General features: G+C 36.5%; 45 protein-coding genes and 1 tRNA gene (1 of these 46 running past the window's edge). 3 read left to right on the top strand and 43 right to left on the bottom strand.

Going from position 1 to position 57671, the window contains the following annotated elements; all coding sequences use genetic code 11:
- A protein-coding gene (locus IPM14_12350) for a hypothetical protein (GenBank protein MBK9098887.1) crosses the window boundary here: on the top strand, positions 1 to 1047 show its 3' portion. 648 nt of this gene lie to the left of the window's left edge; 1047 of the gene's 1695 nt are visible here — the last part of the coding sequence; its start codon lies beyond the left edge, outside the window; it ends in the stop codon at positions 1045 to 1047.
- 18 nt (positions 1048 to 1065) lie between these two features.
- Here the strand turns inward: IPM14_12350 and IPM14_12345 are convergent, their stop codons facing one another.
- The 14 genes from IPM14_12345 to IPM14_12280 form a co-directional block, all read right to left on the bottom strand.
- Positions 1066 to 1755 carry a metallophosphoesterase gene (locus IPM14_12345; GenBank protein MBK9098886.1) on the bottom strand — a complete coding sequence of 230 codons (690 nt, stop codon included), beginning with the start codon at positions 1753 to 1755 and terminating at the stop codon, positions 1066 to 1068.
- 2 nt (positions 1756 to 1757) lie between these two features.
- The gene (locus IPM14_12340) at positions 1758 to 3110 is read right to left on the bottom strand and encodes an acetyl-CoA hydrolase/transferase family protein (GenBank protein MBK9098885.1); all 1353 of its coding nucleotides are present in this window, start codon (positions 3108 to 3110) and stop codon (positions 1758 to 1760) included.
- A gap of 52 nt (positions 3111 to 3162) precedes the next feature.
- Positions 3163 to 4284 carry an alanine dehydrogenase gene (locus IPM14_12335; protein MBK9098884.1) on the bottom strand — a complete coding sequence of 374 codons (1122 nt, stop codon included), beginning with the start codon at positions 4282 to 4284 and terminating at the stop codon, positions 3163 to 3165.
- A gap of 65 nt (positions 4285 to 4349) precedes the next feature.
- Positions 4350 to 5309 (bottom strand): D-glycerate dehydrogenase, encoded by a 960-nt coding sequence (locus IPM14_12330; protein MBK9098883.1) that lies wholly within the window; start codon positions 5307 to 5309, stop codon positions 4350 to 4352.
- Positions 5310 to 5328: 19 nt separating this feature from the next.
- A complete protein-coding gene (locus IPM14_12325; GenBank protein MBK9098882.1) occupies positions 5329 to 6519 on the bottom strand; it encodes a nucleoside recognition protein in 1191 nt (396 codons plus the stop codon).
- Between the two features lie 507 nt (positions 6520 to 7026).
- The gene (locus IPM14_12320) at positions 7027 to 7491 is read right to left on the bottom strand and encodes a hypothetical protein (GenBank protein ID MBK9098881.1); all 465 of its coding nucleotides are present in this window, start codon (positions 7489 to 7491) and stop codon (positions 7027 to 7029) included.
- A gap of 15 nt (positions 7492 to 7506) precedes the next feature.
- On the bottom strand, positions 7507 to 11088 hold the full coding sequence (locus IPM14_12315) for a UvrD-helicase domain-containing protein (GenBank protein ID MBK9098880.1): 3582 nt from the start codon (positions 11086 to 11088) through the stop codon (positions 7507 to 7509).
- A 9-nt stretch (positions 11089 to 11097) separates the two neighbouring features.
- Entirely contained in the window at positions 11098 to 14928 is a 3831-nt protein-coding gene (locus IPM14_12310) for a HAMP domain-containing protein (GenBank protein MBK9098879.1), read from the bottom strand.
- A complete protein-coding gene (locus IPM14_12305; protein MBK9098878.1) occupies positions 14928 to 15380 on the bottom strand; it encodes a DUF4783 domain-containing protein in 453 nt (150 codons plus the stop codon). The genes IPM14_12310 and IPM14_12305 overlap by 1 nt, the downstream gene beginning before the upstream one ends.
- A gap of 67 nt (positions 15381 to 15447) precedes the next feature.
- Positions 15448 to 16251: a hypothetical protein gene (locus tag IPM14_12300; protein MBK9098877.1), complete on the bottom strand. Its 804-nt coding sequence runs from the start codon at positions 16249 to 16251 to the stop codon at positions 15448 to 15450.
- A 142-nt stretch (positions 16252 to 16393) separates the two neighbouring features.
- The gene (locus IPM14_12295) at positions 16394 to 17686 is read right to left on the bottom strand and encodes a dihydroorotase (protein MBK9098876.1); all 1293 of its coding nucleotides are present in this window, start codon (positions 17684 to 17686) and stop codon (positions 16394 to 16396) included.
- Between the two features lie 10 nt (positions 17687 to 17696).
- The gene (locus IPM14_12290; protein MBK9098875.1) at positions 17697 to 18617 is read right to left on the bottom strand and encodes an aspartate carbamoyltransferase catalytic subunit; all 921 of its coding nucleotides are present in this window, start codon (positions 18615 to 18617) and stop codon (positions 17697 to 17699) included.
- Between the two features lie 2 nt (positions 18618 to 18619).
- Positions 18620 to 19171 (bottom strand): bifunctional pyr operon transcriptional regulator/uracil phosphoribosyltransferase PyrR, encoded by a 552-nt coding sequence (pyrR, locus tag IPM14_12285; GenBank protein ID MBK9098874.1) that lies wholly within the window; start codon positions 19169 to 19171, stop codon positions 18620 to 18622.
- Between the two features lie 229 nt (positions 19172 to 19400).
- The gene (locus IPM14_12280) at positions 19401 to 20591 is read right to left on the bottom strand and encodes an OmpA family protein (GenBank protein ID MBK9098873.1); all 1191 of its coding nucleotides are present in this window, start codon (positions 20589 to 20591) and stop codon (positions 19401 to 19403) included.
- 246 nt (positions 20592 to 20837) lie between these two features.
- Between IPM14_12280 and IPM14_12275 the strand changes: the two genes are divergently transcribed.
- Positions 20838 to 20912, top strand: a tRNA-Pro gene (locus IPM14_12275).
- 16 nt (positions 20913 to 20928) lie between these two features.
- Here the strand turns inward: IPM14_12275 and IPM14_12270 are convergent.
- On the bottom strand, positions 20929 to 21525 hold the full coding sequence (locus IPM14_12270) for a hypothetical protein (protein ID MBK9098872.1): 597 nt from the start codon (positions 21523 to 21525) through the stop codon (positions 20929 to 20931).
- 180 nt (positions 21526 to 21705) lie between these two features.
- Here IPM14_12270 and argF point away from each other — a divergent pair, with 180 nt between their 5' ends.
- The gene (gene argF / locus IPM14_12265) at positions 21706 to 22707 is read left to right on the top strand and encodes an ornithine carbamoyltransferase (protein ID MBK9098871.1); all 1002 of its coding nucleotides are present in this window, start codon (positions 21706 to 21708) and stop codon (positions 22705 to 22707) included.
- A 76-nt stretch (positions 22708 to 22783) separates the two neighbouring features.
- On the opposite strand, the gene IPM14_12260 is transcribed toward argF, so the two are convergent.
- From IPM14_12260 to IPM14_12125, 28 genes are all read right to left on the bottom strand, one after another.
- A complete protein-coding gene (locus IPM14_12260; GenBank protein ID MBK9098870.1) occupies positions 22784 to 25624 on the bottom strand; it encodes a hypothetical protein in 2841 nt (946 codons plus the stop codon).
- 319 nt (positions 25625 to 25943) lie between these two features.
- Positions 25944 to 26741: a BamA/TamA family outer membrane protein gene (locus IPM14_12255; protein ID MBK9098869.1), complete on the bottom strand. Its 798-nt coding sequence runs from the start codon at positions 26739 to 26741 to the stop codon at positions 25944 to 25946.
- The gene (locus IPM14_12250; protein MBK9098868.1) at positions 26627 to 27061 is read right to left on the bottom strand and encodes a hypothetical protein; all 435 of its coding nucleotides are present in this window, start codon (positions 27059 to 27061) and stop codon (positions 26627 to 26629) included. Before IPM14_12250 ends, IPM14_12255 begins: the two co-directional genes overlap by 115 nt.
- 38 nt (positions 27062 to 27099) lie before the next feature.
- Complete coding sequence (locus IPM14_12245; protein ID MBK9098867.1) at positions 27100 to 27726, bottom strand: hypothetical protein; 627 nt, start codon at positions 27724 to 27726, stop codon at positions 27100 to 27102.
- Complete coding sequence (locus IPM14_12240) at positions 27723 to 28400, bottom strand: VIT1/CCC1 transporter family protein (protein ID MBK9098866.1); 678 nt, start codon at positions 28398 to 28400, stop codon at positions 27723 to 27725. Before IPM14_12240 ends, IPM14_12245 begins: the two co-directional genes overlap by 4 nt.
- An 11-nt stretch (positions 28401 to 28411) precedes the next feature.
- Complete coding sequence (cax, locus tag IPM14_12235; GenBank protein MBK9098865.1) at positions 28412 to 29497, bottom strand: calcium/proton exchanger; 1086 nt, start codon at positions 29495 to 29497, stop codon at positions 28412 to 28414.
- A 48-nt stretch (positions 29498 to 29545) separates the two neighbouring features.
- On the bottom strand, positions 29546 to 30442 hold the full coding sequence (locus IPM14_12230; protein MBK9098864.1) for a polyphosphate kinase 2 family protein: 897 nt from the start codon (positions 30440 to 30442) through the stop codon (positions 29546 to 29548).
- 155 nt (positions 30443 to 30597) lie between these two features.
- Positions 30598 to 31860 carry an efflux transporter outer membrane subunit gene (locus tag IPM14_12225; protein ID MBK9098863.1) on the bottom strand — a complete coding sequence of 421 codons (1263 nt, stop codon included), beginning with the start codon at positions 31858 to 31860 and terminating at the stop codon, positions 30598 to 30600.
- Between the two features lie 12 nt (positions 31861 to 31872).
- A complete protein-coding gene (locus IPM14_12220) occupies positions 31873 to 32046 on the bottom strand; it encodes a hypothetical protein (protein ID MBK9098862.1) in 174 nt (57 codons plus the stop codon).
- Positions 32046 to 35231, bottom strand: coding sequence for a multidrug efflux RND transporter permease subunit (locus IPM14_12215; GenBank protein ID MBK9098861.1), 3186 nt, complete (start codon positions 35229 to 35231; stop codon positions 32046 to 32048). The genes IPM14_12220 and IPM14_12215 overlap by 1 nt, the downstream gene beginning before the upstream one ends.
- Positions 35231 to 36307 (bottom strand): efflux RND transporter periplasmic adaptor subunit, encoded by a 1077-nt coding sequence (locus IPM14_12210; GenBank protein ID MBK9098860.1) that lies wholly within the window; start codon positions 36305 to 36307, stop codon positions 35231 to 35233. Before IPM14_12210 ends, IPM14_12215 begins: the two co-directional genes overlap by 1 nt.
- A 226-nt stretch (positions 36308 to 36533) precedes the next feature.
- Entirely contained in the window at positions 36534 to 37634 is a 1101-nt protein-coding gene (locus IPM14_12205; GenBank protein MBK9098859.1) for an AI-2E family transporter, read from the bottom strand.
- A 151-nt stretch (positions 37635 to 37785) separates the two neighbouring features.
- Positions 37786 to 39252: an aspartate ammonia-lyase gene (locus tag IPM14_12200; protein ID MBK9098858.1), complete on the bottom strand. Its 1467-nt coding sequence runs from the start codon at positions 39250 to 39252 to the stop codon at positions 37786 to 37788.
- Between the two features lie 18 nt (positions 39253 to 39270).
- Positions 39271 to 40602, bottom strand: a complete 1332-nt coding sequence (locus IPM14_12195) for an anaerobic C4-dicarboxylate transporter (GenBank protein ID MBK9098857.1) — start codon at positions 40600 to 40602, stop codon at positions 39271 to 39273.
- 51 nt (positions 40603 to 40653) lie between these two features.
- Positions 40654 to 41703, bottom strand: coding sequence for a type II asparaginase (locus tag IPM14_12190; GenBank protein MBK9098856.1), 1050 nt, complete (start codon positions 41701 to 41703; stop codon positions 40654 to 40656).
- A gap of 37 nt (positions 41704 to 41740) precedes the next feature.
- Positions 41741 to 43357 carry an NAD-dependent malic enzyme gene (locus IPM14_12185; protein ID MBK9098855.1) on the bottom strand — a complete coding sequence of 539 codons (1617 nt, stop codon included), beginning with the start codon at positions 43355 to 43357 and terminating at the stop codon, positions 41741 to 41743.
- Between the two features lie 38 nt (positions 43358 to 43395).
- Complete coding sequence (gene aspT / locus IPM14_12180; protein ID MBK9098854.1) at positions 43396 to 45078, bottom strand: aspartate-alanine antiporter; 1683 nt, start codon at positions 45076 to 45078, stop codon at positions 43396 to 43398.
- A 26-nt stretch (positions 45079 to 45104) separates the two neighbouring features.
- Positions 45105 to 46124 (bottom strand): hypothetical protein, encoded by a 1020-nt coding sequence (locus IPM14_12175; protein ID MBK9098853.1) that lies wholly within the window; start codon positions 46122 to 46124, stop codon positions 45105 to 45107.
- A gap of 15 nt (positions 46125 to 46139) precedes the next feature.
- The gene (locus tag IPM14_12170) at positions 46140 to 46700 is read right to left on the bottom strand and encodes a PorT family protein (GenBank protein ID MBK9098852.1); all 561 of its coding nucleotides are present in this window, start codon (positions 46698 to 46700) and stop codon (positions 46140 to 46142) included.
- A 113-nt stretch (positions 46701 to 46813) separates the two neighbouring features.
- Positions 46814 to 48934 (bottom strand): hypothetical protein, encoded by a 2121-nt coding sequence (locus IPM14_12165; GenBank protein ID MBK9098851.1) that lies wholly within the window; start codon positions 48932 to 48934, stop codon positions 46814 to 46816.
- Between the two features lie 8 nt (positions 48935 to 48942).
- A complete protein-coding gene (locus tag IPM14_12160) occupies positions 48943 to 50016 on the bottom strand; it encodes an amidohydrolase family protein (protein MBK9098850.1) in 1074 nt (357 codons plus the stop codon).
- A 45-nt stretch (positions 50017 to 50061) separates the two neighbouring features.
- Positions 50062 to 51447 carry a hypothetical protein gene (locus IPM14_12155; protein ID MBK9098849.1) on the bottom strand — a complete coding sequence of 462 codons (1386 nt, stop codon included), beginning with the start codon at positions 51445 to 51447 and terminating at the stop codon, positions 50062 to 50064.
- A gap of 346 nt (positions 51448 to 51793) precedes the next feature.
- Positions 51794 to 52825: a glutaminase A gene (gene glsA, locus IPM14_12150; GenBank protein MBK9098848.1), complete on the bottom strand. Its 1032-nt coding sequence runs from the start codon at positions 52823 to 52825 to the stop codon at positions 51794 to 51796.
- A 29-nt stretch (positions 52826 to 52854) separates the two neighbouring features.
- Positions 52855 to 54102: a hypothetical protein gene (locus IPM14_12145; protein ID MBK9098847.1), complete on the bottom strand. Its 1248-nt coding sequence runs from the start codon at positions 54100 to 54102 to the stop codon at positions 52855 to 52857.
- Positions 54099 to 54503, bottom strand: a complete 405-nt coding sequence (locus IPM14_12140) for a response regulator (GenBank protein MBK9098846.1) — start codon at positions 54501 to 54503, stop codon at positions 54099 to 54101. Before IPM14_12140 ends, IPM14_12145 begins: the two co-directional genes overlap by 4 nt.
- A gap of 222 nt (positions 54504 to 54725) precedes the next feature.
- Complete coding sequence (locus tag IPM14_12135; GenBank protein ID MBK9098845.1) at positions 54726 to 55322, bottom strand: hypothetical protein; 597 nt, start codon at positions 55320 to 55322, stop codon at positions 54726 to 54728.
- Positions 55323 to 55385: 63 nt separating this feature from the next.
- Entirely contained in the window at positions 55386 to 57044 is a 1659-nt protein-coding gene (locus IPM14_12130) for a mechanosensitive ion channel (GenBank protein MBK9098844.1), read from the bottom strand.
- A 199-nt stretch (positions 57045 to 57243) separates the two neighbouring features.
- Positions 57244 to 57671: response regulator transcription factor (locus tag IPM14_12125; protein ID MBK9098843.1), on the bottom strand; the 428-nt coding region annotated here is incomplete at its 5' end.

Raw genomic sequence — 57671 nt, 5'->3', positions numbered from 1 at the left:
TTTGAATACTTCCCCAACATCGACAATTATTTCGGTTTTCTTGAAAGTCCTTTAATTAAATTATTACCTAATCATTGGGTAGCCGATTCATTATACTGGATTTCGTCCGGTAAGTACTGGGCTGCTGGTTGGTCAGCTTATTTATTATTAGTGTTCGCAATATCATTTTTTGTCCTCGCCTTATTTCTCGCAAAGAACTGGTTTTATGGAGCCTGGCTGATATTCCTGAGTCTTTCAAATAAGTTGTCTGTCAAGAAGAAAAACCATCGTTTATCTTCATTTTCATTTGAAAAAAATTCATCTTTAAGACCGAGGCGTGAAGTGTTATTAAAACGGGAAATTCTCATGTTCATAAGAGAACCAAGCCAGTGGTCTCACTTCCTTGTAATGACATTTCTAGTAACAGTTTTCGTTTTATCGATTTCCAATATCGATGCGATGTTATTAAATGCTTACAACTCTTATCTCAAAACATTAATATACCTTGTGCTGTATTTATTCAATGTGTTTTTGATTGCTTCAATGTCGTTGAGATTTATTTTCCCGATGGTAAGTCTCGAAGGTGAAACTATCTGGAAAATCAGAAGTGCGCCGCTTAATTATAAAAAGTTAATGCTGACCAGATTAACAATTTATTTTTTGGTAATTTTTATTATCGGTCAGATGTTGAATCTTGTTTCAAACTATCAATTTTCAATTGTGCTGGCAACTATTTCACAGTTAAATACTGCATTCGTTACGATAACATTAGTGTCATTCAATTTCGGGATGGGTTCAACTTATGCAAACTATAAGGAGAAAAATCCAATAAGGGTAGCATCATCGCAGGGAGCTACACTTACATTTTTATTTACTATTGTTTATCTGGTCTTCCTTATCATCCTGATGTTTGCACCATTGAATAATTATTTTAGTGCAGTAGATAAAAGAAGCTTTACAGCCGTGTCGCAGCTTCTTTACACAACTTTGATACTCGGCACAATTGCTTTCATAGTCTCATACATAAGCATTTCCAGAGGCGTTAGAAATTTTGTAAAGGATGTTTGAATAGCTGTATATGAGGATTTAAATAATATCTATCTTTTCTGTAGGCACTGAAAGCCTATCAACAATATTACTTTCACTTATAATCACAGCGCTGAGCTTGTTCCCTGAGCATGCGGCTGTATCAACATAAACTGTATCACTATCTTCATCGTAAGTTATTTCCTGGAACCTTGTATGACCAACAATTTGCAATTTCCCAAGATTTAACAGCTTGTCTCTTGTCCAAAGTATACCGCGGTCTGTGTTTAAATCTTTTTCGATAATATTGATGAGCTTCTGCTTATCAGATAATGGATGTTTGCCAAGCTTTCTTCCATAGTGACTTGAAATTCCGGCATGACAGATAAAGCAATCACTTAAATCAAGGATCAACGGAGCTTTTATAATAAAGTTAAGATGTTTATTCATCTCACTGAAGCGATTGCTATAAGAATCCAGAGTAGTTTCTGAACCATTAAAAACCCAGGATCTTCCGAGCATACTTGAAGGGTGTTTAATGAAATAATAAAACATATAATCGTGGTTGCCAGCAGTAAAAGTAATCTTATTCTTTTTTACAAACTCAACAACTTCGTAGCTGAATTTGCCCCTGTCAACAAGATCTCCAACAGCACAAACAGGAATGTCTGGATACTTCTTTAAAATTAAAGCATACAACTTTTTAAGTGTATGAAAACAACCGTGAATATCCCCGATTACTGCAACCATAATCAGATGTGTCTTGTTTCTTTAGCGTATTTGTTTAGTTCGTCACGAAATTTCGGATGAGCTATTTTGATAAGTTCCCGAGCTCTTTCTTTTAAAGTTTTTCCAAATAAGTGAGCAACTCCGTATTCTGTAATTACGTAATGTACATCACCGCGCGAGGTAACAACACCCGCACCCGGATTTAGCTTTGGGACTATCCGGGAAACCTTTCCATCTTTTGTAATCGATGGAAGTGCAATTATTGGTTTACCTCCTTCAGAATGTGCTGCCCCTCTGATAAAATCTACCTGCCCACCAATTCCGCTGAATATTTTTGTTCCAATGGAATCTGCACATACCTGACCTGTTATGTCTATTTCTATTGCAGAATTGATAGCAACCATTTTTTTATTTTGAGCAATGATGAATGGATCATTTACATACTCTTGCGGATGAAATTCAATTACAGGATTATTATCAATAAAATTGTATACTTTTTTAGTCCCCAGAACAAATCCGGCAATTATTTTTCCTGGGTGAATTGTTTTTGCTTCTCCATTTATTACTCCTTCTTCTACCAATCCTATAATTCCATCGGAAAACATTTCGGTATGAATCCCCAGATTTTTCCTATCGTGTAAATATTTCATTACCGAATCGGGGATTGCGCCAATCCCCATTTGTAAAGTAGATCCATCTTCAATTAGTTCAGCAGTATTCTTCCCAATCGCATCATATATCCGGAGCATCTCCTCGCTTGTATCAGGATCAACCTGGGGAAGTTCCTGAATGGGTTCGGAGTGTTCTACAATGTGATGAATTTTATTGATATGTATAAAACTATCTCCGAGACAACGCGGCATTTCCGGATTTATCTGAGCAATAACAATTTTAGATTTTTCTGCAGCAGTTTTTATTGTTCCAACATCTACACCATAGCTGCAAAAACCGTGTTCATCAGGCGGTGAAACATTAAGTAAGGCTACGTCAACAGGAATAATATTCCTTTTGAATAGCAAAGGCACTTCTGATAAAAATATTGGAACAAATTCCGCCCGGCCTTCCTGTACTGCTTTACGAACATTTGCACCCACAAAGAATGCTTTATGCTTAAAATGCTTTTCCATACCGGGATTAACGTACGGGAGTTCTCCCACAATCAGTATGTGATAGATGGTAACATTCTCAAGTTCATCTTTTCTCCTAACCATTGCTCTTACAAGTTCAAGAGGAACCGCACATCCTGGTTGAATAACTACATTGTCGCCGGATTTAATCTTCTTTACTGCCTCATCTGCAGTTGTTAACTTCTTACTATAGATGTTATACAGATTAGCTGGTAAATTCTTTTTTCTAATTTCTTCCACAGTTACCATAAATAATAGTTTTCTCTCATTCAATAATATTTAAAAGATCTGTATCGATCTTTTAATTAGTTGAAAATACATGAAGCTTTTTATAGCTCACTTCAAACGATTCAGCGATAGATTCATTTGTACACGTTCCGTTATACGAACAAACACCTTTTGACAATCCTTCATCACCCATTAGTGCATTAGTTAATCCGTTGTCAGCTATATCGTGCACATAATCAAGCACTGAATTATTTAGACCGTAACTAGCCGTACGCGCAACTAATGAAGGCATATTTGGTACACAATAATGAATTACATTGTGCAATGTGTAAACAGGCTCTGAAATTGTTGTAATTCTACTGGTTTCAACACAGCCACCCTGATCTATCGATACATCAACGATTACCGCACCTTTTTTCATTTCTTTTACCATTTGTTCTGTTACCAGATGAGGTGCTTTTTCTCCCTTGATCAATACTGCACCGATGAGAACATCGGCAAATTTCACACCACGTGAAATGGTATATGGATTTGCCATTACTGTCGTAACTCCTCTGTGAAACTCTGTTTCTATTTGTCTTAAGCGAGATAAATCTTTATCAATAACGATCACTTGAGCACCTCGTCCAAGAGCAGCTCTTGCGGCTGTAATTCCTACTACTCCGGCACCCAAAATTACTACAGCAGCAGGTGCAACTCCGGTAATTCCACCAAGCAATATTCCTCTGCCGCTTTTAGTGAAACTTTCAAGGTAACGTTCCGCAACCTGAATAGCCAGCGGACCAGCAATTTCACTCATCGCATGAAGAATCGGTAAACGCGAATCTCGTTCAATCAATTCAAAACCAATCGCTGTAATTTTTTTTGATAGAAGATTTTCTATTATCTTCTTCTTGCCCATCGTAAGGAGAAGAAACGAGAATAATATCTGCTTATCAACAAACAGCTCTGACTCTTCCTCGGTGACAGGAGCTACTTTAAGTATCATTTCGGAACGGCCAAACACTTCTTCCCTGTTGTAGACTATTGTCGCTCCAACCTCGCGGTACTCCTGATCAGTAAAATGGCTTGCATCGCCAGCACCGCTTTGGATGTAAATTGTATGACCTGTTCTGATTAGTGAATCGACTCCGGCGGGAGTCAGTGGAATTCGCTTCTCTTCCCAGCGAGTTTCGGTAGGTATTCCAATTCTCATTTGTTTAACTTTTTTTTATTTCAAAACTACCTATTAACAAAAATACATGCAACCAAATTTGTCTTTTAAAGTTTGAAAACCGGTGTTAATGCAGGCTTTCCTTTGAGGACATTAATAACATTTTTGGCTGCAAGTTCTGCCATGCTATTCCTTGCTTCATTCGTTGCACTGCCTAAATGCGGCATTACTAAAACATTTTGAAATTTCAGTAAGTCCGGATTTATCTTTGGTTCATTTTCAAATACATCAAATCCGACTGCCATAAATCTATTCTTTTTCAATAATTTGATAAGTGCATTCTCATCAATTATCTCACCACGTGTTGTGTTGATAAGAATTGAATTTTTCTTGAGACTGCTAAGTTTATTTTCATCTAAATAATGAAAAGTCCTTTCATTTAGCGGCAGATGTAATGAAAGAATATCAGATTTTTTAAGAAGATAATCCAAAGAAACTTTTTTTGCTTCTGTCACTCTTTCAAGTTTTTGATTTCTCTTATTATCAACATAAATGATATTTGTTCCGAATGCTTTGGCTCGTTTAGCAACAGCACTGCCGATTCTTCCCGCGCCGAGTATTCCAAAAGTTTTTTCTTTGAGCTCCATTCCTAATAAAAGTTTAGGTTTCCAACCTTTGAACTTGCCAGCGCGGATTAACTTTTCACCTTCACTGAACCTTCTTGCACAGGCAAGAACTAATGCCATTGTAAGATCAGCTGTGGATTCAGTCAAAACATCCGGTGTATTGGTGACAATAATATTTTTCTTTTTGGCATAATTGATATCTATATTATTATAGCCCACTGCGTAATTAGCTATTACTTTACATTGAGGCATTGCATCTATGACTTCCTTATCAATTTTTTCTGTAAGTAGTGAAATTATAGCATCACAGTCTTGCACTTTCTTAAGAAGCACTTTCCTTGGAATTGGGCTATCACTTTTAAAGTAATCGAATGGTATATGATTTTTACTAAGTAAATCGAATGCAATTTCAGGTAGTTCTCTTGTAATAAATACTTTCATAAAAGAGGAATTTATTTTTTTATCCAAAAAGTAACTTAACTATGAAAAGTGCACCGAGAATACCAGCTGCATCAGCAATTAAACCAACCGGTACAGCGTGTCTGGTACTTTTTATGTTCACTGCGCCAAAGTATAATGCCAGAACGTAAAAAGTTGTTTCAGTGCTTCCGTAAAAAGTTGATACTAAAATTCCGATGAATGAATCCGGTCCGTAAACCGCAAGATTCTCGGACATAATTCCCAGTGATCCACTTCCTGAAAGCGGTCGCATCAATGCCATTGGTAAAGCTTCTGCCGGCATTCCTATCAGATTTGTAATTGGAGTAAGAACTAATATCAAATAGTCCATCGCACCACCGGCACGAAAAATTCCTATTGCAATCAACATTGCCACAAGGTAAGGAATTATTTTTACAGCGATATTAAAGCCTTCTTTCGCACCTTCGACAAAACTTTCGTACACTTTTACCTTTTTGATTACACCGTACAAAACAAAAACAACAATGATCACAGGAATTGCAAGACTTGAAACTAACTGAATAATATTTTTAAAACCATCAGCTGAAATAAAGGAAAATATATTTCCTGCTTTAGACAAAATGCCTGTCAATAATACAATAATTAACACTGCAATCAGAAATAAAATTGATAAAGTAAATTTTAAATTTTTCTTAAACCAGCTTGAGAAACTCCAGGATTCCAGATAAAACTTTTCAAATAATTTAGCTGCTGAAATGCCTGCAATTGTAGCGCAGAAAGCTCCGAAAATAGTCGTACCGATAATGATTGCAGGATTCGAACTTCCTGATGCCGCACGAACAGCAATTGCAGTTGCAGGAATTAACGTAAGTCCTGCCGTATTTATAGCCAGAAAAGTTACCATAGAATTTGAAGCCGTGCCTTTATTCGGATTTATCTTTTCCATTTCTTCCATTGCCTTCAAACCGAATGGTGTTGCAGCATTTCCAAGCCCGAGCATATTTGCTGAAATGTTCATGATCATTGAGCTCATTGCGGGATGATCTAAAGGAATTTCCGGAAATAGTCTTTTTGTTATCGGTTTAAGTGAACCTGCAATTATTTTAATTAATCCTGCTTCCTCCGCAATTTTCATTATGCCAAGCCACAGAGCCATTATTCCTATTAAACCGAGAGCTATTGTAACAGCAGTTCCAGCATATGATATAACAGAATTTGTAACTTCTTTCATCTTTATAAATGAAGCGGTTTCAATTACTATCTCTCCTTTAAAAGAATTGTCTGATAATTTTTCAGTTAATGTTATAGTCCCATTCAAATCATTTTGTTCACCCGAAGCAGCGGCCATTTCTTTCCACAATGATGGAGACTTTTCATTTATCTGCAGTGAAATAAATCCTGTTTGTGAATCTTTACTTAAATTTACTTCTGCAGGAATGTTCATATCTGAACTGATGTTTTCGCTGTAAAACTTGTTAAAATATTTTCTGTCCAAAACAATCGTTGCAGAATATTTGCCTTCTGAAATTGTCTCAACATTTTCGGTGAATAAAATGGTAGTAGTGAATGGAACGGAATTTCGAAATTTATCTGAACTGGTGTTTGAAACATCCGTATATAAAGCAGCACCGAAACCTAGTAAAATCAATGCAAGCCAGATGTAATTCAGCACAAATTCACCTCAAATAATTTATGCGACAGGACAAGGATAATTTGTGAATAAACATCAGACATTAAATCAATAACCTATTTCATCAAATGCAAGAAGTTCCTCAGAGTCAAGGACAACAAGTTTTCCCTTTGTCTGAGTTTCTTTTTCAGCAAGTAAAAGCTTGCCCGAATACTTTTCAATAAAACTCTGTGCAACGCTCTTAATTGTTTTCTGTTCCTCGGCTTCGCGGATAACACCTGTGACAACAATTGAAAAAAGTCTGTATAACGGATCTTTCTTATCAATTAATTCCTTGCTAACGTTTTTATCTTTTAAGATCGTAAACTTTGCAAGCGAATCAAATTTTATAGTACGAAGAAGCTCTTCATTATCTAAATAGAAAAAGATGTTTTTATTCTGATAAACAAAATTTGTAGCAAATTGTGCAAAGCTATCTTTCTGTAGTGATACCGCAACCACACCACCCTGCGCTGCGCTGAGTTCCTTTTCAACAAGTGAAAGATCTCTGATAACTTTTACTTTTTTATTCATTAATAAACCTTTGGTTCAAGAAAAAATATTCTGGCTAGACTTAATACAATTTGAATTATTATCTGCAAAAATGCAGAATGAACATTCATGCAAATTTACAGAATACTTATTAGTTCTGATAGATTGAATCATATTCCTGACACCAGTATTAATTTCCTCATCAGAGGATTTATCATATTCAAATGTGAATGGCTTATCAGGATATTTTGTGAAGATTATTCTGCCCTCGATACTATATTTTTTATCATAAATTCTGGAAATAATATAAGCATAAAATTTCAGTTGAGGTAAATATTTTTTGGCTCTAAGTTGAATTTCATTTGGGATAATGTTATCGGTTTTATAATCAACAATGATCAATTTCTTTCCATCAATAATCAGCTTATCAAGTATTCCGAAGAGATAATAATCCCCTTCCTTCAGATAAACTTCGAATTCATTGCGGAAATTCTGAAAGGCACTAATAAAGCTATATTCATTTGAAGAATAATATCCTTTCAACTCATTTTTGATTTCCTGAATCATCGGTCCTGATACATCCGGATTAAATTTATTGGTAATATTTTGATCAATGTAAGCATCTAATTCCTCAGGGCTTTTGTCCTTTCGCAATATATAGTGAATGAATTGTCCCTTTACTTTTGAGAACTCATCAGGTCTTGACTCATCATCGAGCAAATAAGAATTTAATTCGCTTCTATTAAAATCTTCGCTCTCCCGATTCTTAAAATACTTCTTATTCTTGGTTGAATGCTGGATTAATTCACCAAGCTTGTAATTGTAAGTAAGATTATACTTGAGAGGACATCTTACATAAGTCGAAAATCGTGTAGCGGAAATTACTTCTCCCCTCGAGTGATCTACTATTCTTTTAAGAAAAAATTTCTTTTCACCAGGATGAGTTTGTATTGGAAATATATTTTCCTTTTCATCAAGAGTTTTTAAGATTTGGATCGGGAGAGTAATGCTTTCTTCTTTTTTAATGTAGTTATTATCATCCTTTTTAAGATAGGATAATTTTCCTTCAAGTATAATTTGTTCCTGGTTCAGATCCTGTTTAAGTCCAGAATGTATCATCGCTGCAAATGAATTTTTCTTGAAAGATTTATCATCAGCAGTCATTGAAATAAAAAGATAATCTTTTGCTCTTGTAAGCGCCACGTACAACAAACGCTTCAGTTCAGCATTTTCTTTTTTTGATTCGATAATATTAAAAATTCCTGTTATCGGAACTGATTTATATTCTCCGAAGTAATTATTATCAACAGGAACTTTTGTGAGTATTCCAAAATCTTTATCCACAGTGAATGATCTGGCTTTAACTTTATTCACTTGTGAAGTATCATTACATTTAAATAAAAACACTGCACTGTATTCCAATCCTTTTGCCTGATGAATCGTGAGAATATTCACTCCATCACTGCCAGCTTTAATTTGTGCCTGAGCTTCAGCTTCGGTTTTGGATATTGCTTCATCGAGAAAAGTCACATAATCATATAAGGTATTAAACTCACTATCAAAAAATTCATTGGTAAGCGAAAGCAATTTGTTCAAGTTGGAAATTTCCTGCTGACCATCGATTCGGGAGGAAAGTATTGAAATAAAATTTGATTCACTAAGAATTTTTCTGAGCAAAGAAGGAATACTAACTCTTTTAGCAAGTGATTTATTTTCATTGAGTGTATTTAAAACTTTTTTCCAAGGATTTTCGTTTAAGTCTGATAGAAATTTTATTTTCTCCCAGATTGATTCACCTTTATTCAATGAAAGTTTTAGTATATCAGTATCAGAAATCATAAAAAATGGAGATCGCAAAAGTCCAACTAAAGCAACGTCGTTCTGTTCATTTAACAAAAACGAAAAGTAATTATAAATATCGCTGATACTTTGCTTTTGGTAAAAGCCGGTACCACCGATTAAATTGAATGGAATTTGATACTTTATAAATGTTTTCTGAAGTTCTGCAAATGAAGCACGTTTCCGAACTAGCACCGCAATTTCATTCCACGTTTTTATTCTTTCACCGTGATCTCGTTTCAAACTCAAAATTCTTTTGGCTACAAGATCTGCTTCACTTTCATTTTCTTTATCTGCGATGATAAACTCGACACTTCCCGCGAATTTATCTGTACGTGCACAAACAAGATCTGAGGCTGAAACTTCATTAAGAAAAATATTCGGATCTTTAAATAACTCCCTGAAGAGTGTATTGGTAAAAGAACATATTGCAGGGGCCATCCTGAAACTGTCCGGGAGAGTTAAAACCGATTCATCTCCGTTTATTTTCTGAATGTCATATTTTGTTTTTGAAAAAACTTGTAGTTCAGCATCGCGAAATCGGTAAATACTCTGCTTCTCATCACCGACAATAAATAAATTTCCGGATTTCAATTCATCGACAAGAGGTAAAAAAATTTCATACTGAATTTCATTTGTATCCTGGTATTCATCTACAAGCAGATATTTATATTTTTTTGAAAGAGCTTGACTGACTGATTTATTCTCAAACAATTTTTTTGTTTTAAGCAGAATATCCTCGAAATCAAGCGCTCCAAGTTCGTACTTCTTTCTTTCATATTCAGTATTAACGTTTTGAAAAGTTTGAATAATGGCCAGACTACAATGTGCAAGCTCTTTATTAACATTCTTGTAATTATTATCAATATGAATCTCATTCAGATCATTAAAAAAATCCTCGAGGATTGATATTGTATCCGACAGTCCATCTCTCATTGCGGAAGAAAGATAACCTTGTGACCGAACTGAACCTGATGAAGTTAAAATTAAGTCTCTAATCTGATTTAAGAAGAAGATTGTTTTTATTGCATCTTGATCAGAATGATACTTTTTCAAAAGAGAATTGACTTCTACTCCTCTTTCATTATCAGGTTTATTCAGAAGGATACGATCGTTAATGGAAGAAATGTGTTTAATAACTTTAGGAATCTTCCTTTCAAACAGAAGTTTAAAATTTGTATCAAACAATTTGAATAAATGATTAGCTGTTTCATCTACTCCGTGCGAATAAAGTTTTGGAATAAGAGAAAGAACATTTTTTCGCTTATTGATCATCCCGGCAAGTTCGCTGGCAAGCTTCGCTTTTGAACCAAGCAGTCTCACAAGCTGCTTTACAACAGACTGCAGATCGGGATCTTTCAGCATTTGATTAAGTGTGCTTTCCACCGATAAATCAATTAACTCAGAAGCTTTTTGTTCATTTATCGGAATAAAGTTAGCATCAATTGATGCTTCAACTGGAAATTCTTTTAGCAAGTCAATACAGAACGAATGAATCGTAGAAATTTTTGCTGATACCAGCTGCTTTCTCAACTTTTCAATCTTTCCCCGAAGTGATAAAAATTTGGATTGAAGAGACGCTTTGTGTAGTTCCTCGGAAATTCTTTTAAAAAGTTCTCCGGCAGCTTTCTCAGTAAAAGTAATTGCTGCAATCTGATTTAGCTGTGTATCTGTTGAAAGTAAAATTTCTATGAATCTTTGTGAGAGAACAAACGTTTTTCCTGAACCAGCATTAGCAGTCAGTGAAACTGATTTGCTTATATCAAGTGCTTTACTTTGATGATGAGTTAAAATTCTCATTCAGGTTTTTTAAGATTGATTTTTTATTGGAATCCTGATCCCGAATTCAGTTCCGGCGGGTGAAGATGAAATTAATTTAATTTCGCCATTTGTATTCTCAAGAAATCTCTTTATTAACTTTAAACCAATACCAAGACCTTTTTCTTTTGTAGTAAAGTTTGCTTCAAAAATTTTATTCTGATTTTCAGTTGATATACCTTTTCCATCATCTGAAACTCTGATCATCGCATATCCTTCTTCAGCAGTAATTTTGATAACTATTAAGCTTGCTTTAGCTTGAATAGAATTTCTTATCAGGTTGATGAACATACGCCGCATTTGCGAATTGTCAGATTCAACGATCACTTTATCTGCTTCAGTATGAAATTTAATTTCAGCTTCTTCATCACCGAATAGGTGGACTGTATCACTGACCACAGATATTAAATCAAATTCTTCCAGTTTAAGACTCGGCATTTTTGCAAAAGAAGAAAACTCAGAAGCAATCAGACTCAAATTATCAATCTGGTTCAGGATGGCTTGTGAAAGCTTTTTAAGTATTTCATCAAATTCCGTTTTCTTATCATTATATGCTGCTACAATCTGTTGTACTGAAAGTTTCATTGGTGTAAGGGGATTTTTTATTTCGTGAGCCACTTGCTTTGCCATTTCTTTCCAGGCACTTTCTCTTTCAAGTTCAGCAATATCATTTTGATTTTTCTGAAGCTCGTTCGTCATCGAGTTAAAACCATCGACCAATTCTTTCAACTCACCTTTTTCTTTGTTCTCGAGCTGCACACTTAAATCCCCTTGTGCAACTGCATTTGTTGCTCTTGTAAGCTGCCTGATCGGAGAGGATATCTGGTTAGCGAATAGCGTACTAAGCAGTGTTATCACAATAACAGCGAATGAATAGATTCCGAATAAAAATATATCAGCATCGACCGGTGAATAAAACAATTCGATCTTGTTGAATGCATCGTTCACTCCAAGAATAAAAGCCTTCCCTCCGATATCAATTTTCCTATAGTATGCATCGTATACATAATTGTCGATTGCTTCTTTTGTAAGTGTTTCCCGATAACTGAGATAATTAAGATTGTAGTGAACTTCGGATTTTAATTTTCCGGTAATCAAACGGTTTTCAAAATATTCTAATTTCGAACTAAAAATTCTTTCTGCATTTTCATAAACAGTAAATGCAATTCCTAATTCTTTTCCCGCATTTTCAAATGCTGCAAGAAAATCCCTTTCCGGATGTTTTTGAATTTGAGCTTTTACATGATTTTCCAGGTACTCAGATCTCTTACTTAATTCACTAAATATAGCAGCGTTAGTTCTTTCACGAACTACTTCGCGATTATAAACTGCAAGTGCAATAATTGGTATAATAGATACCAGTAAGAATGCACCAAGCAGTTTTGTTCTGAAAGAATATTTCAATTTAATTGCCCGGAAGAAAATCAAAAGTGTCACGAGGATAAGTATGAATAATGAGTGAACGATAAATATTTTGAAGAAGTTATAAAGACTCCAGGCAATTTCTTTTTCCTTTATGGAAACAACAGTTGTTTTTTCTGTACCATCCCAATTTGTTTTCAATACATATGTTATATAATCCTCACCGTTAAAAGAAAGATTTGTCCAGCCATCTCCATCAAGTGACAATTTAACATTAATCAAATGTTCGCGTTGCTCCTTGGAGGGGAAAACATTCCCTTTCACACTTAGCAGCTTCCTGTCAGCAAACTCAAAAATTTTGACAAGATTTAAATCTACTACTGAACCAATTGCAGCTTTATTTGATTCAAGAAAATCCGGGAAATCTGCTGCACCAAGATTTTCAACATTAAACTCAGCTGCTACACCAATGTAACCATCTATGATATTATTATTTTCTACAGGAACAATTCCGGCATAAGTAATCCCATATTTTGAAGTCGATTTAATTTCGCTTATTGATATCCCGGACTCAGTTTTAGTTAGCAGCTTTTTATAATCGATTGATTCATCAAACCCGACATTAAACCTGCCGTTTGGTTTAAGGTTTCTATCGAAAATGATAAGCTCGGAATTGAGTGATTCCCTTTGAAGTGAACTTTTACTCCAGGCAATGAACGCTTCAGAATCAAAGTTTGAATCCAATTTATATAATGATGCAACCAGGTTTTCGTTTTGCACTGAATTTCTCAATGTCTCTTCAACCAGGTACGAAAGCAATTCTTTGTTCGCCCTGTTTACTTCGTAAGCGATCACTTTCAATGATCTTCTTTCCAACTCTAGATTAAAATAATTGAGCATTGAAATAGCAATCACTGAAGCAATCAGAGAAGAATAAATTATGTTCAGCGTAAAATTTCTGTTTCGGAATAAAAGGTTTGCCAGCACAAGAAAGATAAGTGTTAAAAATGCCAGCCACATAAACGGAGTAACAAGTGGTTCAGGCTGCTTGATAAAAAAGATGAAGCATGAAACTTGAATTAATAAAAATAAACTGATGAACTTTGTAAAAGTTGCTTCTCTCTTAAATAATCTAATAAATTTACCGATCAAGAGTATAAATGAAATGACAACAAACACAACTGCCAATCCAAGCAACAGTATATTTAGGTTCATAAACAATGCAGGAACACTCGGTATCAAATCAGGTTCTTTGAAATATCTGATTGTCGAATCGAAGACAACACTTTTGATTGAAGCTGCGAATCCTCTCAAAGTGTAAAAAGCAAGAATTGCAATCAGTGGTGATAGAATGAATTTCAGAAGTGCAAATTTGCCGTTCTCCTCTTCTGCAAAATAATCTAAAATGTACTGAAAGAATTTTAAACCAATGATAACAAGGAAGACGTTGGTAACAAAAAACTCAATCGGCGTTTTAACTATTCCCCATGCAAATGTTGAAGAAAAATAAGCCGGATCAACTAGCGGACCGTTCAAAAATCTCGATGGAAAACCTGACCAGTAGAGGATTATTCTTAAAACAGTAAAATAGAAAATCAGAGTAAGAAGCCGTATTGATTTCCATTTTATGCTCTGAAAATCTGATTTCATACCGAGAGTTAGAAAAAGTAATCCGGCAACAAGTAAAAAAATCTGGATCCTGGTTGCGGTCTCCTGTATTTCTGTTATTTCATAACTAAGCGATGGTTTGAAAAAGTCAACAAGACCTATCTTACTTTTTTGCAAGTTGAGCAAAATTACTGAATGTTTTCTGCCATCTTTGGAGGGTTGTGAAAAGGGATCATAGTATACTTTGAAAAGCGTATTAAACTTTTGGGATAACTCTTCAGTAAAACTTATTTCTTTATAGAATTTATTTTGAAGAGAGTATTGTTTTTCAATGGGCTTACTTAATAAAAGATAAAACCTATCCCCATGCAAAATCATCGTATCGATTAAAGTCAAATAAGTAACCAGTGGTGAATTAAAGAAGTAAACTTCGTTTACAGGATAAACAAACGGAAAGACTTCCTCCTGCCTGATAGCACTCAAATTATTCCAGGCAATTATTTTACCGTTCGGTGCAACAATTTCTATTGAATAAGAACTAAAATTTTCACTATTAAGTAGAGAAATTAATTTTCCGTATTCGTACTTTTCTTCAAATAAGGATTGCTGTAAATCGTTTTTAATTAGGTTTTTTGCAGATATTAATTCGTTCTCTTTTTCAGAAAGTAGATTTTTTATTCCTTCTTCAACTTGAAATATTTTATCTGATAATTGTCTATCCCAATCAGATCTTTTACTTTCAATGAGAATTGGTGTAACTAATCCGGTTATAACGATAAGAAGGAAAATAAAAAAGACGATAGCAAAATACTTTCTATCGCCTTTGAAGTAGGATAATATTTTTTTCTTCATCAGTTAATTGAAAGTTGCGTTATGTACCACTTGCTACCGGATTTAGTAAGAGTAATATACAAATGCGCTGACTCACGTCGACCTTTTTTTTCATACTGGTAATCACCCTTGCCGTACGAAACTGTGCCTTCTGTTTTGCCTTCCTCCAGTTCGAAAGTCACCACGCGGTATTCGTTGAAAAATTTTTCCAGAATATAAAATGCCTGATTGGATGAATAATAGCCGTTAACTCCATTGATTAAACTGATATACGGCTGAGGAGAAAAATATTGTGAAAATTTTTTAACGTCATTATTAGTAATTCCGGATTCTATATCTCTAAATATGATTGATTGAATTTTAACTTTGTTGCCGTTAGAAAGGTTTTGCTTAAAATTTTCTTCCTGTGCAATCAATTGGTTGGTTCCCAGCAACAAAATTGCCATCACCATATTAAAAAATAAAGTCTTCATTTGCCCGAAATTTAATTAATTCATGTTCATAAATCTATAAAAGAAGATGGGGCAAACGCCCCATCAATTACCTCGTTCTTCTCGTTTCAAGTGGCTTTCTCTGACCAAATGCAGGCTTTAACTGCCTTTCACCTTCAGCTAATTGGTAAGCCCAGTCAAATACAACCCTGTCATTTGTAATATTCGAGACTCGAATCTTTGCAAAGTGATTTTTCCAGGTCCAGATTACGTAAGTATGTCCTACTATGGCAATTGCATCTTTTGTAGTTGACCATCCGGAAGTCGGCGCAAAAGGAATATCATAAATATCGTTCGTCGGTCCCATATCCTGAATATCAGTATCGTCCCAAACATCAAGATAAAATGTGCCCTGATAGTTTTCAAAGAAGAAATCTGCATCCTGGCTATCATATGCTACGACTGACTCGAGAGCAAATGAATATCCTGAATTATTTGGGAATCTGCGGAAATCAAATATCGACTGGTTAAATCCTTCAGGTCTTGCAGTTGCATAAATAACATCTTTACTTAAATCACTTTCATTTCCATTGTAGTCATAAGCCGTAACTGCATAATAATATTTAACGCCGTTTACAGCTTCATCATCAATAAAGAAATTGTATGCGGAGGAGCCAATAATGTAGTATTTACCATTATATGAATCGCTGTAGTATACATTATAACCAGATAAATCAGGTTCCCTATTATCAAACCATGTAAGGTCTACTCTGTTATCACCAACAAAGACATTGATTCCGGTCGGTGGTGTTGGGGGAACGTTGTCCACGATATATTCCGGTTCATTTACATCACAACCAGTTATGTAAACCAGTAGAAAAATTGCTGCGAAAAGTTTTATTTGATTTTTCATTTTGTCACCTCTTATTGTTTTCCTTTTAATAGAATCCAATCGAAATGCCAATGAAAAAATGCTTAAATTGTAAATAATTAAGCTAAAATCAAGCTTTTCTTGTATATAATCGTGGACAGATGTTTAGGAAATACTATGCAGTTTAAAGATTGATGAATTGATTATCAAAGAACATTTTTCTTTGATTAATTACTGCAACAGATTTTCCGGTTAGTAATCTTTTATCGAACGGAGAATTTTTAGACTTACTTTTGAATTTGGTTATATCCACTGTCCACACAAGATTCGGATCAATAATAGTGAAGTTTGCTATTTCACCGATTTGAAATTTTGGAACAGGCAGATTTAAAATCTTTCGAGGATTGATAGACAACTTTTTTATCAGCTCATCCAAACTCAGTTTATTTTTGTGAAATAATTCTGAGAATGATAAACCGAGTGAAGTTTCAAATCCAACAATACCATTTGGGGCATACTGAAACTCAGATTCTTTTTCCTCAAGTGAGTGAGGTGCATGATCTGAAGCTATACAATCTATAGTTCCATCCTTAAGTCCTTTAATGATTGCATCAATATCCTCTTTTAAACGAAGAGGTGGATTCATCTTAAAATTTGTATCGTAAGTTTTTAATGCATCGTCAGTGAGTGTAAAGTGATGTGGTGTGACTTCAGCAGTAACTTTAATTCCTTTTTTCTTTGCTTCACGAACAAGATTCACGGAATTTTTTGTGCTGATATGAGCAATGTGAATTCTTCCACCTGTATACTCAGCCATTAAAATATCTCGACTGACGATAATATCTTCAGCAACAGAAGGAATGGCCGGCAATCCAAGCAAAGTAGAATTAATTCCTTCGTTCATCGCACCATCGGCGAGCGATTCATCTTCACAATGTTCAATGATTGGTGCATTATACATATTTGCATATTCAAAGGCTCTCCTTAGAACGGAAGAAGTTTTAATTGCAACACCATCATCTGAAAAAGCTACTGCACCGGCCTCGATTAATTCTGCCATCGGAGAAATTATTTCACCTTTACGACCAAGACTAGCTGCTGCAACAGGATAAACTTCGACCAGATGCTCAGCAGCTTTTTCCTTAATGAACTTTACAACTTCTGCAGTATCAATTGCCGGTTCAGTATTCGGCATACAGGCAACACCGGTAAAACCACCTGCAGCTGCGCTGTTGCATCCTGTTTGGACAGTCTCTTCATCCTCTCTTCCAGGTTCTCTTAAATGAACATGCATATCAAAAAATCCCGGGACAAGAATTTTTCCGGAAAAATCAAATTTCTTAGCGCCTTCTATTTCATCTTTAGTAAGTTCACCAATTTTTAAAATCACACCCGCATCGAGAAGCACAGATACATTTTTTAGATTTAAATTTTCTTCGGGATGAATTACATCAACATTTGTTAAAACTGTTTTCATAAATAATCTATTAGTTTAGAGTTCCAAGTAAATACAAAACTGCCATTCTAATGGCAACACCGTTTGTCACCTGATAAAGAATTATCTGGTTTGAACCATCTGCAACTTCGGAGGAGAGTTCAACGCCTCTGTTAATCGGACCGGGATGCAGAATCAAAATATCTTTTCCATTTTTATCCAATCTTTCCTGAGTAATTCCAAAATATTTTGAGTATTCTCTTATAGACGGGAAATATTCTCTCGCTTTCCTCTCTAGTTGAATTCTGAGTACATTGAGTACATCATTTTCCTGAATCGCTTCATCAATATTATAAATGACTTCAACACCAAGGTCTTCAATGTTTCTTGGAATCATAGTAGATGGTCCGCATACTGAAACTTTTGCACCCATGGTTTTTAAACCATATATATTTGACAGCGCAACGCGGCTATGAGAAATATCACCAACAATGCAAACCTTCAGGCCCTCCAAACGACCAAGCTTTTGTCTTATTGAATACATATCAAGAAGTGCCTGTGTTGGGTGTTCGTGTGTTCCATCACCGGCATTAATAATATTTGAACTTGAGATCCTTGTAAGATAAAGTGGAGTGCCAGCAGCAGCGTGCCGAACGACAACCATATCAACTTTCATTGCTTCAATATTCTTGATCGTATCTTTAAAAGTTTCACCTTTACTAACACTGCTTCCTGAAACCGAAAAGTTTATTGCATCTGCCGATAATCTTTTTTCAGCAAGCTCAAAAGAAATTCTTGTTCGCGTTGAACTCTCATAAAATAAATTAACGACTGTTTTACCCTGTAACGTTGGAACTTTTTTTATCGGTCTCTCTAATATTTCCCTGAAAGTGTGTGCCGTATCAAGAATTGTTTGTATGTCTTCCTTTGGAACTCCTTGTAATCCGAGTAAATGTCTGCTTGCTAACGGCATATTCAATCTTCCTTCCTATCTACCTCAATCAGGTAGATGGCATCTTCCTCGTCAACTTCTGTCAAGCGAACTTTTATTTCTTCGTTTTGAGATGTCGGGATATTCTTACCAACATAATCTGCTCTGATTGGAAGTTCACGATGTCCTCTGTCAACAAGAATACAAAGCTGGATTGAAGCAGGACGACCAAGATCCATTATCGCATTCATCGCTGATCGAACAGTTCTGCCGGTGTACAGTACATCGTCAACAAGAATTATATGCTTTTCATTTATATCGAAAGTAATATCAGAAACTGAAACTTCAGGTTGTTTTATTCTCATCCGGAAATCGTCCCTGTAAAGCGTTACATCAAGAACACCCAAAGGTAAATCAGCTCCGTCGATAATTTTTAATTTCTCGTGAATACGCCGAGCGAGAAATTCGCCACGAGTGCGCATTCCCATCAGGACAAGATCCCTAGAGCCTTTATTCTTTTCTAAAATTTCGTGAGTTATTCTGGTGAGTATTCGATCAAGACCCTCAGCGTCTGCGACTTTAGTTTTAATTTTCATACAAAAAAACCTCCTGAGAAATTTCTCCTGGAGGCACCAATATTTTTTTTCTTCATTTCCTTCTCCATCTCTCCGGATAGAATTAAAGGTTAGTAAATAATTTTAACGAAACAAAATTACAAAAAAAATCAAAGCATAAAAAGCTACTTAACACCAATAAGCATTTAAAATGAAAAAGGGATCATATTTCAGATCCCTTTTTCAAAATTTCAGCTATTTTTTACACGGATTACTTAACGTGGAATTCAACTCTTCTGTTGTAGAATCTGCTTTCAGTATCCGATTCTTTGAATAACAGCTGGCTCTTTCCTTTACCGGAAGTTGTTAACCTGCCAGCATCAACACCTTTAGCAACAAGATATTTCTTAACTGCTTCAGCTCTCTTCATTGAAAGCTCGTCGTTGTATTTATCGGAACCAATTTGATCTGTATGACCCTGAATTTCAACACTAACATCAGGATGAGAAAGAAGAATTGCCGCAGCATTATCAAGAATTGCATAAGATTCAGGTCTCAAAGTAGCTTTGTTGAAATCAAAGTTTACACCAACAAGCACCCATTTATCTTCCATTTTAGCCGGGCCCATACATTTCTTAATGATTTCGCATATTCTATCATAATCAACTTCTGTTGGAGTTGTCTGATATCTTCTAACTATATCTTCAATTTTGTTATAATCAACTTCACCTAAGCCTGTATAAAGCTGACAGTATTTTGAAGGTTCGCCTTTGCTGAAATAATAGAGAAGACCAAGATCAGCGTGAATCCAGCTATCATTGGAATTTCCACCAAAGAAGCTGCCGCCAAAGAAACCATCTGAACTACCATCTCTGGTATCTCTGCCGTCTATTTTACTGTTACCCATGGTATGATATGTACCTTCACCGCGTATTCTCCAATCTTCGCCTATTTTAATCTCTATACCAGCACCAAGATTGAATTGTGCACCTGTATTGGATTCTTCATCCAATTCACTTACAACGAATCCACCTTCACCATCAGCCCATTGTGCATTTTCAGGTTTGTTATAATTAACTCCAATACCTGTTACAAGGAATAATGTCCAGGGTTCGCAGGGATTAAAATAGTATAGGAGATCAAGATCTCCAGTGATCATGTTATTAGTTACATATTCACCATTGTTTGCTGCATAATTCTCATAGTATTGAGCTGCAACATGGTTGTATGAAGCTTTTATTCTGGATGCAACATGCTCTGACCAGTTTCTTTGAATAAGGATATGACCTCCATAAAATTCACTGGTATTGAGTGATGCACCATTTATTCCAACATACATAGGATAGGTAAATCCAAATCCGAATGCCCATGCATCTGTAGCAACGGATCTATCCTGAGCAACTGAATTACTCATAAGAAGTAAAACAGCAGAAAGTGTTAAAATGGTGTATAATTTTTTCATAATGATACCCTCTTATAATTGTGATAGATGTTTTTATTATTCATATAAATATGTCATTATTACTTTTGACAACTGCTAAAATATTATAAAAATTAAACAAAAACAATAATTGTAACCTATAACTTCTTTGCTATTAAACAGTTAGCATCACAAAAACCTTTCCAAGAAAAACAATTGAGTTTAGCGTATTTATTAAGAAAAACTTATTTTATCAGGGTAAAATTTGCTGAATTGTAAAATCTCTTTCGGGGTGTAGCGCAGCCTGGCTAGCGCGCTTCGTTCGGGACGAAGAGGTCGGGGGTTCGAATCCCCCCACCCCGACAGATTTATTAAAGATTTAAAAACCTACACCTGCACCAAAACTTACAAAAGGATCACCTGATTCATATGGTGAGTTTTCATCATTTATAACATCAAATAAAACTTCTGCGAAAACCCAAACATTGGGACCTACATTCTGACTAAATCCACCGCCAAGTAATAAATAAGGAACCCAATAGCGTTCGGTTTCATAAGTGTTGTTTAGTACATTGAACGAACTAATGTTTTCATAACTCCAGTAAGCAAACTCGGCATGAGCGTACAGTTGCGGAATAATTCGATATCTTGAAAATACACTGCCACCATAGTTGCTTGTCTTAAGAGCCGGGAATGGTTCATATCTATCATCACTTATATATGCATAACCAACCTTTGCACCAAGTGATAATTTAGGAGTTATCTTATATCCAACAAGAGGATAAACTCCAATATAGAAATAGTCATTCCAAAAGTTGAAGCCAATATTACCTCCATAGTACCATCTGCTTTCGGATGCCGGCGGTTGATCAGGTTTGCTCTGGTTCACAGTATTTTCCTTGTAAGAATTATCGACTGCAAATACTGTCGATAAATAAATAGCCGCAAAAATAAACGAACAGATTTTAGTTTTCATTTTCTCTCCTTGATAAAGTGTTAAATTTCTAATGTGAAAATTATACTATCCTGAACAAGAAACAATATTCACTATTGTAGTTCAAAAAGTCATTAAAGTCTGCTTTTCAGTTTTCAGGGTTAAAAGATTAATTTTGGTTAATTGAAGTACATATTTTTTATTTAAAAACCTGGAGATGATATGGCCGTAAAATTACAACAGAGAAATTTTTTAAAACTACTTGATTTCTCACCTAAAGAAATTCGTTTCTTACTGGACTTGTCAATTAAATTAAAAGAAGAAAAGAAAAAAGGCACTGAAAAGAAAAAACTTAAAGGGAAAAATATTGCTCTCATCTTCGAGAAAACTTCAACCAGAACAAGATGTGCGTTTGAAGTTGCGGCATTCGATCAGGGTGCAAATGTAACTTACATCGGTCCAACCGGATCTCAGATAGGACATAAGGAAACAATGAAGGACACAGCTCGTGTTTTGGGTAGAATGTACCATGGCATCGAGTACCGAGGTTTCGGACAATCAATTGTTGAAGAGCTGGCTGAATTCGCAGGAGTACCTGTCTGGAATGGTTTGACAGATGAATTTCACCCTACACAGGTACTTGCTGATCTTTTAACAATGGAGGAACATTCAAAGAAAAAGCTGAATAAAATGTCTTATTGCTATCTTGGTGATGCACGAAATAATATGGGCAATTCATTACTGGTAGGTGGAGCAAAGATGGGAATGGACGTTAGACTTTGTGCCCCAAAAGAAAATTGGCCTGAAGAGGGTCTTGTAAAAAAATGTAAGGAAATTGCTCAAGTTACAGGAGCTAAAATAACACTTACTGAAAAAGTTAAAGAAGGTGTTTCCGGTGTTGATTTTCTTTATACAGATGTTTGGCTTTCTCTCGGCGAACCTGCAGAAAAATGGGATGAGAGAATTAAATTGATGAAACCATACCAGGTAAATATGGATGTCATAAAACTAACCGGTAATCCAAAAGTTAAATTTCTTCATTGTCTGCCCGCGTTTCACAATCGTGATACCAAAGTTGGAGAGGAGATTTATAAAAAATATGGTCTGGATGGAATGGAAGTAACTGAAGAAGTTTTTGAATCGAAACATTCAATTGTATTCGATCAGGCTGAAAACAGACTTCATACAATAAAAGCTGTTATGGTTGCTACGCTTGGAAAATAAATTAGGTTGATTTTTTAAGCTGGATTTTTGTTTTGTGTAACTCACTCATGACAATCCAGCTATTAATACTGCCTTATTATTTCGGATGTTCAACAGATCCTGAGTAGAAAACATCACATTCGACTCCGAGTAAATCATCTGTCAAATTTTTAACAGGTGCCAGAAGAGTACCTACTACTTTCACTTTACCGAGTTCGGGTGAGTTTAAATCTCCGAAGACATCCTGAATGAAAATGCTGCATCCGTTTTTATTTAAAAGTGCAATTGTCAGATCGAGTTCCTGATCAGCGAATCCGATTGAACCAACTAATGCAACTCGATTTTTATTTGTTGCAAAAGCCGCATCTTCAATCTTAAAGACGCCACTAATTATTTCCCAGTTGGAAACCATCTTTACAATTTTTGTGGTCTTCCCTGAATTAAATACAAACACTCTTGCAAAGTCAGTTCCTTTCGTTACAGCAAGTCCGACCGGACCAGCAAGCAGTACAGCACCAAGATCTATCAGATTAAAATTCTGACTCCGCTTGAATTTATCAATAATCTCATCCGCATCTAGTCCATTGAGAGAAAGATTTTCTCCTGATAGGCTAATTGTTCCCTGAATATTATCAACGATATTTTCCCATTCTTCTCCGCTCGAAGTCAAATTCAGAGAAAGATTAAGTGGTCCAGCAATAACCGGATTTTCATTAAAAGATTCCAGCAATTTCTCAGCATTGAAATTTACATCATTGAAAACAAGACTATATTTTGGATTTTTTACAAACGGGGATAAAGTAAAAGTTGAATTACCCCTGGCATTTTCTCCAAACAGTCTTACGACTTCAGATCTAATTTCGAAGGTGCCATTCCTGGAATTAATGGAAAAATCAAGATCAGAAAAGTTAAAATTGCGCGAGGAAATAATATCTGATTTCAATTTTGCTGTTAAAAATATTGTAGCGAGTGGATTGGGATTTATTTTATCGTTAAAATAAATATCAGTCAAAAACAATTGAAAGTTTTTTGCAGTAATCGTGTCCTTTGAAAACTCATAAACTACGTTCGAATTTTTAATTTTTACATATTTCAAAACGAGTGAGTCAGTCGGGAATTGAAGCTCAGTAAAAAATTTTCCTGAAAGCTTACCATTCATTATTTCAGGAATAGTATCCTCCGCCGCATAAAATAATTCCGATAAGTTAATATTCTTAAAATTAGTTTCAGCCTTTATATAGAAGGGTTGATATTTTGAAGTGTTGTATTCTCCCGTGAAGTTAAAGTTTCCTGTCAGAAAATCCGTTTTAAAATTGGTGAACTTCAGATTAAACCCTAATATATTCTCGCTGATTTTAAATGTCCCGGAATTGATTTTTAATCTTGGGAGGAAACCTTCCGCAGTTGCATTAATCTTTCTTATTTGAAATTCTATTTCAGGGAATGATTTAAACTTTGCCGCTTTTGATGTAGAAGTTTTCGCAATTACATCCACATCAATATCAAGAATGCGATGATTGAAGTCTCTCTTAATCGAAGGATCAAAAAATAAAAAATTCGGCAAGTCGAAAACTTTTGATTTTATTTGAAGATCACCGGTAATGTCCTCTTCCCTGTTGAACAGCAAAGCCATAGCATTTTTTACTTCACCGTTTATCAGGAAATCTGTTCCTTCTGAAACCACTTTCAGATTAGCAAATTCTAAATCATCATTATTTCTTTTGATTATTCCATTGATGTTATCAAACCTAATAGTACCTGGAACATTTAATCCAAAATCTTCAAAAGAAATTTTGGCTTCATTCATCTCGTTCACATAACGCTTTTCACTGATTAAATACTTGCCAACAATTTTATCGGTTATTTCAATTTTTCCTTGCAGATCTGATATTGTTCCCAAACTGAATAATTTATCGAGTCCGGTTACATCCGCCGAGAGAAACAAAATTAGATTTAGTTGAGGTTGGGTAAAATTATTTATTGAGCCGGATAATTTCACAAAGCCATCAGGCAAATCAGCATATAACGTATCTATTATTAATTCAGCTTCAGACCAATCATCGTTTTTACCGGATGTAAAATTTCCTGTAAGATTCAAATTTTTTATTTCTCTTTTGGTGATTGGGTTGGTCAGGAAAACTTTACTTAATCCGAACGAAACATCAATTACCGGAAATTCAGAATAAGTTTTTCCATTGACTCGTGCCTCCAGATCAACTCTGCCCGATTTTAAATTTCTTAATCCTGTTTCACTGAGAAAAAGTGAGAAGAGACTGAAATCTTCATCTACTCCTTTTACTGAAACATCAATATACCCTTCATTTTTTGAGTTAAATATTCCGTTGAATTGAAACTGCGCTTTGCCGATCGAAATATTTCCTTCATTGAAAGAGACAAAAACTGAATCTGGATTGATTTGCAAATTTGAATTAATTCCGATTTGAAGATCACTAAGAATTGATGCATTGTTTTTGATTAAGGAATCAATGTGACCATCAAAATCAATGGATGCAGTAATTTCTTTCTGCTTGTATGAAAAGTCTGACTGAAGCCTTTCAATTCTAAATTGAATTTTATTTTTCTTGAACTTGTTTTCAGCATTAACCAGAATATTTACAAATTCTAGATTCTCAATGTGAAGTGATAATTCGGGCTTTTGTGTCGGAATATTTTGCTCTTCTTTTTTTGTACTATCTGCTTTACTTAATTCATCTTTGGCTTCATATTCATCTTCATTCGCTCCCTTGATGGCTTTTACGATGTTTATCTGACTATCCGGATACACAATTAAATTAATGCTGCCATTTTCAAAAGAAATTTCAGAAGCACTGATATTGGAAGAAAAAAGATCAACCACATTTATCGAAACATATGCTTCTTTAATTTTAAATACCGGGATCGAATTAAGCTTGGAAGTTGAGTCTTTGCTTTCAATCAAGCATAAATCTTCAAACCTAATGGATGCGTTCGGGAAGTTTTTAAATGGTGTAAATGAAAGATCAGAAAAGAAATCTGGCCATTGATTTTCTGATTTAAAGATAATAAAACAGTTTTACTGATATCGTTTTTATAGATGAGAAATACAACGAACAAAAGCACAAAATAAAAAATTAATATTCCCGTTAAAGAGAAGATTGATAGAAGAATTATTCGGGAAAGTGATTTTTTCTTTTTGGATTTAGAATGATTCAATTCAGTAACTTCTTTCAATCGCACTAAATTCTTAATGAAAATCTTTATTCCTGATCTGCAAACAGTTAAAAGGCTTGATTAATATCGAAATAAATTCCGTTGCTGCCTTTACCAAAGCCAACATCCATTCTGATATCAACCTTTTCAAGTTCATCGAACCTGAAACGTATTCCAAAACCATAAGTTGGTTTTACGGTTGATATAGTTATTCTTCCTACCGAAGGTGCTACATCACCGATTCCTGCAAATAAAATTAATCCAAACCTCCAGACAAGCTGCGGCAATCTGTATTCTGATTGAATGACATAATAAGTTTTGTCCCGATATCTGCCCATAATTGTTCCTCTCATAAGCTTGCTTCCACCAAGTAATCCCAAATCATAAAAAGGAGGAGTTCCGCCTTCGCTTAACAAATATGCTTGCAATGCAAGAACATGACTTGATGTTGGATTCCAATAATGCCGGAGATCAACCACTTTTTTGCTATAATCAAAATCACTTCCGAGAAATTCAAAAAAGTTACTTGCGTAAGCTTCATAATAACCACCGCTCGAAGGGAAGAAATTATTATCTCTGGTATCCCAGGAAACAGCCAGTCCCAAACCCGAAGTTAATCCACCTTCCCTTCCGACAATAGCTGAATCATTTTCCAGATAAGGATTCCCCTTAGTATCTACCACCGACATATTTCTTATCTCATAGTTGATTCCGATATTCAAGCGGTCATCAAAAAGTTTTGGCTGAAGTTTTATTTGAGCCTGAATATTATCCTGCAGGTATTGATCATTTTCAATCTCCGCAGTTTGGTTTCCAACTCCGTAATAGCGATCAAAGTATGAAGAGTAATTGAACTTTGACCAGATTTTAAGTTTATCTTCAAATAAAAAAGTTCAGGAATGATAGTTACATCGTACTGTCCGTTAACTGTATAATAAAATGATGGTGTGATGCTCGATGACTTTGCTTTTGGATCATCATACAATTTAAAGTATACAATTCCACCACCACCGAATGCTAGACTTGTTTCAGGTGAATAAAAAATATACGGATAAGCAAGCCAGTCAACACCACGGACAGCCAGTGTATCGGGTTTTTGAATAGCTGTTGAATCAGTTTTTTCCGATTGAGAAAACAATAGCTGTTGAAAAACTATTATAATTACAAAGACAAATATTTTTTTCATAGTTCGCTAATTGAATATAGACTCAGTACGAAATTAAACTAAAATTCTGTTGATAATGAGAGCATAAAAAAGAACTCATCCTCAAAGGGATTATAAAAATAACATCCTATTTCAAAATTTTGATATAAGCCTCCAAGTAATAAACCCCGATCAGTTTCCAAATCGGTGTTATATAATTTTGTAATCTGCCCGCTCATTCCAAACCACAGCCAATAAAAAGGTGAATAAGTTAAATCAGTCCAGTTGTAAAAGAAATTATTTTCTTCTGACTCGAAGTCAAACAAATATTCCGATTCGCTGTATAGTTCAAATCCGATATAGCTGAATGTGAATTCTAATCCGGGCGCAATTCCGTTTGTTCTTCCAAAAACACCGCCAACCATTGGTGTGATAAAGAACTCAAATTCGTTTTCGCCAAAAAAATTATATCCAACCCATCCTGAAAATGTTTTTAAATCTTCATAATTATAGCGAGCCTCAAGATGAAGATTACTTTTATCTGCAATAATGATTGGAAGGAAGATAAATGGTTCAGTGAAATATAGATCAGTTTCAGCACTAAAAGTCCATTCAGAAGAGGTTAAATTATCCTCCTCTTGAGCAAATATGGTTGAGGTTAACATCAGAAATAAATTACAAATCGAAATAAAGCAAACAGTTTTCATCCGCCAAGTGCCATTGTAATTGCAACCAGTGTAACTCCGAGTAAAAGAATTGCGATCCCGGATACAAATGGCCGGAAACCAGAATATTTACCAACTGAAAACCCGCCAATGAAAAGAATTAGTAATGCAATTCCATTCGAAATTCGCAGCGCTGATGCAGTATTATTAATAAAAATAAATGGAAGTGCGACAGGAAAAGTACAGGTGAATACGAGCAGGAAAATTATGAAAGCAGTTCTCAACTCCGACCAGCTAAATAGCACTGATTTAGGAACATCCCCAAGCTTTACCAGTCTTTCATGAATCTGGTCAACTTCTTCTGGTTTCAGTATTACCGAAATAATTGGGGGCAACTCATCAGTAAGCAATTTTCTTCCTTCGGCTTTATCAGTTGTAGATTTTAGTTTTTTTAAAACTGAATATGCGTGACCTTTTTCGAACAACCTGGTCATTAAATAAAATACTCCATCTATAATTCCCCAAGCAAGATTACATCCCAGGGCAGCCCATAACAAATCCTTGATCTCAGCTTTACCATCGGATGCTACACTGATTGAACCTGTGAATGATAGAACCATGATTAATCCAAAAAGTACTTCAGAAATTCTGCTGATCGGATCTAAAGCACTTCCAGCTTCGCTTTGAATTTTCTTCCAAAGATTTTTTTCTGACATACGACTCTTCCCTAAATTGCATCAGGTGTAAAGAAAAACATCAAAGCAACAATTATATAAATAGCAATTAATTGTACTCCCTTGAACCAATTCGATCTGCCATCACCGGAAATCAAGGAACCAATCAGTACTGCAAAGAATAAAGCTCCCATCTGAGTTTTCGGAAATGAGAGATGTAAAGGAGAAGGACCAATCACCAAACTTAGAAGCACAAGAACTGGTGCAACAAATAATGCAATTTGAATACAACTTCCCAGTAAAATTCCAACGCTAAGATCCATTTTATTTTTCTGTGCCATCGCAATCGCAGAAAAACTTTCGGCTGCACCTCCAACTACTGCAAGAAATACAATTCCGATAAATGTAGCAGACATACCGAGAGCTTCACCTGTTCCTTCTGCTGCACCGACCAGCACTTCACTCATAAATGCTGCTCCAACCGATGCAATTACCAGCATAAGAATTGAAAGACCTTTTGACCAGCGGTCTTCGTGATGTTCATCTTCTTCATCTTTATTGCTTTTAAAGAACTCTGGATGTGTTTTTATCATAAAGAAAAGATAGAGACCATAGCCCAGCAGAAGTACAATTGCTAGTCCAATATTCAGTAAACTCTCTTGTCTTAAAACATCCTGTGTCCCGAATAGTGAATTGAATGAACTAGGAACTGCTAAACTTATTACAGCCATAAACATCATAGAAGCATATACACGTGCACTGGCTGGATTGTATTCCTGTATGTGATGCTTTACTCCTCCAATAAAAAATGAAAGACCCAGCGCCAATAAAAGATTTGCTAGAATTGCGCCTACAATTGAAGCTAATACCATTGTGTATAGTCCGGCTTTTAATGCAACAACTGCTATAATTAATTCCGGGAAGTTCCCGAACGTTGCATTTAGTAAACCACCAATTGCATCACCTGTATATGTTGCAAGTTGCTCAGTTGAATGAACTATTAGCTTGGCAATTGGTATGATTGATAGAGCTGCAGAAAAGAAAATCAATGGCTCTGAAGCGTGAGCAGTCTCAAGTGCAAACGAGATTGGTATGAAAGCAAGCAGCCAATTAGGACCCGGTTTGAAAAACTTTTTCATTTACTTTGCCCTCTATATTGTTGATTGAATGATTGAATCTAACCCGGACTACTGAAGCAACTTTTTAGCTTCTGCGAGTTCTTTTAACTTTTCTTCGCCAACTTCGGGATATTCTAATTCCAGAGATGCGAGAGCATCAATAACTGCTGCAGCTACTACTAATCTAGTAAACCATTTATTATCTGCTGGAACAACGTACCATGGCGAATGTTTTGTGGCAGTGTTTCGAATCATATTTTCGTATGCTTTCATATACTCATCCCAGTATCCGCGTTCTTTTGCATCCGCAGAAGAAAATTTCCAATTTTTTTCAGGATTATCTATTCTTTCTAAAAATCTTTTTTTCTGCTCTTCTTTTGAAACGTGAAGGAAAAATTTTCTGACGACCGTTCCGTTTCTGGAAAAATACTTTTCAAAATTTCGTATGTCTTGATATCTTTCATCCCAGATATGTTTTGTAACAAGTTTCTCAGGCAGCTTTTGCTTTGCGAGAATTTCTTCGTGAACACGGACAACGAGAGTTTCTTCGTAATAACTGCGATTAAAAATTCCAATGCGACCTCGTTCCGGCAAACGTTTCATACATCGCCACATATAATCATGATCGAGGTCTTCGCTGGTTGGAGCTTTGAAAGAAAATACCTGGCAGCCTTGTGGATTTATACCTGACATTACATGCTTTATAGCACCATCTTTTCCTGCTGCATCCATTGCCTGAAAGATCAGAAGAATTGACCATCTGTCCTGTGCATAAAGCTTATCCTGCAATTCTGCAAGCAGTTCAATTCCGTTTTGAAGAGCTTCCTTTGCTCTTGGTTTGTCTTCAGATTTCAAATTGAGTGTATCTGCGGGATCAATGTGTTTAAGCCGGAAATCTTTTCCATCCGTTATCCTAAAAGGCTTTACAAATTTTTTTGCTCTTTTAATAGATTCTTTTTTCTTCATTTGTCACCTCATATTGAAATAATAATTGGGCTAAAGCCAATTAATATTAGACAAAATTTAGAACCCCGACCTAAAGGTCGGGGCTAATAACCACATCCTTTAGGATGTGGTCAACGAATTACAGAACAATAAATTGGATTTTAACCCAATAAAAATTATTTATTTTCATCTTCTGAATGTTCAACCGGATTCATCGGCTGATAAGCTTCCCAAGCAGTTTTATCAATCCATCCGCCAGCAAGTGAGCTGAATATTCCTACAGCACTTTTCAATAATGTTGCTCTTGATTGAACATAACCGAGCTCTGAATTAAAAAGATTTCTTTCCGCATCCAATACTTCAAGATAGCTTGTTGCACCTTCTTCATACCTCATATTAGATAAGCTATAATATGTGGTGATTGCATCCAGTCTTTTACCATCTGAAAAATAAATTTCCTCAGTCTTCTTTCTTTCAATTAAAGCATTCTGTGCATCACTAAATGCAGTCTGAACAGACTTTATATAATTGAAGAATGCCTGTCTCTGAATTGCTTCAGCTGATTCAACCTGGCTTGAAATTTCTCCAGCACGAAATATAGGTGCGAGCAAACTTCCACCGGCATTCCAGACAAATGAACTTGGCTCGAAAAGTTTTGCGATATCATTATTCGAAAATCCAAGTAAGCCTGTCAACGATAGTGAAGGGTAGTAAAGAGATTTAACTACACCGATTCTTGCATTTGCAGCAACTAACTGTTGTTCAGCTTCCAACACATCAGGTCTTCTTTCAAGCAATGTAGATGGAAGACTTTCAGGAATTTCGGGTAAAATCAAATTGTTAATCATTTGTCCTCGTGGTATTGGTCCGGGATTTCTCCCAAGCAAAACACTTATTGCATTTTCTAATTGAACAATACTTTTTTCAAGAAATGGAATTTGTGATTTTGCATACCAATATTCTGATTCAAGCTGACTTATTTCTAGCTGAGATATGTCACCTCTTTCCCATCTCTGCTGGAACAGTTCTAATGATTTTGCACGTGATTCAACTGTCCTTTTTGCGATTTCAAGTTGAGCATCAAGAGAAAGTAAATCGAAGTAACTACTTGCAATTAACGAAGTAATCGAAAGGATGACGCCCCTTCTTACTTCTTCAGCGGCAAGTAAATCGGCAAGAGCAGCTTCATTTGCTCTTCTAATTTTTCCCCAGATATCAATTTCCCAGAATGCAGAAAGATCTAAAGTATATCTTTCAGATCTGAATTTTGTACCATCAATATTTGTTTCACCAACTCTTCCTGAAGCTCCTGCATCAAACTTTGGGTAATAGTTGGATTCTTCAACTCCGTACAATCCCATATATTGATCTACTCTGGCTGCTGCAATTTTTATGTCATTATTTTCCTGAACAGCTGTTTTGATCAAATAAGTCAACACAGTGTCGCCGAATCATTCCCCCCAGGTTGTATCTGCCAGAGCCAAAGCAAGACTATCTTCAACAGTGTAATTCTGCATATAGATCGTACTATCGGGCATTTCAAGATCCGGTCGAACATAATCTGGCCCAACTGAACAGCCGACAATAAAAATCAAAAACGAAATTGAAATAAATATTTTTTTCATCAGTGTCCTCCTTTCTCCTCTGAACCGGGATTTTGTGCAATTACTGGAGAAGGTTCTTTAGTTTTTTTCTCTTTCACAAAATATTTTTCTACCATAACAAAGAGAGATGGTATTATGTAGATTGCAAGGGATGTTGCAATCAGAAGTCCGGCAAACACTGCAAGTCCCATTACTTTTCTAGCTTCAGCACCAGCACCTGATGCTCTTACAAGTGGAAGAACTCCAAGTATGAATGCAAATGAAGTCATCAAAATAGGGCGGAGACGAAGTTTAGCTGCATCGAGTGCAGCAGCAGCAACTTCCATCCCTTGTTCCTTTTTCATCTTCGCAAACTCTACAATCAGAATTGCATTTTTAGCCGCAAGTCCGATGAGAGTTACAAAACCAATCTGAGCAAATACATTATTCACATAACTGTCACTGAAAAATCTTGCAATCCACAATCCTGTCATTGCTCCAAATACAGCAAAAGGAACTCCGAGTAAAACGCTGAGAGGTAAAGACCAGCTTTCATACTGAGCAGAAAGAATCAGGAATACGAAGAGTAGTGCAAAGATAAAAACCGTTGCACCTGTTCCGGCTGCTTTAACTTCCTGATAAGACATATTCGCCCAATCATATCCCCAACCTTGCGGAAGAACCTGATCAGCAACTTCTTTAAGTGCATTGATTGCATCTGTAGATGTATATCCGGGTGCAGGTACTCCTGTCAATTCTGCTGCGCGGAAAAGATTGAAGCGGTTTGTATACTCGGGACCTCTGGTTGATTCCATCTTAACAAGTGTGTTGAGAGGAACCATACTGCCTTGATTATTTCTTACAAAATATTGACTGAGATCCCAGGTTTCATCACGATACTCGCCTTCTGCTGAAAGGTAAACTTTATAGACTCGGCCAAATCTGTTAAAGTCATTTATATAATTTGCACCGAGCAGTGAGCCAAGCGTTGTATTTACATCCGCAATTGTAACTCCCTGCTTTAAAACTTTATCACGATCAACAGAAGCCATAACTTGTGGAACTGTTGCTCTATAAAACGTAGCAATATTTCCAATCTCCGGTCTTTTCTTTGCTTCAGTTATAAATCTTTGAACTTCCATACTAAGATCTACCGGTGTATTTCCGCTTTTATCCTGAAGTAAAAATGTAAAACCGGCACCGGTGCCTAATCCCTGGATTGCAGGCGGTCCGAACACATAAATAAAAGCCTCAGGAATTTCTTCAGCAAATCTTTTGTTTAAGGCTCTTATAGTTTCAAAAGATCTTTGAGAGGTTTCGGTTCTTTCACCCCAGGGTTTCATGGAAATAAAAAATCCACCAACGTTTGGACTTACTACCTGAGTAATGATACTGTATCCTGAAATGGTTGTATAGTTATCGATACCTGGTGTTTCAGCAAGAATCCGTTCAACTTTTTTACAAACTAAATCAGTACGTTGAAGCGAACTTGCATCTGGAAGCTGTACGTTTATCAGGAAATAGCCATTATCTTCTTCAGGAACGAATCCACCTGGAACAGCTTTAAACAAAAGAAGAGTCAACACTAAGACTATTCCTATGAATATCACACTCCTGGAAATTTTTCTAACCAGAATGCTTGTTAGTGAAAGATAGCTTCCAGTGAACTTATCAAACTTTTTATTGAACCATACATAAAATTTTTCCAGTGGAGATTTTTTTCCTCCTTTTGGTTTTAACAGCTTTGCTGCTAATGCCGGACTTAATGTGAGTGCATTGAAAGCTGAGAACAAAACTGAGATAGCAATTGTAATAGCAAACTGCTGATACAACATTCCTGTAATTCCACCCATAAAAGCTACCGGTACGAATACAGCAGCTAAGATAAGAGCGATTGCAACTACGGGTCCTGATACTTCTTTCATTGCCTGAACTGTTGCTTCTTTAGGTGTCATCCCATGTTCGATATGATGCATAACGGCTTCTACAACAACTATCGCATCATCAACCACAATTCCGATTGCAAGCACCATTCCCAATAGTGAAAGAGTGTTTATCGAAAAGCCAAGCATCGGGAAAACAATGAATGTTGAAATCAATGAAACAGGTACTGTAAGCAGCGGAATTAACGTTGCACGCCAGTTCTGCAAAAAGATAAACACAACAAGTATAACTAGCAGAACTGCCTCAAATAAAGTATGAACTATCTCAGTAATTCCTTCTTCTATTGGAAGAGTAGTGTCGAGAGAAATTTCGTGAACCATTCCCGGAGGAAAATTTTTCGAAAGTTCATTCATCGTCTCTTTTATTTGCTCTGCTACCTCAATAGCATTTGATCCGGGAAGCTGATATACTGCAACTACGGCAGCAGGTTTACCGTTGTTTCTTCCAATCATATTATAAAGCAGAGTACCAAGTTCGATCCTGGCAATATCTTTCATACGTAGCTGTGAACCATCGGGATTAGTTCGGATTATAATATTTCCAAACTCCTCTTCATTCAATAATCTTCCCTGAGTTCTTACTGTATATGTAAAATCAGTGCCTTCTGGTGCAGGCGGACCACCAATTTGTCCGGCAGGACTAATAACGTTCTGATCCTGAACAGCTTTTACAATTTCAGGAACTGTTAGACCGAGTTTACCAAGAACATCAGGCTTAACCCAGATACGCATTGCATAATCACTACCTCCGAAAAGTTTTACATCACCAACACCTCTAGTTCTGCTAAGGTAGTCATTGATATTTATTGATGCATAGTTGCTGAGGAAGTTATTATCGAATTGCCCTTCCGGCGATTTTAATGTAACAAGAAGTAAAGGAAAAACAAGAGATTTTTTTACTGTGACACCATAATTTTTTACTGAACCTGGGAGAAATGCGGTTGCCTGGTTAACACGATTCTGTGTAAGAACATTTGACATATCCAGATCAGAACCAACATCAAACGAAACCTGCAAAGTGAGAGTTCCATCATTTGCATTGATGGACTTCATATAAATCATGTTTTCAACACCGTTGATCTGCTGCTCAAGCGGAGTTGCAACTGATTGTTCAACGTCTACAGATGAAGCACCAATGTATGTTGTCGTAACGTTTATCATCGGAGGAACAATATCGGGGAACTGAGATATTGGAAGTCCCCGCATTACTATTATTCCAACGAGAACCATCACGATGGAGATAACCATCGCAACAATCGGTCGGTTAATGAAAAAATTTGCCATTATTTATTTCCCCCTGGATTCTTATCAGCATTTTCATTCATTATAAAATCGACAGGAGCAACAACCATATCAGGTTTTACTTTCATCATTCCTTCAACAATAACTCTGTCCCCTTCCTTCAAACCTGATTCAATTACTGTATACTGACCGAAGGTGGTAGATGTATTCACTACTCTAAGCTGAACTTTATTGTTTTCATCAACAACGAAAACTGTAAACTGTCCCTGAAGTTCTACCATTGCACGCGTAGGAATTACTAAAGCACCTTTTCGTTCTTCAACAACAGTTCGAATTTTTGCAAACTGTCCGGGTCTGAGAATTTTTGATTTATTAGGGAAGGATGCTTCAAATTGTAAAGTTCCTGTTGTAGCATCAATTTGTCTCTGAGCAAAAACAACGTAGCCTTTCTGATCGTAAACTGAGCCATCAGCTAATACCATTTCAAGCTCTCTTCTTTTTCTTGCCGGATCTTTTTCTATCTCGCCTAATTTTTTAGCGAGATAGAGATACTCCTGTTCCGAAATTGAAAAGCGGACATGGATAGAATCAATTCTCGAAATAGTATTTAAAATTACAGGATTAGGTGGACGACCTACAAAATCCCCAACTCTTGCAGCAGAGATACCAATCAATCCGGTAATGGGAGCCGTAATTGTTGCATAACCGAGATTGACTTGGGCAATATTCAATGCTGCCATTGCTGCATCCAATTCGCCTTTTCTAGCTTCGTAAGTTGAAATTGCAATTTCGAGGTCACGCTTACTTACTGCACCAACTTCTGCGAGAGGAGTATATCGTTTTACATCATCCTCAGCCTGCGCTAACAGTGTTTTTATTGAAGCAACATTACCCTGAGCCTCAGCTACTGCCTGCTCATATTCAGTCGCATCTATTTTATAAAGTAAGGTTCCTTCTCTGACTTCACTTCCCTCTGCAAAGTAAATTCCCTGCAGCCATCCATCTACTCTCGCACGTATTTCAATGTCAACAGCACCGAGAGTCTGGCCAACCCATTCACGGGTAATTGGAACGTCTTTTGCGACTACTTTTGTTACTTTGACTTCAAGAGGTTTCATTTCAACAGCTTCTTCGCCGCAAGCGAAGAGTATAAAGCTGGTTGCTATTATTGAAAATAGTCGAGTGAAGACATCTGATCGTCTTTCAGATTCATCATTTTTATTACTCCTTTATAGGAAAAGAACTTTAGATTTTTTATTAATAAAATTTTTACTCTGGCAAAATTTAATTATAATAGTTCAGATTATTCTATTTTAACTTCCTGTAACTGCTTCAATTTCTGATTTAATTCTGCTTTACAGTATCATCCTCCGGAAGCGAAATGTCCTTAAGTAAAGCCTGGTAAACTTTATATGCGATTGCGAGAACAACAGCACCGACAAATAATCCGATGACACCGGCAAGCATCATCCCGCCTATTGCGCCAAGTAATATTACTAAAGTAGGTACGTCAACACCTCTGCCTAAGAAAATTGGTTTTAGCAATGCATCAGAAAAACTAATAATTACACTTAGTACAAGAAAAATTATCGCGGAAGTTGTATCCAGGAAACTAAAGCCATAAATGGCAATAGGAAGTAATATTAATAATGGCGGCAGCTGAATTATTGCAAGGAATAGTACAATCAACGCCCAGAGACCAGCTAATGGGATGTTGAATATCAGCATCACAATCCCGGATGCTACAGCTTGAATAAATGCTACACCTAACACTCCCTGGACAACACTTCTTATTGTAGCACCAGCAAGTTCTGTAAATCCCTCACCTTTTTTACCAATTAAGACTCTGAATGCTTTCCGTGCAACAATTTCTGCAGAGTCTGCTTTTGCTAATAATGCACCAGCAATTATAATAGATACAAGTGTGAGCAGTACAGTAGAACCCAATCCCAGAATACCGGCAAAAATATTTGATGCAAATTCTTTTATCTGGGGCTCAAATGCTTTGATAGCTCCCTCAATATTGACTGAAGCAAGTTTCCATGCATCATAAACCGGTTTTCCTATCACCGGCCAATCTGCAATATTGTCATCGGGAGGTGGAATTTTAAATGTTCCCTCTTCCAGTTCTGCAGCAAGATTTTTTATACCCCCAATTGCAGATTCCATTAAAAAATATGATGGCACAATTAAAATTGCTAATGCAAACAAAGTTATTATAGTAGCAGCAAGTTTTGTTCTGTTACCAAGTAATGCAGCAAACTTTTTAAATAATGGATAAATACCAACCGCTATTATGATACCCCACATAATTACAAATAAGAATGGTTTAAGTATCCAGTAGGACAGAATAACCAATAACGCGACAAAACCAATTCTTAAAGAGACGGCTATGGCTTTTGTATAGTACGCTTCATCAGTAAATTTTTGATCTATTGCTGCCATAATAGTTTCCTCCAAATAAATAATTATTAAAACACATTTAAATGCATCCTGCCGTATGAAAAATATTCTCCGGCATAAACCTGCCTGACGGTAGGCAGGTACCGGAGATATTTTAAATTATGTTGGGCATCCTTTATAGATTAAATGTTAACTACTGCCCTGTCATTTTTTTCGGGTCGAGTAATTCTTTTATCTGATCTTCCGTTAAAAGTTTTTTCTCACGAATCAGTTCCAGAATCCCTTTGCTTGTTTCGAGAGCTTCTTTTGCCAGCTCGGTTGTCTTTTCATAACCAAGAACCGGGTTAAGTGCTGTTACGATTCCAACACTCTGATTAATGTATTTTGTCATCACTTCTTCGTTTGCTGTAATTCCATCAATGCAACTCGTACGGAATGCTTTCATTGTGTTTGTAAGAAGTTTTTGTGATTCCAGTATGCATGAAATTGCCAGCGGTTCATAAGCATTAAGCTGAAGCTGACCGGTCTTTGAAGCAATTGTTACAGCAACGTTATTCCCCATCACTTTGAATGTAACAAGATTCATTAACTCTGGCATTACAGGATTAACTTTCCCCGGCATAATTGAAGAGCCAGGTTGAAGTGGAGGAAGATTTATTTCGAACAAACCGGTTCGCGGACCAGATGCTAAAAGAATTAAATCGCTTGCTATCTTTGAGAGTCTTATTGAGAGTGTGTTTAATGCGTTTGAGTAATTAGCAAAACCCGTGAGATCTGAGGTAGCCGCAATTAAATCATCTGCTGGAACAATTTTCTTTTTCAAGATTTCGCCAAGATGTTTTGCACAGTTTTCTACAAATCCTTTTTGTGCTGTGAGCTTAGTTCCGATGGCAGTTCCGCCCATATTTATTACATATAAATTTTCTTCGGCTTGTTTAAGCTCATCAATTGAAGCTTTAAGCTGATTTGCAAAAGCATAGAATTCCTGTCCAAGTGTCATCGGGACAGCATCCTGAAGTTCAGTTCTTCCCATCTTCAAAATATTTTCAAACTCTTTTCTTTTCTTTTCGAATGTAGCAACCAGAGCTTCGAGTTCAGGAAGAAGTTTTTGATTCATAAGAATAATTGCAACGTGAAGAGATGTAGGATAAGAATCGTTTGTTGATTGGGACATATTCAAATGATCGTGAGGTTCAATGTAGGCATAATCTCCTTTTTGCTTACCGCTCAATTCAAGAGCGATGTTCGCAAGAACTTCATTCACATTCATATTTGCTGAAGTTCCGGCACCGCCTTGATACAAATCAACTAAAAACTGATCGTGATATTTTCCTGCGAGAACTTCTTTGCAGGCTTTTTCAACTGCATCAAGAACATATTTTGGTAAAGCACCTGATTCATAGTTGGCTCTTGCAGCAGCAAGTTTTACTATCACAAAAGCATTTACTAATTCAGGATAATCTTTTGTGGTCTGCCCACTGATCTGAAAATTCTCTAAGGCACGCATAGTCTGCACACCATAATATGCATCGTTTGGAATTTGCTTATCACCAAGCAAATCGTGCTCTGTTCTGAATCCGCCATCCTGTGCAAACAGGATTGCTGGCAAAAATATCAATCCAACAATGACTGATAAAAATATTTTTTTCACTGATAACATTATTGACTCCAATAAAATTTATAAAACAAATGAACTAATTATGAATGCAAAGATTGTTGTAGCTACAAGGCACACGATTCCGGGAAGCATAAAACTATGATTCAATAAGTACTTCCCGATTTTCGTTGTTCCGGTTCGATCAAATGAAACTGCTGCCAATACAGTTCCGTAGGTTGGTAAGAAGAAAAATCCGTTCACTGCAGGATAAACTGCAATCAATACCCATAATGGCATTCCCAATGCAACGCCAACCGGCATTAAAGTCACAACAGTTGCAGCCTGACTGAATAAAAGCATTGAAAGAACAAATAAACCAAGTGCAAGAACCCAAGGAGCTTGTTGAATAAGTCCCGATATTCCATCAACAATTTCTATTCTGTTGCCCTCAAAAAAAGATGAACCCATCCACGAGACACCGAGTATTGATATAACCGCAACTACACCACCTGTCATAATACTTCCTTTGACTGCTTCGCCTGGTTTTGCTTTGAAAAACATCATCATAATACCTGCGGTTGCGAGCATTATGATCATAATCGCATCACCCATTTCTAATTGCTCAAGTATTGGTTCTTTACCTGAAAATATCTCATAGGTTGGGCGAAACTGTGGAAAGATTCCTATCAGAACTACTACAACTATTGCGACTAAAAAAATGATTAGAGAATTTCTTGCGTTGCCTATTTTTTCTTTTGCCATTTCAACGGCAGCAGTCGATTCCTGGATTTTACCAGACTTTAATTTTTCCTGATATTCAGGATCATCTTTAAGGTCTTTACCTTTCCAGGCAACTGATAGTGTCCCGACTATTAATCCTAAAATTGATGCTGGAATAATCACCATCATAATTTGAAGTAAACTGACATTATAGGATACAAGTGCTGCTAGCAATGCAACAGTTGCTGCACTGATCGGTGAGGATATAACTCCATACATTGAAGCAGTAACACTTATTGACAGTGGTCTTTCAGGACGTACACCTGCTTTTGTTGATACTTCAGCAATAACCGGTAACAATGCATATATTACATGCTGTGTTCCACTGGCTAATATTAAAAAGTAAGTAACAAAAGGTGCAACGAATGTTATGTATTGAGGTTTCTTTCGCATCACTTTTGTGGCGAAAGAGATCAGATAATCCAGTCCACCCGCTGATTGCATAGACGCTAATGCTGTGATTACCGCGATTATCATTCCAAGCACAATTCCGGGCGGTGATCCCGGCGGAAGTCCGAAGACAAAAACCAGAATTACCAGCCCGATCCCACCCATTGTACCTAATCCGATTCCACCGAGCCGCGCACCTATCACTATGCAGGCAAAGAGAATCAGAAGTTCAATCCACATCATGGTTGCACCTTTAATTTTTATTTAAAGTAAATATTTATTCTCTACTTTCGATCAATACATCTCATAATATTCCTGAACTTTTACCGGATCGTTTGACTTCAGCAAAGCAAGCCTTAAAAGTACTCTCGCTTTTGAAGGAATAAGTTCATACGATGCAACGAATCCAAGAGCATCATCATCAAGCTCAACATTTCTACCAACGAAACCAGTAATAACACGTGAACCGCGAACAACAACAACGCCTTTTTCTCTGGCATACTTCAATGCTTCGATACAAGCATCGGTTAAGTTACCGTTTCCAAGTCCGCTTGTTACAATACCTTTTGCACCAAGATCAACTGCAGCTTTAATCAGATCACCGGGCGCATCTTCATAAATTGCAATTACATCAACTCTTGGTAAGCTGGTCAAGTTATCAACATTGAACTCAGTCTGATATGTGTGCTTCTTATCAGGCACATCGACGTAATTGATAACACCATAGTTAACCGTTCCCAATGGACCAACTAAAGGTGAGAAAAATGTCTCAACTGCTGTTGTACTCCCTTTGATTGCAGCACGGCCTGAATGAATAAGATCATTTGCAACTACCATCACTCCACGATCCCAGGATTCCTTATTACCAGCAACAGCGACAGCATTGTAAATATTTAACGGACCATCTGCACTGAGAGCAGTTGATGGACGCATTGAACAAGTCAGTACGACTGGCTTTTTGGATTTAACAGTCAGATTCAGGAAGTAAGCTGTTTCCTCCATTGTGTCAGTTCCGTGAGTGATAACAATTCCATCAACATCATCCTGAGCTAATAACTCATTAACACGTTTTACTAATTTCAGCCAAACCTGGTCGCTCATATTCTGGCTGCCGATGTTTGAAATCTGCTCACCGGTTACATTTGCAATCTCCTTTAATTGAGGGACTGCATTAATTAATATATCAACTCCAACCTGACCGGATTGATATCCTGCCTGAACTTCGGTTGGTGCAGCACCTGCAATTGTTCCGCCAGTTGCGAGAATAACGACGTGCGGAAGTTTTTGTGCATTTAAGGTGAATGCAACAACAATAATGATAAATAGACTAAGCAATTTTTTCATAACACTACTCCTTTAATATTTGATGAAAGAATAATTATTATTTATAAACGGGTTCATACATTTTACTCTTAATGAACATTCCGATGCTCTTTGGTTTTTTAACCCGGGCTAATCCGCTCCTAAATATTTCCTCTGCAACTTTAATTGCAACATTTACCGATACTTCACGGATATTTTTTATCGGCGGATAAATAAGACCGTTTTCAAAATCCTCTTTCGTGATCTGGTCAGCTACTGATTCAGCTGCAGTGATAAACATTTCATCAGTAACTCTTTTTGCTTCCGTAGCAAATACTGCAAGACCGATTGCCGGGAAAATGAAAACATTATTTCCCTGTCCGGGTGTAAAAGTTTTTCCTTCATAAGTAACAGGAGCGAATGGACTGCCGCTTGCAAAGATTGCTTTACCTTTACTCCAGGTATAAGCTTGCTCAGCAGTACATTCTGAATGCGATGTTGGATTTGAATATGGAAAGATGATAGGTCTTTCATTAATCTTACTCATATTCTCAATGACTTGCTGATTAAAAGCTCCGCCAACAGTACTCACTCCAATTATTGCAGTTGGTTTGATTTTCAAAATACTTTCTGCAAAATTATTTGAAATCTCAGCATCGTGAGCGAACTGTTTCTGATGTTCGGCAAGATCATTTCTTGATTTGACCAGCAATCCATTCACATCGAACATCCAGATATTGTTTAGTGCTTCTTCCCTGCTCAATCCATCTTTCTGAAATTTCTTGACAAGCAAATCAGCAATACCAAATGCAGCGGCACCTGCACCAAGAAATAGAAACCGTTGTTCTTTAAATGGCTTATTCAATAACTTACTTACTGCAATAAATCCTGCAACAGCAATGGCTGCCGTTCCCTGTATGTCATCATTGAAAGTACATATTTTATCCCGACACTTATCTAAAATTCTTATCGCATTCACACCTGCAAAGTCTTCCCACTGAATGCAAATCTTTGGATACACTTTCGTAATTGCCTTTACAAATGTCTGAATAAAATCATCGTATGCTTTTCCCGTTACCCGCTTTTGTTTGATGCCCATATAAAGCGGATCATTCAAATAATTTTCATTATCTGTTCCCACATCCAAAACTATCGGTAAAGTGTACTCAGGGGGAACACCAGCGCAAGCTGTGTATAATGCTAACTTTCCAATCGGAATCCCCATTCCAAATATTCCAAGGTCACCGAGACCTAAAATCCTTTGCCCGTCAGTAACAACAACAAACCTGACATCTTTGACCGGCCAGTTTTTTAGTATGGCTTCAATCTTGTTTTTATTTTTAATCGAGATGAAAAGTCCTCTGGGTCGTCTTGCAATATGACCTAACCTTTGACAAGCTTCACCTACAGTTGGCGTATAAACAAGAGGCATAAACTTAGCAGGATCGCTCATTATTGTTTTGAAGAATAAAGTTTCGTTAGTATCAAGCAATCCGATTAAATAAATATATTTATTTATTGGTCTGTTAAGATTATCAACCTGTCCCTGAACTCGTAGAATTTGCGTTTCCATTGATTCGATTTGATCAGGAAGAATTCCTTCTAAGCCGTACTTTTTTCTTTCTGATTTAGAGAAAGCTGTTCCCTTATTCATCCTGGAATTGTTTAATAATGCGTAACCTTTTAAGTCTTTCATTGCTTATTAAATGATTTTAAATAATTTTTTTTTACTCTTTAAAAACTCATTATCGCCACTATCACCGGACCCCACGCTGTAAGTAAAATATTTCCGAGTGCATAAGGAACTGTATAGCCGAGAACTGGTAATTTACTTTGTGCTGCATCCTGGATTGCTTTCAAGCCTGCTGTAGTTGTTCCGGCACCTGATTGTGCACCAAGAAGAATTACAGGATTCATTTTTAGAACATAATAACCGAATAAGAGTCCGACCACATGTGGAGTAATTGCAACTACAAGTCCTGCGATTACCAGTCCAATTCCGGTTTCACTTAATCCTGAAATAAAAGTTGGCCCCGCTGAAAGACCTATTATTCCGATGAATGCAGAAAGACCAACATTATCAAATATCCACAATGCAGGTTCTGGTATTCTTCCAAATCGCGAAGTCTTCGATCGCAGCCATCCGAATATTAATCCCATAACAAGAGCACCGCCACTCGTAGTAAGAGTAATTGATATTCCGAAAATATTTACTGCAATCAGCCCGACCAATCCTCCAAGTAAAATTCCCAGACCAACAAAAATCATATCGGTAGCTGGTGATGTGCTGTCGAGATACCCGATTGTTTTAGTAACTCTGTCAACATCAGCTGGAAGACCAGAAATTTTTAGTATATCACCTTTATTAACAATCGTTTCGGCGCTGAATGGAATTTCCTGGCTTGTACGAATTAATTTATGAAGCTTTATTCCCTGTCCATTTTTTGATGCTAATTCTCCAAGTGATTTTCCTGCAGCGTCTTTTTTTGTGATTATTAAATCCCTGTAAGCAATCTGATAATCAAGAAGTTCCTGATCTGCTACTTCGGGACCGAAATCATTCAGCTTTTCAACGAATATTCTGTATCTTGCCATCACTGCTATTACATCATCCATGCTTAAAAGTGTAGAAGAATTTGGTTCGATTATTTTTCCATCACGACGCAGCCGTTGAATAAAAATTCTCTGATCAGTTATAGTTCTTTCGATATCTCCAATACTCAATCCAACCCACTTGGGATTTGTAATTTTAAATGCACGTAATCTCCAATCCTCAAATGCCGAAGCTAATCCATCTTCATCTTCAGATTTTCCTAAAAGTTTTTTTTCTAATTCCTTGCTGGCAGAGCGTAAATCCGTTTTTAAAAGTTTCGGCGCTAAAGTGGAAAGGAACCAAACGAGAATTGTTGTACCAACAAGATAGGTAACAGCGTAAGCAATGGGTATATTGTTAAGAAGGACTGTTTTTTCTGCATCCGGAATAGCAAGCCGTTGAATAGATTCACTTGCTGTTCCGATTACTGTTGATTCGGTAAATGCACCGGCAAGTAATCCGGCTGCTGTCCCAATATCGAATCCTAAAATTTTGCTCATCACAATAGCAGTTGTCAAGCAGGTCACACAAATAACAACCGTGAGAATAAGCTGAGGCACAGCATCTTTCTTTAAACCTCTAAAAAATTGTGGACCGACTTTATAACCGGTTGCAAAAAGGAACAGATCGAAAAAAATCACTTTAACAATCGGATCAACTAATATATTAAACTGACCTATTAGCACACCTGCAAATAATGTCCCCAGGACCGCACCAACTTTAAAATTGCCAATACTAATTTTGCCAATTGCAAAACCAAGAGCCAGCACAAGGAATAAAGCTAACTCAGGATGATGCTGGAGTATTTCAATAAATCCGTTCATAAAATCTCATTCTATTTGTTTAATCATTAAAAGTAATAGCTGATATAAATTCTGGAATAAAGAAATTTCAGAGTTTGTTCATATTGCTGAGGCTCGATAATCTGGATATAGTTTTCTATACCAAGCGTAAAATCATTTCTATTATAAAATGCAATATTGACATTGCCGGAAAAGACTGGTGGTTTTGCATCGTTAAATCTCCAGTCATTTGATATTAGCGTTCCTCCCAAACCGATTCCAAAAGGAATATGAATCCAATTTCTTAAATCAACACTGAATGCGAGTCCAAAAATGTATTGAAACTGGCTTCGATTTTTCCCAGCATAAACTTCACCAAGTCCTCCGGATAGTCTTGCCAGCATTCCGAAAACATTGCTGAACTTGTATGCAAATCTCAAATCGGCTTGTGTTGTTAAGCTCTGATAATCAGTGATGACCTGCCTGTTCACTAAGGTGTCTATTGGAGTAATAGTTGTATCACTGTCTGCAAGAAGATCAATAAATGTCAGGTCGGTCGTATTAAGTGAAACGCTTCCGGAGAACATGAGATCTTCATTATGAGCAATTCTAAATAACCAACCTATGCTGAAAGTCGAAGCAGCCGAGACGCCTTCTGAAGCAAGAGATAGAAAATTATTTCCCAACCGTGCAAGCCCGTAGGCTTTGATATTAATGGCAGCCCAATCCCTGACTGCGTACTGGAATTCAATCCCCCCGGTTGAATAGAAAATATCCGGTTCAAATTTTATTGTTCTGCTGAATTCTCCAATTGTTATGGGAATTTCAGTTTCCACTATCTCAGCGATTCCAAATCCGAGATAAAATTTAGTGCTCACGAAAGGATCATCTACAGAGGATATCGAAGTAAAAATGTGTTTGCCTCTGGATGGTAAATAAGTGGTATCAGCAATTAATTCGGGAGTGGTTGTAGCCGGAATTTGTTCAGTTACTTCTGTACTGTCGGATTCTTGTGCAAGTAAAGTAGAATAAGATTTTGAATAACTCAAGCTTAATACAACAGACAATAATAGTAAAATCTTTTTCATATTATTTCCATATTTTTATAATGGTATCATTATTCCGGTGCTTAACCTCAACCCGGTACTTTTAAAGTTTGAAAGATAAATTTCCGTGTCACCTTCCGCTTCTGGTCTGATATTTATTAAGCCTTGAATGTATCTGAGCTCGACAAAAAGTGCTGGTCCGCCTATTGGTATTTTATAACCAATATTGAAAAATGCCAAAGCATCATAATTTATAAACTTGTCTTTGATGTCCGTTTCCTGTGCTTCAAATTCTAATTTTGCTGTACTCAAAAGTTGGAAACTAACTCCGCTGCCCAGATAAAAATTGCCCGTGTTTACTTTGAAAAGCAGCCCAAGACCAAAATAATTCTGCTTAACCTTGAATTTCAGTGTTGTATCTTCCAATCCTTCTTCAAGGTTTATATCGATTGTAGATCCCCGCTGTTCAAATGTTGGTTCAAGGGAGATTATGAAATCCTTTGTTGTTTGGATATCCAGACTAGCACCAGCGGCTAAACCGCGAATATCTCCGTAGCCAGCATCTTTTGGTGGATTGCCGCCGAAACTGGAATTATTTACTCCGCCCCATAATGACATTTGTACCTGTGCATGACAATCAATGCCAACTATAAGAGTTACAATAACTGTAATCAGAATTTTTTAAGCATAACGATTACTCTTTTATTAATTACCATTAAAAAAATTTAAGCCTACCTTCTTCTTCCGCCGCCTCTGTTCATTCCACTCGATCTGTTTGTTCTTTGCTGATTATATGTTTGTGTTCTTTGGTTCCCTCTGTCTCTTGATACTTGTTGACGATTCAAGTCCTGCTTATTTCTTTCATAATTAGATTTATTTTTACTTTGATCAACATTGGACCAGTTATTGCCTTCTCTTGACTGCCATTGATTATTTTCCCTCTTATAAACATTTCCATCTCTGTCAGAATACATATTATTGCTTACTCCGGTATTATTTCTTTGTCTATCCATTGTTGAAACATTATTCCTTTGCCTGTCCATTGTAGAGACATTATTTCTTTGCCGGTCGTTTGTGTTAATGTTTCCACGGTTCTCACGATTATAAACGTTTCGGTTTCCATCACCATAAGGATTAACTCTTGGATTATTTTGTGCGTAATGATAACCAGCATAAAAACCTGCTCTTCTTCCCTGATAATAACCGTGATGATATCCGGCATGGTATCCACCCGCACCCCAATAACCGCCATAGTATGGATATGAATGATAGTTAAATGACATCCATCCATACGGACCACCGAAGCTCATTCCAAAACCAAAACTCCAACCCATATATGGATTGTAGTGAACGGAAAATCCATAAGTAACGGGTCGTGGATAATAATATGCTCCGTACCATGGAGTGTAATAATAGCCAGTTCCGTAGATAACAGTTCCGCCGTAAGCATAACATCCTGTATAGCCGGGATAGTATCCAACATAAACAACTTCTGGAGTTGAATCGTACACATAAACATATTTTGTATTATAAACCGGTGAATCTGGTGTCATTTCATAAATTTTATCAGGAACTTCATCAGCAACTTTCCATGGACCTTTTGGACTATCAGCAATAAACCACACTGCATTATCACAGCAATAATATTTATCATAATACTTGATTACATTTTTATCTGTGTTTGTTGCATAATAAAGATCGGTGGTTGATAAAGCTTCAAACTTTGGTTCGCCATCGTAATTAACTTCAAGCTTTGTGTTGCGATCAACTTTTGAGGTTTGCGGAATTTGCGTATCAAGTATTGCATCCTTTGCTTCCTCAGTTCCCGGAACATTTGCAAGCACGTTACTCATGTCAGAATCACCCGGAATCTTCGCGAAATCTGCTGGCAAGCTTTCAGGCTCAATAAATTTCCACGGACCTTCAAGTGATTTTGACTGAAACCATCTTCCCGAAATCAGAATAAAATAAGTCTGCGAAGTTAAATCCATAATAATATCGCTATCAGTATTCTCCACAAATAATAATGAAGTGCCTTCGATGGATGCAAGTTTAGGTTCACCATTTGTTACAATTAATTCCGCCGGCTTTGTCCTGACAACAATTTCAGGTTTAACTTTTATAGTATCCGGATCTATATCCTTGTACTCATCAGGATTTTTCTTCAGTATGAATTCTATCAACTCATCAGGTATTTCATCAGTGAACTCGTAGCCATCATAAATATTTTCTGATTCATACCAGAGAACTCCGCCTTTCAGATAATATTTTTCTTCCCAGTTATCCTTGATGATAAAAAATGGAGAGTTAACCACCATTTCGTAATCTGTGTCTTCCAGCTTTTTAAACTTTGGTTCTCCATCAATCGTGATAAGAACTGAAGGTGTTGTGACGTGGATTATTTCCGGCGGATCATTTTTAAAATTTTCTTTTGTATTTCCTTTATCCGATTCGATACTTGCTATCAACTGATCGATTGTTATATCCAGCTCCCATTTTGGAATTTCTTCTGCTAAAAATTTCTTTAACTCCTCAATCTTTGTTGTATCCTGATTTGGAAATTTCGCATCAGTAACAGAAACTTCATCGAGAGAAATTAATCTTGTATCACGATCAGTAAGAATTTTTGTTTTTATCCAAACCGCACCGAATACCGGATCAGTTTGTTTTGGAGATTTAATCATAACCGCAGCCCTGCATTCCAGATTAACATCATTGAACGATTCGATTTCGGGCTGGTAGATTGTAACTTCTGTTCCGGAAGAATGAGTAATTACCCTTGGCCATTCCTCAGAGAAGATCAATGAATTGCAAATAAGGAACAGAAATAAAATTTTTAATTTAGTTTTCATAAAGCCTCTTATTTAATATATTCTTTCTCCCATGCTCTTACTTTTTTTCTTGCCTCATCAAATAATTTTAAGTAGTTGCCTTTTGTAACTTTATAAGTAACTTCTTTTCCGATAGCTTTCCATAACCTGTCATAAAGATGATAAACGTATAATTGCTTTTCTTGTTTATCCGGAGCAACGTTATCTGTCCCAAATAAAAATCTGTCAGGATATTTTTGAATTATCGCAGCAGTTCTTTCCAATGACTTATCAGTGTAATCAAGCCACTTTGCGGTTTCATCCCAGGATAGATCAAAGTAAAGATTATCGTACGCCGGATCGGCAAGCATATCTTCAAACAGTTCACCCATATTTTCAATTGGTTTAATAATTCTTCCCAAGCCAAGATGTGCCCATATTATAACTGCATCAGGATGTCTTTTGATTAACTCCTGGAATCCTTTTACATAATTTGGTTTGTTCGGTTTTGGAAATGGATTATCGATATCATTATGAAGGATAGAAATCAATCCTGTCTCGGCACAGAAGTCAAAAATTCTGTCAAGTGCTGGATCGGTAAGACTTGCAACATCACCTGAAATTTTCGCTGAGACAAATTCTTTGTGAATGCTGAATTCACCAATACCTGTGAACACTCCGGGAAATGTTGTCAACACCCTTTTAATATGATCTGCTGCGTACATATCAGTAACATTAAATCCGATAATCATCGGATCGAGTCGCTCTTGTTTTTCTTTTGGAAGATTTTTGTACTGCATTGCAATCCAGGCATCGCAGAATGAGTAATAGTAAAGTGGTGCATCGGTATCGAGATAATAAGTTGGCGCACCTTCCCCGGTTACACGGTAAGACCACTGCTGCTGCACCGGGAGTCCAAACACTGTTGACCTTCCTACTTTATCTCCCATGATTGAATCCACGTAAAACTCCATCTCAATTCCTTCCTGGATGTAGTTTGTTATATGGAAATGAGAATCGTTGAATAAATATTTATCATTTGATTGCGCTCTTGTCAGAAGTAATGACCCCAAAATCAACAGGAGTAATAATGAGTAAATTATCTTCAGTGAGATCGATAACATTTTATTTTTCATTTTAATTTCTCCATAATCATTTATTCCTTCTTATCAGAAAAGAAAATCAATACCTGTGGATATTGTCGTTCCAGTCTGACCACCTATATAGAAACCAAATGAAGACGACGCAGGTGATTTATCAACATAAATTGCATGCAAATTGACTCTTAAGCTTCTTGTCCCTGCAGGATACCAATTCATTCCTCCCACAATGTCCCATGGTTTTCTTTTGAAGTCATCAAATATCCACGAAGTAGCTCCATAAATTTGTAACGCTTTTGGAATCAGTTCGTAAGATGCCAGTGCGTAAAACCCATGATCATAAATTGAGGAAGGGACTGTACTTACATCTATTGTCGGATCGGCAAATGCAAGATCAAATTTGGAAAGATTTCTGAAATAATATTCGACCTGGAAATGCCAGCCATTTATTTTGATACCGGCGTCAATAGCTGCCTGATCAAAATCAGCTTTTAGAACAGTAACTCCATCTGCAAGAGTACCTGTTTCATAAAATAATAAACCATCAGAAACTTTAACTTGCGTTTCAGCAGAAGCTGCACTTAATTGTGACTGACGATCTTCACGGCAATGCGTAACAGAAATTCCAAACCGAGTTGCCATTTCCTGATGAAGTTCAAAATCACCGTAACCACCTCTTGGTCCAAATTCTCCTGTAGTAGGCATCCACCAAATGCTTGCACTAGTACTGAGATCACGAGACATCTGGCTTGCAGTTATACCAAGCTGACTTAAATTATTTCCAACCATAACCCAGTATCTGAGTTTTGCAGTAGGTTCTCCTGTAACCCAGGCGCCTGCAGTAAATCCGGGTCTGAAAAATTCTTCAGCAAGTAATCTGTCGCTTGATAAAAAATATGGCCAGGGTCCTTGCATTGAACGAGTTCCTAAATTCGGAACTATTCCAACTCCAAGCGTTGCAGCTTTGTGAGCAGCGTATTGAATGTTTCCAAAAAGTAAAACCTGGTTTGTAGCGGCAAGACCCCATACTGAAATTGTGTATCGTAGTTTTGGTGTATAGAAAAATCCGGATAACCAAACGAATGTTCTGTGCCACCAAATATCATTTCTTGTATCGGCGAATTTCGTTCTTCCAAGATGATCTTCATACTCCTGGTTACCCGGCATCTGGTTTATATATCGGGCTAATCCGTAGACACTAATGTTTAGACTTGCTAAACTTGTTTTGAAAAGCGTAAATCCTTTTCCGGGTGTAAACTCGCCAGCAGTTGTATTCTCAAATGCTCTATCTTCAACAATACCAACAAATACACCTTCGGAAGTCATTGTTGAATCAAATTCTATTGGAGCTTCATCCTGTGCTGGAACATTATTGAAGAAAATTATAATAAAGTTTAAAGTGAAAAATAAAACTTTAGTTACTTCGGAGTTTAGTGATAGTAGTAAACTCTTCATAAAAAATTACCTTTCCATGTATTTAAATGTTGAGGCTATCTCAAAGACTAAACAAGTTAACATTCGCATACACATCACTGCTAAGTCATAAGGAGAGAGTAATAACTTACTCAGACACCATTAAATCTGAGCGTGCATTGAGTGTGGCAAGAATTTACTCAACTGGATAAGAGCAAATAATTTTAAGATAGCCTCACATCAAGTGTTACTTTATTTAAAATGATTGGGGTCACCTAATAAACTAATTATGTAAAACTGAGTCCCGCTGTTATGCGGTAGGAGGCTAACTCAATCTGACTTGCATAACTAGTTAAAGGACGACCCCATATAATATTTGAAAGAACTATTACTGCTTCGGTTGAATCAAGTAAGGATTAACCTTCAGCTGCTCTATGATATACTTTATTGCCAGCTGACCCTTAACACTGTTTCCAGCTTTATCAAGTGGTGGTGCTATAGTTGCAATCCCGAATTTTCCCGGAACAACGGCGATAAGGCAACCGCCTACTCCGCTTTTTGCAGGAACGCCAGTGTTGTAGAACCATATTCCTGCGTCATCGTAAAGTCCGGCAGTTGACATTACCGGCAAAGTGTATTGCACTGTCTCAGGTGAAACAACTTTCTTTTTTGTAACGGGATTTATACCACCATTAGCCAATGTTGCTGCCATTATTCCCGCATCTTTAGCATTTACATTTATCGCGCACTGCTTTGTATAAATATCTGTGGCTTCAACCGGATCGAAATACATTTTTCCATATGCAAGCAGAAGATGAGCAATCGCCTGGTTACGTAAATTGTCACCGGCTTCACTGATGTAAACAGGAACATTTAATCCAAGCTGTCTTCCAGCGAAATCACTATGGACCTGCAGAACGTGTTTCCATTTCGCTGATGAATCAACGCCGGCAATTAAACTTGTTGACGCGATTGCACCGGGATTTACTAGAGGATTAATTTCTTTTCCTCTCATTCTTTCAACAGCAGTGATTGAGTTGAAAACCTCACCGGTTGCATCGACACCAATTTTATCCTGAACGGCCTGATGTCCCTGCTCTTCAATTACTTGCGCCATCGTAAATACTTTGGATACACTCTGGATTGAAACCATCGATTGAATATCGCCAGCAGTGTAAACCTGACCATCGACAGTTACGAGAGCAATTCCGAAAATATTCGGATCTACAGTCGCAAGTTCTTTGATGTAATCAGCATTTGCACCTTCTTTAACATCTTTGAATTTGTTGTAAGCTTCGTTAAGGACTTTTTCAATATTTGCCTTAGACAGATCTTGAGCATTAATAAACACAGGACTGGATAACAACAATGCAATAAGCAATATTGCTATCAATCGTGTTTTAATAAAAAATATTTTCATAGTGTTTGTCTCCTTTAGTTAGTTATCAATTAGAATAATACCTTATGTGAAAAATTGTATTTGAATGAAAACTGGAGTTTTAAAATGTCAGCAGTCTTCAAATAGTTTTCCGGATATTGAATTTCTCCATCCTCCTCAAGGTTATTAAAATTGTCACGGTTGCCATATTGAAGCTCAGCTACCATCATTACATTCTCAACAGGATAATAGATTAAATTAGCAATTGCGTACTGCCCCATTTTAAATGCATCATAATTCTGAAGATCAGAATTGTCGATGTTCAACATTGAATATCCGACAGCAGTAGCGAATTTTTCACTCCAAGTATGTTCAAGGAAGGCAACCACACCAAAGACAGGCAAGGCAACTCCCTTTACCGGTTTTTGAAGATTTGTTGTATCAGACTCAACACCGATATCAACCGGCGCATCATTCATATAGTTTTGTATTCCTGCACCATATAAAACTGAAAGTCTGGCTATATCATTCTTTGTAATTTTAATATTTGAACTGAGATTTAATCCCCAGCCAATTGCATCACCGCTTAAATCAATATCAACATTTCCCGGATAATCAGTATTGTCCACCCATTTGATATAACGAACTATTCCAGCTAATTCAACGTATCCCCAATCATGTGCTGAACGGTATTCGGCAGATAAGTCTGGAACAGGAAATTGAGCATCAATATTAGTTTGTTCCTGAAGAATTTCACTAATAACTCCTCCGTCTGCACTTGCACCCGGTCTTTCCAGAGCAAATGTTAAACGAGTATCTCCTTTAATTGGCATCCATCTGAATTGTGCATTTCGGAAAAATGCCATACCGTTTGGACCCCAATACGCAACTGTATTCGGGAATACATCGATATCCATAAACGGTGACCAGTATTGACCAACACCAAACTGACCAAGTTCACCATAAGCGTGACGAAGGCGAATTGTAGTTTGTCCAGCGTCAACACCAGTTCCAAATAACTCAAACTCGAATTGAGTAAAAAGTTCTCCGAGTCCGGTTTGAGTTCCACTTTTCACTCCAAAGCGTGTTTGACGAACACTGAAGTATGCATTACCATCCGTGCCATATTGGTTTTCTATTGTTGGAAGTTTTGTTGGTCTTACCACATCATACCAGTCCGGATGAATTTGATTGAAGTTGTAACCTATATCTGTCATCGCAAAACCGTAAATCTGGAACCAGTTTTTATCCTGCGCTTTTACATCTGATACGGAGATGAATAGCATCAGGGTAATAAATGCAATGGAAAGATTTCTCATAGTGTACTCCTTTGGTTGTGAAATAAATTATTATTTTTATTCGGTATTTGAATTTCTAAATTGTATTTGATCAGGTCAATTAATGCACAGCTGTCAACAGGCTTCCTTAAATAAGCAATGGCACCAAAGTCTTTTGCACATTTCCTATTCTGCGGTAGGTCAAATGCTGTGATGACAATTACCGGCACATAAATATTTCTGCTTGTCAATTCTTCAAGTAAAGTGCAGCCACTTTTTCCGCGAAGGTTCATATCAAGAATCAACAAATCATTTTTTGCATATTCAAACTCCTGAAGAAAAGATTCTGCACTTTCAAAAGTATTACACTTTATCCCTGCAGACTCTAAAAGCATCATAAATCCATCTCGAACGTTTTTATCGTCTTCAATAATGTAAACCATATTGGGAGGAATTTTGTTTTTGATAATTATTTACGGTGAAATTTATTCGAATGGAGGGTGGCAGTAAATAGGTATTTAGTCCTACGCAACGAAATAGAAAAATAAGACATATCTGAAATATTATGTCATTCGGTCGGAAAACTATCTGGATAGATGAAAGAGCAGTTCGATGAACCGCTCTTTATGAATCAAAAAATTATTTTAGAAACTGAAAAATGCCGATTAAAATCCTACTCCCCCGCCGATGCTGATTATCGGATCCCAATCTTCGTAAGGTGAGTTTTCATCCTGTAGCACATCAAATAAAACTTCAACATAAACAGCGGCATTCGGTCCTACTCTCTGAACAAACCCTCCACCCAATAATAAAAATGGTACCCAGTTCCGCTCTGATTCCACATAAGGATCGCCAAGAATCGGAGAAAATATTGTGTAATCTTCATAGCTGGCATAATCAAATTCAGCATGAAGATAGATTTGATAGATCGGTCTGAACCGTGCAAAAAGGCCTGCCCCATAATTATGCGAGGTTAGTTCAAATGGTTCATATCTTTGGTCATTTATATATGCATACATCAGTTTACCACCGACAGAAAACTTCGGTGAAACCTGGTATCCAACCAAAGGATTTAAACTCAGATAGAAATAATCACTCCAGAAATTAAATCCCACGGTGCCGCCATAGTACCACTTGTTTTCTTTTGGAGTGTCTGTTGTAACAGGAGGCTGTGTTTCTTCCTTTACTTCAGTTGTATCCAATCCCTGTGCAAATGCAAGCGATGCACACGTAAGCAGAAATGCCAGTAAAAAGTATTTCATTTTATTATTCCTTTATATTTAATTAAATGATAGATGGATATTTAAATTTATAATAAAGTTCTTTTAAGCTTTGCCTGGTAACTCTCCGGCTAACGGAACAATCCATTTCTCTTTAGGAACAACTTTAGGCTCTGCAGGATCTCCTTCATAAGCAGGAGTCATAATCTGAACATTGTTTTCATTAAATACATCCAGCACATTTTGATGCAGAGCAGTGTAATGTTTCATCATATTAACAGGATCATTACAGAAAGCGTTTAACTCATAGGTAATTGCAAAATCCCCCAATGATTTTTGAAGAACATAAGGCGGCGGATCTTTCAAAATTCCTTCCGTTCTTTGAGCCGCAGCTTTCAACATATCTTCAACCTGCCTCCACGAAGTTTCATATCCGATTCCAACCGTTGTGTGAAGAATTAATCCTCTCTCCGCTGCAAGTGATGAATAATTTACAACGTTATTATTCAGAATGATCGAATTCGGAACCACAACTTCTTCATTTTTTAAAGTTCGTAAACGAGTTACAAAAAGCTTTATATCCATTACCTGACCGACGTAATCTTCAATCTTTACTATGTCGCCTTTCTTGAAAGTTTTTCTGTAAGTCATCGTATATCCTGCAATAAGGTTACTTATTAGTGACGAAGAGCCAAGTGAAAAGAGAACTCCCATAAATAACGAAACACCTTTAAATGCATCTGATTCAGATCCTGGGATATATGGATATGCAACAATGACCGCAAACGCTACTATAAGCAATCGTAATATTTTGTAAGAAGGGATAGACCATTCAGGGTCAAAATTTGCAACTCTGATACTGCCCTGCTCGATCCCACTGAAAAATAGTTTTATCAGTTTAAGCAGATACCTGGTAATGAAATAAATAACAATCAGGAAAGCCAGATTGGGAATAAAATTCAAAATACTGTTTCCAAATGCAATTAATGGTTTTAAGAAGAACCCAAGTAGTGAAATTGATACAGCTCTTGTCCATGGGAAAAGACCCAATACATATTGTGCGTAAATAAATATGATGATTAGAAATAATAGAAACTTAATCCCTCTGACAAAGCTGTAGAATGTAAACCATAATTGTCTTGACCGAATCATCTGAAATGAACGTGATTCAAGACTATCTATTTTCGTTTTTAATTTATTTTCGAACCAGACATTAAATTTTTTAACAATCCAGTTAATGAGGAACAAAATAATCAGTGTTATCACTGTGGCTCCAACTCCATAGAAAGCCTTATTAAGTAACGCCTGTGAAGTACGTTCTGCGCGGTAAGAAATTATCGCTTGTGTAATTTTTCGCTTTATTACCCTAACAAAATTTGCTCGACTTATTCCTTCAAGTTTTGCATCATCATCTATTACACTCATTATGAATTTTCCGGAGATGAAAATATCATCCCGTATTTCATTATGAATTACGGTTATTGAATCTGCAAGATTGGATAAATCAGAAGCAGCATCTTCAATCCTTTGCTCAATAACATTTGCTCTTTTTTCTGCGGGATACGAAGTAATACCTCTTACATAAATTAAAACCTTCCCGTCTATCACTACTGCTGCTTTCGAAGTTCCTAAAAGTGAATCCGCTTCAACCTGTGCCGGAACTATAATCGGATTAACGGAAAGAATCAGTAGAAATACTGATGTCATTATACGGAGATAATTATTTTTCAGATTCATAATCAAATCACTTAAAACTTTCCTCATATAATTTCCAATTTTTTTTATATCTGGTTTTGTTAAAAATAATTTTTAGCAGATGGGTTTCACTATCAAAGTTTACCCAATAAAAATAAACCGATTAAAAAATAGTGGAAATAGGTATTTGTACTAATGAAATGTTCTTGTTATCCTACGGATAGGAAATTAGAAATAAAATTTAAGATGGGTTATATAAAACAATCATTTATGGTTTGAAATTAATGCCTAATTTCTCAGCCATATAAATTAATTCCGGAACTGACTTCACACCGAGTTTTTCGGTTACTTTTAACCTATGATTTTTTACTGTGTGTTCAGCTATTCCAAGCTCGGAGGCAATTTGCTTATTCAACATGCCTGTTATAACAAACTTAAATATCTCGTATTCTCTTGCCGTTAACGAGCTAATTAAAGATTTAATTCTATCAATCTCGTTATGTTTTGAAACAAGCGCTGAACTTTTATCCAGTGCTTCTTCGATTGCAGTTAAAAGCTTTTTTTCATCAATCGGTTTTTCAAGAAAATTTATTGCACCCTTCTTAAGCGCTTCTACTGTAATTGATATATTTCCAAATCCGGTTATAAATATTATCGGCATCCGGTCAAATTTAGTTTCAATGTCTTCCTGTAATT

This window comes from bacterium, assembly GCA_016716565.1.
In the GTDB taxonomy this organism is placed as follows: domain Bacteria; phylum Bacteroidota; class Ignavibacteria; order Ignavibacteriales; family Ignavibacteriaceae; genus IGN2.
Note: the sequence above shows the minus strand (reverse complement) of the source record. Positions and strands in the feature narration are given on the sequence as shown.

Coding starts and splice junctions, on each gene's coding strand:
- glsA (MBK9098848.1), bottom strand. CDS start 52,825: ATGAAAATATTTTTTATTAAAACACGATTGATAGCAATATTGCTTATT.
- IPM14_12315 (MBK9098880.1), bottom strand. CDS start 11,088: ATGAGAATTTTAACTCATCATCAAAGTAAAGCACTTGATATAAGCAAA.
- IPM14_12230 (MBK9098864.1), bottom strand. CDS start 30,442: ATGAAGAAAAAAGAATCTATTAAAAGAGCAAAAAAATTTGTAAAGCCT.
- IPM14_12330 (MBK9098883.1), bottom strand. CDS start 5,309: ATGAAAGTATTTATTACAAGAGAACTACCTGAAATTGCATTCGATTTA.
- IPM14_12145 (MBK9098847.1), bottom strand. CDS start 54,102: ATGAGAAATCTTTCCATTGCATTTATTACCCTGATGCTATTCATCTCC.
- IPM14_12140 (MBK9098846.1), bottom strand. CDS start 54,503: ATGGTTTACATTATTGAAGACGATAAAAACGTTCGAGATGGATTTATG.
- cax (MBK9098865.1), bottom strand. CDS start 29,497: ATGAAAAAGTTTTTCAAACCGGGTCCTAATTGGCTGCTTGCTTTCATA.
- IPM14_12170 (MBK9098852.1), bottom strand. CDS start 46,700: ATGTCATTATGGGGCGGAGTAAATAATTCCAGTTTCGGCGGCAATCCA.
- IPM14_12340 (MBK9098885.1), bottom strand. CDS start 3,110: ATGGTAACTGTGGAAGAAATTAGAAAAAAGAATTTACCAGCTAATCTG.
- pyrR (MBK9098874.1), bottom strand. CDS start 19,171: ATGAAAATTAAAACTAAAGTCGCAGACGCTGAGGGTCTTGATCGAATA.
- IPM14_12270 (MBK9098872.1), bottom strand. CDS start 21,525: ATGAAAACTAAAATCTGTTCGTTTATTTTTGCGGCTATTTATTTATCG.
- IPM14_12185 (MBK9098855.1), bottom strand. CDS start 43,357: ATGAAAGACTTAAAAGGTTACGCATTATTAAACAATTCCAGGATGAAT.
- IPM14_12210 (MBK9098860.1), bottom strand. CDS start 36,307: ATGAAACCTCTTGAAGTCAAAGTAACAAAAGTAGTCGCAAAAGACGTT.
- argF (MBK9098871.1), top strand. CDS start 21,706: ATGGCCGTAAAATTACAACAGAGAAATTTTTTAAAACTACTTGATTTC.
- IPM14_12300 (MBK9098877.1), bottom strand. CDS start 16,251: ATGAAAAATCAAATAAAACTTTTCGCAGCAATTTTTCTACTGGTTTAC.
- IPM14_12205 (MBK9098859.1), bottom strand. CDS start 37,634: ATGGCAGCAATAGATCAAAAATTTACTGATGAAGCGTACTATACAAAA.
- IPM14_12345 (MBK9098886.1), bottom strand. CDS start 1,755: ATGGTTGCAGTAATCGGGGATATTCACGGTTGTTTTCATACACTTAAA.
- IPM14_12215 (MBK9098861.1), bottom strand. CDS start 35,231: ATGGCAAATTTTTTCATTAACCGACCGATTGTTGCGATGGTTATCTCC.
- aspT (MBK9098854.1), bottom strand. CDS start 45,078: ATGAACGGATTTATTGAAATACTCCAGCATCATCCTGAGTTAGCTTTA.
- IPM14_12250 (MBK9098868.1), bottom strand. CDS start 27,061: ATGAAAAAAATATTTGTCTTTGTAATTATAATAGTTTTTCAACAGCTA.
- IPM14_12135 (MBK9098845.1), bottom strand. CDS start 55,322: ATGAAATACTTTTTACTGGCATTTCTGCTTACGTGTGCATCGCTTGCA.
- IPM14_12165 (MBK9098851.1), bottom strand. CDS start 48,934: ATGAAAACTAAATTAAAAATTTTATTTCTGTTCCTTATTTGCAATTCA.
- IPM14_12155 (MBK9098849.1), bottom strand. CDS start 51,447: ATGAAGAGTTTACTACTATCACTAAACTCCGAAGTAACTAAAGTTTTA.
- IPM14_12245 (MBK9098867.1), bottom strand. CDS start 27,726: ATGAAAACTGTTTGCTTTATTTCGATTTGTAATTTATTTCTGATGTTA.
- IPM14_12195 (MBK9098857.1), bottom strand. CDS start 40,602: ATGATGTGGATTGAACTTCTGATTCTCTTTGCCTGCATAGTGATAGGT.
- IPM14_12295 (MBK9098876.1), bottom strand. CDS start 17,686: ATGAAAACAGTTTTAACAAATGTTGATGTAATTCATCCCGAAGAAAAT.
- IPM14_12310 (MBK9098879.1), bottom strand. CDS start 14,928: ATGAAGAAAAAAATATTATCCTACTTCAAAGGCGATAGAAAGTATTTT.
- IPM14_12290 (MBK9098875.1), bottom strand. CDS start 18,617: ATGCCGTTAGCAAGCAGACATTTACTCGGATTACAAGGAGTTCCAAAG.
- IPM14_12160 (MBK9098850.1), bottom strand. CDS start 50,016: ATGTTATCGATCTCACTGAAGATAATTTACTCATTATTACTCCTGTTG.
- IPM14_12130 (MBK9098844.1), bottom strand. CDS start 57,044: ATGAGGAAAGTTTTAAGTGATTTGATTATGAATCTGAAAAATAATTAT.
- IPM14_12175 (MBK9098853.1), bottom strand. CDS start 46,124: ATGAAAAAGATTTTACTATTATTGTCTGTTGTATTAAGCTTGAGTTAT.
- IPM14_12305 (MBK9098878.1), bottom strand. CDS start 15,380: ATGAAGACTTTATTTTTTAATATGGTGATGGCAATTTTGTTGCTGGGA.
- IPM14_12325 (MBK9098882.1), bottom strand. CDS start 6,519: ATGAAAGAAGTTACAAATTCTGTTATATCATATGCTGGAACTGCTGTT.
- IPM14_12240 (MBK9098866.1), bottom strand. CDS start 28,400: ATGTCAGAAAAAAATCTTTGGAAGAAAATTCAAAGCGAAGCTGGAAGT.
- IPM14_12280 (MBK9098873.1), bottom strand. CDS start 20,591: ATGAAAAAATTATACACCATTTTAACACTTTCTGCTGTTTTACTTCTT.
- IPM14_12200 (MBK9098858.1), bottom strand. CDS start 39,252: ATGTTATCAGTGAAAAAAATATTTTTATCAGTCATTGTTGGATTGATA.
- IPM14_12320 (MBK9098881.1), bottom strand. CDS start 7,491: ATGAATAAAAAAGTAAAAGTTATCAGAGATCTTTCACTTGTTGAAAAG.
- IPM14_12220 (MBK9098862.1), bottom strand. CDS start 32,046: ATGAAAAAAATATTTATTTCAATTTCGTTTTTGATTTTTATTGTCGGC.
- IPM14_12335 (MBK9098884.1), bottom strand. CDS start 4,284: ATGAGAATTGGAATACCTACCGAAACTCGCTGGGAAGAGAAGCGAATT.
- IPM14_12190 (MBK9098856.1), bottom strand. CDS start 41,703: ATGAAAAAATTGCTTAGTCTATTTATCATTATTGTTGTTGCATTCACC.